This window comes from Nocardia acididurans, assembly GCF_016741815.1.
Taxonomy (GTDB): Bacteria; Actinomycetota; Actinomycetes; order Mycobacteriales; family Mycobacteriaceae; genus Nocardia; species Nocardia acididurans.
The window spans coordinates 1-57,329 of record NZ_JAERRJ010000006.1 but is presented as its reverse complement, the minus strand read 5'-3'; the positions used below and the strand labels follow the sequence as shown (position 1 = coordinate 57,329).

Here is a 57,329-nt window from a genome sequence, read left to right as displayed (position 1 = left end):
CACCGCGGCCTGACCCCCGACACCCTCACCGCCATCGACGCGGCCATCCGCGACATCATCACCGCGCGACTGAACCCGCTCCCGCACAAGCCCCGAGCCGACCGCCTCCGTCGGCCCGACCACCCCGTGGACTCGCGCGAACATCGGAGACGTCAACGCGCCGAGGGCTTTACCTCCGAGGAGACGCCCGGCCACCACAGCGATCCCGGCGCGCTGGACCTCCATGGCGTGAGCTGCCTCGCCGACGGCCCGGATTCGCTTTTCGCCCAGGCGATCCTGGACCACGGCGGCCACCTGACGGCGGTGGTCCCCGCCCGCACCTACCGCGAAAGCCTCCCCGTGACACATCACCCCACCTACGACCACCTGGTAGCCGCAGCGGCCGAAGTCGTCGAACTCGACCGTGACAAGTCGGATTCGGATGCGCACCAGGCGGGATCCCTCCGCATGCTCGACTCGGCCGACGAACTCCTCGCGGTCTGGGATGGCAAACCGGCCCGCGGCTACGGCGGCACCGCCGACGTGGTCGGCGCGGCTCGCGCCCGCGGCATGCGCGTCACAGTGATCTGGCCGCCCGGCACGCAGCGCCCCTGACCTCCGACGTCCCTCGCCGGTTCCCGGCAATGGGATGCGTGACGGGCTGCGCCCAGTGCACCTCCAGCCGACCGGTTCGTGGCCGCGTTGTTCCAGGTAGGAGCGGCGATGCGGCACGCGAGCCCGGACCGGCCAGGCACCGGCCGGGTGGCTGCCGTGGCCTTCGCCGCCGTTGATCGCCGCCGACGGGCGCGAGTGCGGTGGGCGTGCCATGGTGGATCCGGGGCCGGGTGATCGGGAAAGGGTCGGCGATGCGGGGTGACGGCGATGGGTGGTTTCGCGACCTCGATGGCGTCCGGCACTGGGGGCGCTACGGCGCGGCGGGGTTGTTGCTGCGTACTCCCCTGGACGAATCCGGCCGCACCGCGGTACTTCTCCAGCTTCGTGGGCAGGGCCGCGCGGCGACGCGGCGGACCTGGACCATTCCCGGCGGCGCGTGCGACAGCCACGAGACCGCGGCGGAGGCCGCGCTGCGGGAGGCTCGAGAAGAGGCGGGGGTCGATGCTCGGCGGGTGCGGGTGCGGGGTGAGCGGATCTCCACCACCGCGCTCGGCGGGTGGACCTACACCACGGTCGTCGCCGACACCCCGGCCCCGCTGCCGACCAGGCGGGACCGGGAAACCCTTGCGCTGCGCTGGATTCCGGAGGACGAAGTGCCGAACCTTCGGTTGCATCCGGATTTTCGCGATGCCTGGCCTCGTTTGCGCGCCCAGCCGATCTACCTGGCCGACACGGCCGGAGCGGATTCCGGCGTGCATTCGGACGAACCGTTCCGCCCCAGAACCGTCGATCTCGGCCCCCTGGGCTTCATCTGGTTGTACCGCTCCGGTGCGCCGACCGGCCGGACCGCGCGCGTTACCGACGGCCCGATTCCCTTCTACCAGAGGCCGACCGACGAGCTCCTACTCAGCGCCGGGCAGGTGTTCGACCGACCCTGACAGAAGGATGCCGGGCTGACCTCCGAGGGCGCGGAGTCCGGCGATGGCGGCCTGCTGCAGAGCCGGGACGAGGGTGCGAGGCGGGGTATCGACCGTGCCCCTGACCCATTGCCGGCAGTACTCCTGTGCGGGGCCGAGCGCTACGGCGTGGATCGCCGGATAGCCGCCGGGGTCCGAGGTGCCCGAACCCAGCGCGCCGGCGACCGGCAGCGCGCGGTAGCAAGCGGTCAGGGCGGCGTAGAACTCGCGATTGTGCTGGGCCAGTTCGGGTTCGGCGTGGGCGGCGAGCTCCGGGGGCTGGGTGGCGAACAGGAAGCGGGCGAGGTCGCGGTGGTCTTCGACCCAGGCCAGGTGGGCGGCGATGAAGGCGCGGACCGCGTCTTCGGGATCCGAGGTGGCCAGGCCCGCGACGGCAGCCCGCTGATAGTCGCGCATACCGGTGACGTAGACCGCCGCGGCCAGTGCGGGTTTGGAGGGGAAGGCGTGGAACATGCTGCCGCTGGACAAACCCAGGGCGTCGCGGACCGCGGCCACGGTGAAGGCGGGATAGCCCTTGGTCAGCAGTTGGCTGGTGGCTTCCGCCAGGATCCGGTCGCGGGTCGATTCGGCCATCGCGCCAGGTTATCCGACGAATTCGGTGTCGACGGCGGCGCGGATGGCCGCCAGGGCGCAGGCGCGGACCCGGAGTTTGGTCGCGGCGTGCGCGGATCGCACTATGCGAGAAAGGGACTCGACTTCGGCGGTGACGGCGGCGTCGAAATCGGCGGCGGGCACGACGATGTCGAGGAAGCCCAGGCGCTGTGCCTCCTCCGGGGCGAAGAGGCGGCCGGTGTTGGCGGCGCGGTCGAAACCCGGTGCGGTGAGACGATGCCGGGCTACTTCGACGCCGTAATGCGGAATGGTCAGGCCGATGGCCACCTCGTTCAGGCCGAGTCTGAAATCGCCTGCGACACCTAGTCGTACATCGGCGGCCAGCAGGAGGAACGCGCCCTGTGCGATGGCGTGCCCGGTGCAGGCGGCCACCACAGGCAGCGGAAAGCTCAGCAGCCGGTGCACCAGTTCACCGCCCGCTGTCAGCGTGCGCGCCACCTCATCGAGCGGTCCCTGGAACATCGCGAGGTCGTAGCCGCCGGAGAACATGCGCGGGCGGCCGGTGAGAACAACGACCTCGGCTTCCCGCTCGGCGCGGTCGAGCGCGTCGGTGAGGGCGGCCAGCATCGCCGGAGTCATCACGTTGGCTTTGCCGTCGTCCATCGTGAGGGTGGCTGTTCCGGCTGTCAGGTCGTATCGCACGAGGTCGGTCATGGTTCCGCTCCACTCTAGAGTACTGCTCTAGAGCAGCACTCTAGCGGAATCGCGGATCACCGGGAATCAACCCACAGGTTCTAACTGTTCAAATCCATTAAATAGGTTAGATCGATATTCGAAGAGGACGCACATGACCGGGCACTATGCGCAGATCGCGTTCACCGACACCGTCCGCGCGCACCAGAACACGCACGGCAGCCTGCGCAGTTACCAGCGAATGGCGGCGGTTCCCGAAGTGGCCGACGAGATCGGGCAGCAGGAAGCCTGGTTCATCGCCGAACGCGACAGCTTCTACCTGGCGACGGTCGGCGAATCCGGCTGGCCCTACATCCAGCATCGCGGCGGCCCGCGCGGCTTCCTGCACGTGATCGACTCCCGCACACTGGGTTTCGCCGACTTCAGCGGGAACAAGCAGTACATCAGCCGCGGCAATCTGGACCACGACGACCGGGTGGCGCTGTTCCTCATGGACTACGCCGCCAAGGCGCGGTTGAAGATCCTGGGCCGCGCCCGCGCGGTGGAGGCGAGCGAGGATCCGGAACTGATTGCCGCCCTTGCCGTTCCGGAGTACCGAGCACGGCTGGAGCGGGCCATCCTGATCGAGGTCGAAGCCTTCGACTGGAATTGCGGCCAGCACATCCCCGAGCTGTATCCGCGCGCAGAGGTGCTCGACGCGATGCAGTCCCTGCGCGACCGCATCGCCGAGCTCGAACGCGAGAACTCACGTATTCGTTCGCGCGAGGCGTAATGGCGGTGGCCGCCGGTCTCGGGTATGCGCCGGTATGGTCGTAGGCAACCGAAGCGACAGGTGGGGGGCCTTTCGCCGCTGCTGCGCTCGCGAGGAATCCCTTGAAATACATCCCCCGCATCATCCTCATGCTGGCGATACCCGCTCTGCTGTTCGCGCTCCCGTGGTGGACGCTGGTCGGTGCGACCAGTTCTGGTGCGGCGTTCTGGGCCGGGACGGCGGTGTTCGTGCTCGGGTATCTGGCCCTGCCCGCCTCGATGTTCCTCGGGCACGGGCCCGCCCAGTCGGATGCGGCGTCGATTGTGGGCGACACCCTGCTCGGCGTGATGTGGGTGGTGTTCACCTGGTCGGTGATCGGGAACATCGCCGGGCTGGGCCTGCTGGCGGCCGGGGTGGATGATCCGGCGCGGTCGCGGATCGTCGCCGCCGGGGTGCTGGCGGTCAGCGCGGTCCTGGTGGCCTACGGGATCTTCGAGGCGCGACGGATTCCGCGGGTGCGGGAGCTGGAGGTGCCGATTCGAGGGCTCGGCGCGGCGCTCGACGGACTGCGGATGGTGGTCATCACCGATACCCACTACGCCGCGCTGGATCGGCTGCGCTGGTCGGAGCGGGTGGTCGATGTCGTCAATGCGCTGAACCCGGATATCGCCTGCCACGCGGGCGATCTCGCGGACGGTTCGGTGGCGAAGCGGCATGCGCAGGTGGATCCGCTGGGCAAGGTCGAGGCCCCGCTGGGCCGCTTCTACATCACCGGCAATCACGAGTACTTCGGTGACGCGCAGGGCTGGGTGGACCATATGGCGTCGCTGGGCTGGCAGCCCATGCTGAACCGGCACGAAACGGTGACCCGGGGCGGCGACAAGCTGATCATGGCGGGCATCAACGATCCGACCGGGACGAGCCTGCCCGGCCACGGCCCGGACCTGAAAGCCGCATTGACGGGAGCCGATCCCGGGGCGCCGGTGGTGCTGCTCGCCCATCAGCCGCGTCAGGTGGCCGATGCCTCGGCCGCCGGTGTGGCCCTGCAGATTTCGGGTCATACGCACGGCGGCCAGATCTGGCCGTTCCACTATCTGGTGCGCCTGGAGCAGCCGGTGGTCGCGGGCCTGTCGCGGCACGGCGACACCCAGCTGTACACGAGTCGCGGCACCGGATTCTGGGGTCCGCAGCTGCGCGTCTTCGCCCCGAGCGAGATCACCGTGCTGACCCTGCGCACGGCCTGACACGCGCGGACGGCCGCTCACCTCCCGGTAGGTGAGCGGCCTTTTTTTGCCCATTGACTGGGTCACGGTGTCTCATTACCTTTAATGGGACAGCACGTCCCATGTGCTGCACGTCGAGATGGACGAGGAGCGGGCTATGGCCGCTGAAGTCGATTCCACCCTGCACCCGGCGAAGTGGTCGCCCACCTTCATTCGCTGGCACAACACCCCCGTGACCTGGACGGAATCCGTCCGCATGACGCTCGGTCTGCTACCGCGCCTACGCGACCACACCGTCCTCGAGTACCTGACCGGCCTGCCCGGCGCCGACGAGGTGATCGTCGCCCGGCTGCCCTTCAAGAAGTTCGTGGTGCTGCGCAGTCCGCAACTGGCCCGCCACGTCCTGGTGGGCAACCAGAACAACTACATGAAGAGCCCCGAATACGACATGCTCGCCGTCGCTTTCGGCCGCGGTCTGGTCACCGATCTGAACGACGAACAGTGGCAACGCAATCGACGCCTGGTACAACCGATCTTCGGTAAGCGCAATGTGGACGGCTTCGCCCCGGTCATGGTCGAGGCGGCACAGGACGCCGTGCGGCGCATCCATGGGCTCACCGCCGACGGCGGCACCGTGGACGTGAACATCGAAATGAACCGGCTGACACTGGATGTCACCGCCCGCACCATGTTCGGCACCGATATCACCGGCCCCATGTCCGAGGTGGTGCTGTCGCGGCTGCTGCGTTTCTTCGGCCGTGGTTTCCTCAGCAATACCAGCCATCCCCTGCACAATTTCGCGGTCTGGCTGCACGCGCGCCGCGACCAGGACGGCGATGCGGCCAACTCCCGCTGGGCGATTCGTGTCATGCGCACTCTCGGCTGGGGGCTCTACCCGCGGGCCATGCGCGATCTGGTGCACGTGGAACGGGTGGTGGACGATCTGATCGCCGACCACCGCGCCGGCCGGATCGACCGCAAGGACAATCTGCTCGCCCTGCTCATGGACGCCTCCGATCCCGAAACCGGCTACCGCTACAGCGATCAGGAGATCCACGACGAGCTCATGACCTTCATGGGCGCCGGAATGGAAACCACCGCAACGGCTCTGACCTGGGTCTGGCAACTGCTGGCCGAGAATCCGGATGCGCGCCGCCGCCTCTACGACGAGGTCGACTCGGTCCTGCAGGGCCGTCCCGCCACCGCCGCCGACCTGGACCGGCTGCAGTGGACGCAGGCGGTCATCTCGGAAACCATGCGCATGCTGCCGCCCGTCATCGGACTGGCCCGCACCGCAAAGGATTACGACGAGATCGGCGGTTATCGGATCGAACCCGGCACCACGGTCGCCATCTTGATCGACTCCGTGCACCATCATCGCGGCGTGTGGGATCGGCCCGAGGAATTCGATCCGAGCCGTTTCCTCCCGGAAATCGTTCAGCGCGAACAGAAGCGGGCGCACCTGCCGTTCGGCGCGGGCAAACGCATGTGCGTCGCTTCGGGTTTCGCGAGTATGGAGGCCACCCTGGTGGTCGCCACCTTCGCCCAGCATCTGATGTTCGAGGCCGTGGCCGGCGAGCGGGTGCGCCGTCAGTTCTCCTTCACCGGCGGGCCGGACGCCCCGCTGCTCATGCGCCCCCGTTTTCTGCCGGAATCGCGCGCCGTCGGCCGGGCCGTATAGTCGGCGTGTGAATCACCACCGGCATCCCGACCTGCGTGGCCGTCGCAAGCGGTCCGGGGAACGCCGGTGGAGTGAACACAATTCGGCCCGGCAGACCCAGATCCTGCGGGCGGCCGTGGAACTGCTCGAGGAGAACGAGCCCGGCGCGGACATCTCCATCCAGCAGATCGCCGAGCGTGCCGGGCTGGCGCGCTCGGTGGTCTACCGGCAGTTCGACAATCGCGAGGATCTGGATGCCCGCATCCGCGCGTACATCATGGATACGTCCTTCGAGGAATTCGAATCGGTGATGGTGCTCGATCCGGAGAAGACCGGCGAGGAGACCCTGCTCGGCATCCTGCGCACGGTGGTCGAATGGGCGGCCGAGCATCCCAACCTGTATCGCTTCGAACAGGGCGGGCGGCTGCACGGTTACAGCGCACCGGATTCCGGTCTGACGGTCGGGCGGCAGCGGCTGGCCGAGGCGCTATGGGAGCGCTTCACCGCGGTGTCGACGATCCTCGGCGTCGACTCCGAACCCTTCCGCCCGCTGTCGTACGGCATCATCGGGCTGGTGGAGGGCGTGATCAACCAATATGTCATCGTGCCAAGGGATTCCGCCTCGCGTGGTACCGAGGAGATCGCGCGGCTGCTCGCGACCTCCGTCTGGCATCTGTTCGATGGTTTCGCCACCGACCTGGGCTACGACTTCGACCGCTCGGCCACCACGGCGACCATGATGAGCGAACTCCTCGCCGCCGCAGGCGATCAGCTCGACAGGGCGGGCAACCGCACGACCTGACCGGCGTAGGCCAGGCCCGCGCCGAAACCGAGCAGCAGGGCCGTGTCGCCGGGCTTGGATTCGCCGGAGCGCAGCAGCTGTTCCATGGCCATGGGGATGGACGCCGCGCTCGTATTGCCGGTTTCGACGATATCCCGTGCCACCGCAACGGTTTCCGGGATGCCGAGAGTGCGGACCAGCGCGTCGGTGATGCGAATGTTGGCCTGGTGCGGCACGAACGCGTCCAGATCCTCGGCCGTGATCCCGGCCTTGTCCAGGGCGTCGCGGCAGGCCTTCTCCAAAAAGGTGACGGCCCAGCGGAATACGGCGGTGCCGTTCATCCGGATGTAGGGCCGCACGGTGGTGCCGCCAGATGCCTCGGCTGCGGCGACCTCGGCGAAGTACTGCTGAAAGTCCTTGTCCTGCTTGATGGCATCGGTCTGGCTGCCGTCCGAGCCCCAGGCCACCGGGCCGACGCCCTCGGTCTCGCCCGGTCCCACCACGACCGCACCCGCGCCGTCGGCGAAGATGAACGCGCAGGTGCGGTCGGCGGTGTCGAGCAGATCCGAGAGCCGCTCCACTCCGATGACCAGGACATAGCGCGCCTGTCCCGCGCGCACCAGACCGGCGGCGTTGCCGAGGGCGTAGCAGAAGCCCGCGCAGCCGGCCGAGACATCGAAGGCGGCGGTGTCGTGCATACCGAGTTCGGTGGCTACGACAGCGCCCGCGGAGGGCCCGAGCACCATCTGCGAGGAGGTGGCCAGCACGACGGCGTCGATCTGCGCGGCGGTGATGCCCGCGGCGGCGAGCGCGTCCTTCGACGCGGCGACGCTCATGCCGACGATGGTCTCGTCCTTGTCGGCCCAGCCGCGCGCGGCGATGCCGGATCGCGTGCGGATCCACTCGTCCGACGAGTCGATCTTGTCGATGATCTCGGCATTGGGCACCACCCGTCGGGGCCGGTAGACGCCCAGCCCGAGCAGGGCGGCATGGGCAACGGGCGCTGCGGTAGCAATCTGAGCAGGCACGACGATCCTCTCCACACACATGAACCGATCGGTCCACATAGAATACGTCTAACATGGACCGATCGGTTCACACAAGGGCCGGAAAAAGTGTTCACGCAACGGTTGGAGGAGTTCCATGGCGGCGGGACCCCGCGCCCGATTGATCGCGAGCACCATCGCCACGGTGCAGGAGCACGGCGTGCACGCCGCCGGGCTGAGCGAACTGCTCAAGCGCAGCAACGCCTCCCGCAACTCGCTCTATCAGCACTTCCCGTCCGGCAAGGGCGAACTGGTGGAGACCGCGGCGAAAATCGTGTCCCGGCTGGTGTATTCGCATATCAGCCGGATGGCCGACGCCCTCGCCACCGCCGCGACCGTGGAGGACTGGCTCGACGAACTGCTCGCCTTCTGGCGGGTGCAACTCGAATCCAGTGAGTACCGCGCCGGCTCCTTCATGATGGCCGCCGCCCTGGACGAGCTCGATCCCACGCTGCAGTCCACCGCCGGGCAGGCCTTCGCGGAGTGGACCGCGCGCCTCGCGGACGGCCTGGTCGCCATCGACCTCGACCGCACCACCGCCCGCGCGCTGTCCGGGCTGATCCTGTCGGTCATCGAGGGCGCGATCGTGCAGAGCCGCGCGCTCAAGTCCAGCCATCCCTTCGACGACGCCCGCTCGCAGCTGGCCATCCTGCTGCGCCATCAGCTGCGGCAACGGTGACCCGCGCCGAGGTGCGCCGCTGACGTGACCAGGCTCACGCGCTCGCCGGGAACCGGGTGAGAACTGCTGGTGAGCAGGGAAATCCGGTTGCGCATAACTGTTGCGCGCGCCGAAAATCGAGTGATTCGTGTCGGTGGTGACCGGAATACTGACGCGCGACCGATTAGTTGAGCGAAATATTCCCGTCTGTTCTTGTGTGTGGCGACGGGGTTGCGATCAGAGGCGCTCGCCATCGGGACACACGTAGACCTGTTCACGAACGCTTCGGAGGTACTCGGTGCTCGCCGACACATCCACTCAGACAACCGGTGCGATACCGGGCGGTGGGCGGACGCCGACCGTTATCCGCCTATTGGTGCTCGCGACCTTCGTGGTGATCCTCAACGAGACCATCATGATCAACGCGATTCCGACGCTGATCCATGACCTCGGGATCACCGAACGCTCGGCCCAATGGGTTTCTACCGCATTCATGCTCACCATGGCGGCCGTCATCCCGGTGACCGGATGGTTCCTGCAGCGGGTCTCCACCCGCCGGGCCTACGCCATCGCCATGCTGGTGTTCCTCGCCGGTACCGCGCTCGCCGCGGTCGCGCCGAACTTCGCCATCCTGCTGGTGGGCCGTGTCGTTCAGGCGGGCGGCACCGCGGTCATGATGCCGCTGCTGATGACCACCCTGATGACGGTGGTGGCCGAACAGGATCGCGGTCGCGTGATGGGCAATGTCACGCTCGCCATCTCGGTCGCGCCCGCCATGGGCCCGGTCATCTCCGGTCTGGTGCTCGACGCCGGTAAGGGCTTCGAGGATCACATCGCCGCGTGGCGCTGGCTGTTCGTGCTGGTGCTGCCGATCGCCGGTGCGGTCACCTGGTTCGGGCTGCGCAAGCTGGAGAACGTGGGCGAACCGCAGTCCGGGGCCATCGACTGGCTCAGCGTGGTGCTCGCGGCGCTCGGCTTCGGCTCCCTGGTGTACGGCCTGAGCCACTTCGAGACCGGCAACTGGACCACCCCGGCGCTCATCGTGGCGGCGGGCGCGGCGCTCATCGCGGCCTTCGCCTTCCGGCAGATCTCGTTGCAGCGCACCGGAACTCCGCTGCTGGACCTGCGCGTGCTGCTGGCGGGCACCTACACCAAGGCGCTGGTGCTCATGTCGCTGGCCTTCCTGGCCATGATGGGCTCGATGATCCTGCTGCCGCTGTACCTGCAGAACCTGCGGCACCTGACCCCGCTGCAGACCGGTCTGCTGGTCATGCCGGGCGGTCTGGCCATGGGTCTGCTCGGCCCGACCGTCGGCAAGATCTTCGACCGCTTCGGCGGGCGGGTGCTGGTGATCCCGGCTTCCATCGGCATCACCGTGGCGCTGGCCGGGTTCACCTTCATCTCGGCGGATATGCCGTACTGGCAGCTGCTGGCCATGCACGTGCTGCTGATGCTGTCGCTGGCCGCGGCCTTCACCCCGGTGTTCACCCTGGGCCTGGGCGCGCTGCCGATGCACCTGTACTCGCACGGTTCGTCCATGCTGGGCACGCTGCAGCAGGTGGCGGCGGCCTTCGGCACCGCGCTGGTGGTCACCATCATGTCGGCCCGCAGCACCGATCTGATCAAGGAGGGCACCGCGCCGGACGCGGCCATGCTCTCCGGTATGAAGGTGGCGTTCGGGGTGTCGGCGGTGCTGTCGATCATCGTGATCGTCATGGCGGTGCTGCTGCCGAGCCGGTCGGAATCGCCCGAGGGTCATGGGCACGGACACGGCGGTGAGGTTCCCGCGCCGGATGCCGCCGAGGTCTCCGATCTGGATGCCGAGGCCATCGAGCTGGAAGCCGAGCTGAAGCCGCAGCTGACCAAGGATTGATCCACAACTGAACCGCACAGCCCCCGAATCCGATGGGTTCGGGGGCTGTGCGCTGTCGGGATCCGTTACGCCGGGTGGCGGTCGAACCAGGGTCGGGCGGTTTCGATTTCGGCGGCCAACTGGAGCAGCAGGTATTCGCTGCCGGAGGGGCCGACGAACTGCACGCCGAGCGGGAGGCCCGCGGGGGTCCAGTAGGTGGGCACGCTCATGGCCGGGCGGCCGGTGATATTGGCGAGCTGGGTGAACGGCACCGCCGAGAGGTTGGCGGTGACCAGGTCACGGTAGAAGTCGGTGCGGGACACCACCTTTCCCACGCCGAGCCGCAGCAGTGGCGGCAGCAGGGTGTCGGCGAGCGCGGGGGTGCGGTGCTGCCCGATGCGCAGCGGCGGTTCGGCCAGGCCCGGGGTGAGGAACAGGTCGTAGCGGCCGTGGAAGTCGCTCAGCGCGCGGGTGTATCCGTTCCAGCGGGCGTGGGCCGCCATCAGCTCGGGGGCCGCGACGGCCCGGCCGACGGCCGCCAGCACCTGGGTGTCGATATCGAAATCCGTTGGCTGCGAACCGCTCACCGCGCAGGCGCGGGACAGGACGGCGGCGGCGTTGGCGGTCCAGACCGTCATGAAATCGAAGGCCATCTGTTTGCCGTCGAATACCGGCGCGGCGGGTTCGACGGTGTGGCCCAGTTCCTCCAGCAGCCGGGCGGCGTCTTCGACCGCGCGCACCGCTTCACCGTGCACCTTGGTGCCCAGCGGAGATTCGTGGCTGAACCCGATCCGTAGTCGGCGCGGAGGTGTGCCGACCGCCGTGCGGAAGGGCTGGTCCGGGCGGGAAACCGCATAGGGCGCACCGGGATCCGGCACGCTGAGCAGGTCGAGCATGGCCGCCGTATCGCGCACGCTGCGCGACAGCACGCCCTCGGTGACCGCGCCGAAGAGCGAATCGCCGAATTCGGGTCCGCTGGAGATGAGTCCGCGCCCGGCCTTGAGGCCGAACAATCCGGTGTGCGCGGCCGGAATTCGAATGGATCCGCCGCCGTCGCTGGCTCCGGCCATGGGCACGATGCCCGCGGCGACCGCGGCCGCCGATCCGCCCGAGGAGCCGCCGGGGGTGCGGGTGGTGTCCCACGGATTGCGGGTCGCGCCGAAGGTTCGGGTCTCGGTGATCGCCTTCGCGCCGAATTCGGGGGTGGTGGTCTTGCCGAAGATCACGAGTCCGGCGTCGAGCCAGCGCTGCACGTTCAGGCTGTTGCGGGTGGCCCGCACGCCGCGCAGTGGCCCGGTGCCGCCGGAGGTCGGGTAGCCGGCATAGTCCTGCGCCAGGTCCTTGATCAGGAACGGCACGCCCGCGAACGGGCCGCGGATATCCGCGCGACCGGCCAGTTCCTTGCCGTTCAGTTCCATGAGCAGGCTGATCGCATTGATTTCCGGGTCGACCTCGGCACACCGTTCCAGTGCGACGCGCAGCAGTTCGGTGGGGTGCACGTCCCCGCGCTCGACCAGTTCCGCCAATCCGAGCGCGTCGAACCCGCGATATTCGTCGTACTTCATGGTCTCGGATAATAGCCGTACCGATTGGTTACGTAACCACTTGGAACGCTAAAATTTCGCCTATGCCCGCACCGGTTGAGCCGCCCCCGACGAGCGCGAAGAAGATCGACGGCCGCACGCTGCGCTTCCAGCATCGCCGCCCCGAGCTATTGGCAGCCGCCACCGAATACGTGCTGGACAACGGCGTGAGCGACCTCTCGCTGCGCCCGGTCGCCCGCGCCCTCGGGGTCAGTCACGCCACCCTCATCCGGCATTTCGCCACCAAGGACGCGCTGATCATCGAGGTCCTGGAACATATCCGCGAGGACTTCGAGGAGCGGCTGCTCGCCGAGGAGATCCGCACCGTCGGCTCGGCGGCCGACGTGCTGCGCGCCGCCTGGCGGCATCTGAGCCGGCCGCGCGAACAGCGCCAGTTCCTGGTGCTGTTCGAACTGGTGGCGGCCGCCGCGCGCACCCCCGATCACCCGGCCTCCCGGTTGGTCACCGATTGGCTCACGGTGATCGAGCGGGAGCTCGACCGGTACCAGTGGCCGGTCGAAACCCGCTCCCGCACCGCCACTTTCGTTCTCGCTCAGGTGCGCGGCCTGCAATTGGACCTGATCACCACCGGCGATCGCGAGCGGGTGGACGCCGCGTTCGAGGCCACCGTCGAATTCCTGACCGGCGGCTGACCGGGGTGGCAGGCCCCGGGCAGCCGATCGGTCCGGTCGCTCATCGCCGCCGCCGCAGGACAAACGGCGCGCCCGCCACCGCGACCAGCGCGAGCAGTACCACCGCGGTGGTGCGGAAGGCCGAGACGAAGACCGTTCCGGCCACCGTCTGCGCGGAGTCGGCGACCGTCGCGGTCACCTGTTCGAGCAGCGCGGTCTGCCCCTGCCCGCTCGCGGACCCGGAATGATCACAGCCGGGCGGGGTGCGCTCGGGGGTGGCGGACTGCAATTGCAGTGTGGCGCAACGCCCGAACTCGTCGGCGATCTTCGGCGCGAACGGGGTGGTGGCCGACAGTCCCTGTTTCAGCGCCGCCTGCTCGTTGGCGACGGCATCCGGGGCCGCCACCGCCACCGAGTGGAAGAACAGGATGCCGATGAGCGCGACGCCCAGCGAGTTGCCGATCTGCTGGGCGGCGGGCACCAGCCCCGAGGCCGAATGCACCGAACGCTCCGGAACCGCCGCCACCACGGCGATCTGGAGTCGCGCCGCCGCCACGCCGACGCCGAATCCGCCCAGTACCAAAGGAATCAGCAGCAGCGGCCAGGACAGGCTCGCGGGGCTGGGTTCCAGTGCGACCAGCCAGCCCAGCAGCAGGATGGCGAACAGGACGAAACCCATTCCGATCATGCGGTCGCCGAGCCGGGCCGCCAGCCGGGGCGCGGACAGTGCGCCCACGACCGCGCCGGCCGAGAACGGCAGGGTGGTCACGCCGGTGCGCAATGCGGTGTAGCCCAGGCCGAATTGCAGTGAGATGGACATGGTGAACAGGTAGGCGGCGAACACCCCGTAGACCACCAGGCAGGCGACGATCCAGCCGAGGAACCGCCGGGAGGCGAACAGGCCCGGATCCACCAGCGGTGAGCCGCTGCGCACCGCCGAGCGTTTCTCGTGCAGCGCGAATACCGCGAGCACGGCGACCGATGCGACCAGCATGGCCAGAATCGTTGGCGACCAGTCATTTTCGCGACCGACCGAAAGCCCGTAGATCAACAGGAACAGACCCGCCGCCGCCAGCACCGCTCCCGCCACGTCGAGGGAGCAGAGTTCGCGGGGCACCGATCCGCGCAGATGCCGGACGGCGAGCGCGAGCGCGATCACGCCCGGAATCAGGTTGACCAGGAAGATGGACCGCCAGCCCAGCCCTAATGGGTTGGCGCCCAACAGGAGTCCGCCGACCAGCGGTCCCAGCATGGCCGCCGTGCCCGCCGTCGCGCCGTAGAGCGCGAAGGCCAGATTGCGCCGGGCGGTATCCGCGAAGCGCGCCGTGATGATGGCGATGGGCTGCGCCGACACCGCTCCCGCGGCCGCGCCCTGCAGGACGCGGGCCGCGATGAGCGTGAGCGGGGTCGGCGCGAGACCGCACAGCACGGACGCCACCACGAACAGCCCGAGCGCGGCGGTGAAGAAGCCGCCGCGCCCCCACCGCATGCCCAGGCGCGCGCTCGGCAGCAGGGAGCACGCCAGGGCCACGGTGTATCCCGTGAGCATCAGGGAGGATTCGGCGGAACTCGCGCCGAGATCGCGGACGATGTCGGGGACGGCGACGGTCACGATGGTGGCGTCGACCATCTGCATGAAGACGGCGATGAAGATCGCGGTCAGGGCCACCCAGGCGGAGGCGTTGCGAGGCCGGTCGGCCTGCGGTGAATCCTGCGCCGGGACAGCGGTTTCCCGCCGAATTTCCACTGTGCTCATGGCCGCCTCCGCTAGGCGACGTCGCGGGTGGGCACTCCGGATCCGGAGCGCGCGATCGATTCCATGATTCCGGTCAGTACGTCGGCGTACCGCGTCATGGATTTGGCCGCGACCTCGGTGTCGGGGAACAGGGAAGCCATCCAGATGTTCTCGTGCGTGCGCTGCACCCAGGTGTAGACCTCCTCGGAGGTGCCGCGACTGCCGAAGAACGAGAAGTCGATGGCGGCGAACAGGTCCGCGCCCGGTAGTTTGCGCATGTCGAGGTAGGACAGCATGGGGGCCACCCAGCCGCGCCGGACCTCGAATCCCGGCTGGGATTCCAGTAATTCGACCACCCGGTGCAGTGACACGTCGGAGAGCCACTTGCCGGCGTTGAACGCCGTCTCGGCATCCCGGGCGACCGCGGCGAAACCCGCGGCGGGGTCGAAGTCGAAGGCGATCGGAATCAGGCTGGCGTACCAGCCGACCGAGCGGCGTTCGGCGTCATCGGCCCGGGTGCTCTTCGGCGAGAGGTTGAAATACGTTGTCCGCCCGGTCAATTCGTACTCGGCGAAGGCCGCCGCGGCGAAGATGCCGGATACCAGTCGCACGCCCGCGGCGGCGCAGGCCGCCTCGAACCCGTCGGCCGCCGCGCCGGACAGCAGCACGCGCCGGTCGGAGGCCGCCGTGGGAGCCTCGGTCGTATCCGATTCCCGCAGTGGCAGGGGGAAACTCGGCAACCTGCCGCCATTGGCGCGGATGCGGTCCGCCCACTGCACGATCTGCGCCGAGTCCGTCCCGAGCCGAGCGGCCTGGGACCGCTCGCGGCCGCAGTGCTCGCGGTAGCTGGCCACCGGGATGCCCGCGAGCCGTTCCGCGCCCGCCGGGTCGTAGTACAGCTGCGCGAACTCACCGCTGATGATGGCGCCGGAGATGGCGTCGCAGTTGATGTGGTCGGCGGCGACCACCACGGTGAACGAGCCGTCGTGGTCGATGACCGCGAAGGTGAAGCAGTCCCAGCTGCTCGGCCCGGGGGTGACGTGCTGCAGGATCCGGCTCACCAGGGGGCCGTCGATCTCGCCCCAGGAGTCGGAGACGAGGTGGATGTCGGCGGCGTCCACCACCCGGCGCTGGACCCGGTATTCGGCGTCGATCTCGAACCAGCTGTGGAAGGAGTCGTGCCGGCGCACGATGGCGGTGGTGGTGCGGACCAGGGCCGCGATATCCGGTACGCCCGCGAGGGTGAAGGCGCACAGGATGAGCCGGTCGAAGCGCTGCCCGGTCAGTTTGGCCGTGCGCGCCATTTCCAGGTACGCGTCCTGTTGGAAGGACGGTGGCGTGGTGTCGATTGTCGCGCGGATGGCGGCCGCGCGGGAGACCTCACTGGGGCGAATAATGGTGAGCTGACCGCCTTTCGGCCGCCAGTCGTCAATGAGCCCGCTCTGCATCATGGCGAAGAATCCTCATCTTCTCGAAAGCTGCACTCAGGAAGCGATTTTCAGCAGGGAAGCCATGGGCGGCCGGTGCTCGGTGCGCAGCACGGCCTCCTTGGCGGCGAATCCGTCTGCCCCGAGCGGGAATTGGATGATTCCCTCCCCGGAGTCGGACAAGCCGCACCGCTCCAGCGCGGTGGCGACGATCTGGCGGCTCATCACGCCGAGTTCATGGAGCGGCCGGTTGCGATGCTTGCGGACGCCGAGGTCGACCTGGCCGATCGCGCCGGTGCCGTAGTGATCGAAAACATCGATCAGCAAACCGATTTCGACGCCGTAGTGGGAGGCGAAATAGAAGCGCTCCAGGGCTTCCCGGGTTGCGGCGTATTCACCGCCGAGCGGCTGGATCACATGTCGCAGTCCCGGGCGCAGTGCGGCCAGCAGTGGCCGCGCCACGAGTTCTGTCACCCGGCCGCCGCCGGATTCGTCGAAGGAGTCTCCGGTCAGCAGTGGCCGCCGGTAATACGCCTTGCTGAAAACAATGGATTCGTCGAGCAGCAGCGGCCCGATGAGTTTCGGCACGAATTGCGGATCCGGTTCCAGCAGATCGGAATCCATGAACATGACGATGTCGCCGGAGGCCACGGCGAGCGAGCGCCACAGCACCTCGCCCTTGCCCGGGACCGGGGGATGTTCGGGCAGCACGTCCTCGCGGCTGACCACCGTGGCGCCGGCCGCGGCCGCCACCCGCATGGTGGCGTCCGAGGAGCCGGAATCCATGACGATCAGCTCGTCCACCAGCCCTTCCGGGAGGCATCGGACGGCGTGGACGACATCGCCCACGGTGGCTTCCTCGTTCAGCGCGGGAAGCACCACCGACACAGTTCTCTTGCCCTTGGCGGCTATGAGATCCCGCGCCGTCCACTTCGGTGCGGACCAGGTGCGGATACCACCATGACTTTCATTCGCGAGCAGACCGACCACAACGACCACCTATCAAAGTGTTGGAGATCAGGCACCGAGCCGACAGGAAAAGCGCCGTCGTGAAACTCGGGAAAGTGTTGATACTCGGAATCGCCTCGATGCGATGCGCCGACGCTACAACGCCACTGAACAACCGTCCATCTGGAGAATGGATCTTTCAGGTGGAAGTAACCGTCCATTAACCCTTGCCGTGATCGGCGTCGCACTACCCAAATCCCTGTGCGCCACAACAAATTTCCGCACCGCTCCGGACAATTCCCCGCGCCACCCTTTCGATCCCCCTGATCCGAACTCCCCCGCACGTCCCGTGCCGCCGACAGACCGAACTAGTCTGATTTCACATTCGCTACACTGCGGAAAACCAGATCACAAAGGGGCCCCGGTGACCATCGATCAGAGCAAGAGCTCCGAAGTACACGGGATCTTCGAGAAGATCGCCGGCTACTACGACCGGATGAACTTCCTCATGACGCTGGGCAGCCACGCGCGCTGGTGCCGCGAGGTCGCCGCCCGCGTCGCGCCTCCCATCGGCGGTCAGCTGCTGGATCTGGCCACCGGCACCGGCGTCATCGCCCTGGAGGCGGCGCGCATGTACCCGGCCGTCACCGTCACCGGCGCGGACTTCTCCGAGGAGATGCTGGCCCACGCCCGCACCAAGCGCGGCGCCGACGCGGTGCGCTGGCTGCACGCGGACGCGACCACACTTCCCTTCGACGACGAGACCTTCGACGGCATCACCGAGGGTTATCTGCTCCGCAATGTGGACGACGTGGAAAGCGTTCTGCGCGAACAACATCGGGTCCTCCGACCCGGTGGCCGCGTGGTGATCCTGGAGACCTGCCCGCCCGTCGGCGTCATGAAGCCCATCGTCGAGGGGGGCATGCGCCTGCTCGTCCCGCTCCTGGGCCAGGTGGTCGCCCGCGACCGCACCTCCTACACCTACCTCGAATCCAGCACCCTCGGCTTCAAATCCCCCCGTCAGGTCGCCGAAATCCTCGACGCCCTCGGCTTCACCGATATCGGCTGGCACCAGCGCTTCTTCGGCACCAACGTCATCCTGTGGGGCACCAAGCCGCTCTGAGCTGCGGCTTGAGCCCGGAGTGCCCGAGTTCCGGATACATTTGCTCGTCCGCTGTTTCCCGCGCGAAAGGGCCCCGAGCCATGCAGATCGGTACCGACAAGGTCGTCTCCATCGAATACACGCTGACCGACGACGCCGAGGAAGTGGTGGACACCTCCGTGGGCGAGGAGCCGCTGGTGTACCTGCACGGGGCGGAGAACATCGTGCCCGGCCTGGAGGTCGCGCTCGAGGGCAAGAGCGTGGGTGACGAGCTGAAGGTCACCATCGAGCCGGAGGACGGGTACGGGGAGTACCTGGAGGAGCTGGTCAGCGTGGTGGAGCGGGCCATGTTCGAGGAGATCGACGAGCTCGAGCCCGGGATGCAGTTCGAGGCCGAGGCGCCGGACGGCGAGACCCAGATCGTCACCGTGGTCGAGGTCGACGGGGACGATGTGACCATCGACGGGAACCATCCGCTCGCCGGGCAGCGGTTGCATTTCCAGGTGAAGGTCGTCGACATCCGCGAGGCCACCGCCGACGAGCTCGCCCACGGCCACCCGCACGGGGACGACGATCACGAGCACTGATCGGGGCGCGGACCGCTCACTAGAACGTGTTCTATATTCAGGGGACCGACCGTTCCGGCGATCCCTCGGGAGTTCACGACATGTACCAGTGGTCCGACGAAGACCTGATGTTCCGCGACGCGCTGCGCGGGTTCATCGAGAAGGAGATCAAGCCGCACGTCGAACAGCTGGAAAGCGGCGCGCTGCCGCCCTTCGACATCATTCGCAAGCTGTACGCCGCCTTCGGGCTGGACGAGATGGCCCGCGAGGGACTGGAGAAGGCGCTCGCCCGCGAGGAGGCCGGCACCACGGGCAAGGCGGGCGGCGGCTTCAGCGGCGCGGGCAGCATGGGGGTCATCCTCAACAGTGAGCTCGCCGGGATCAGCCTCGGGCTGGTCGCGTCGATGGGTGTGAGCCTGGGCCTCACCGTCGGCACCATCCGCACCCGCGGCACTCTCGCGCAGAAGAAGCGCTGGCTGCCCGAGCTGGTCACCATGGAGAAGGTCGGCGCGTGGGCCATCACCGAACCCGATTCCGGCTCGGACGCGTTCGGCGGCATGAAGTCCTATGTGCGGCGCGACGGGGCGGACTACATCCTCAACGGGCGCAAGACCTTCATCACCAACGGCCCGCACGCCGATGTGACAGTCGTCTACGCCAAGCTGGACGAGGAGGACGGCGTCGACCGGCGCGACCGCAAGGTGCTCACCTTCGTCCTGGACAAGGGCATGCCGGGCTTCACCCAGAGCCCGGCCTTCAAGAAGATGGGCATGAACTCCTCGCCCACCGGCGAACTGTTCTTCGACAATGTGCGCATCACCCCGGACCGGCTGCTCGGCGAGAGCGAGGACCAGGCCAAGAGCGACGGAAAAGACAGCGCCAAGGAGTCTTTCGCGGCCGAGCGCATCGGCATCGCGTCGCTGGCGCTGGGCATCATCAACGAATGCCACCGGCTCTGTGTGGATTACGCGAAGTCACGCAAGCTGTGGGGTAAGGAGATCGCGCAGTTCCAGCTCATCCAGCTCAAGCTGGCGGAGATGGAGATCGCGCGAATCAATGTGCAGAACATGGTGTTCAACGCCATCGAGCGCACCAAGGCCGGGCACAAGGTGACGCTGGCCGAGGCGTCGGCCATGAAGCTGTACTCCTCGCGGGCCGCGACCGAGGTCGCGATGGAGGCTGTGCAGTTGTTCGGCGGCAACGGCTACATGGCCGAATACAAGGTGGAGCAGCTCGCGCGCGACGCCAAGTCGCTGATGATCTACGCGGGCAGCAATGAAATCCAGGTCACGCACATCGCCAAGGGACTGCTCGCCCGCTAACGCCCCCCGTCACCCGGGTTCGCACGGAATCTGTTGTGCTCGAGGACGATCCACACCGAGCCCGCGACCAGCGCGAGCACGGTGACCACGGAACCTCCGACGGCACGCAGACCCGTGACGATATCGGTGCCGGTGAACGTCCACGCGAGGGCGATGACACCGAGCAGCAGTAGCGCCGGCCCCGGCCAATCGACGCCATCGAGAATCGTTTCCGGCGGTTGGGATTTACGGGTGGCGGAGACGGGGACGGCATTGGTGTGGGTCATCGACGGTCACTCCCTCGGAGTCAGGGTTCCTGTCCTGTCCGAGTGACGAATGCCCCCTGCTGGGGCTATTGAAACAGGTGGTGTCAGCGAAACTCGTTCGATTCGTTGCGAAGGGGTACGCGATACAGGGTGACCTCGGTGTCCGCACCGTCCAGTACGCCGGTCAGGCGCAGCGTCCGCGCGTCGGGCCGAGTCCAGGTCAGGGTCGAATCACCCACGTGCAGAACGGCTTCCGTATCGCTCACCACCGCGTCCCGCTCCAGCGGGCCGCCCGCCGCACGGGCGACGACCAGACGCTGGGACGCCGGGCGCGCCTCGATGGCCACCCGCACCCACTCCGGTCCCGCGCCCCGGTACTGATCCACCGCCCACACGCCGTCCAGCGGTGACAGCCGCTGGGTGTAGTCGCGGTACTGCTGAAACCCATTGACGCCCATGAACATTGCCACGAAAGCTGCCGCGGTGACATGTGCGGCGAGACCCGCCCGCCGCCATCGCGGATCGCCGAGCAGCGGCGGCGTCCGCGGCGCGGCGGAGTCGCGATGGCGAACCAGCACATCGAGCAGCCGCTGCCACCAGGGCAGCGAAACCACCAGGGCCATGCCCAGCATGACCAGCGGCGTCACCACCACCGGCACACCGTAGGCGAGGTTCAGGATGCTCACCTGGATCAGCGCCACCAGACTGATCAGCGCCCCGAGCAGGGTCGTCCGCCGGAACACCAGCAGCACCCCGCCGGTCACCTCCACCAGCCCGGTGATCACCGTGTACGGCGTCGAGGCGGCCATGAACTTCCACAGCAGCCCCGAGGACGTCGACTCGCCCACCGATACCAGCATCTCCCCGGGCAGCGTGAACGAGATGAACTGCGTAGGAATGACTTTCACCATTCCGAACGCGATCATCAACAGTGACAACACCACCCGGACACCGTGGCGCAACCATTCGCCGACCATGCACCCACGCTAGGCAGCACGATCGGCCACGGCATCGCCGGTGAGGATGATCCCCGATCAGCTTCGGGGACTACCCGATCAGAAGGCGGGCACGTCGCTGGTGCTGGCATTGCCGCCGACGGTCGGCTGCAGGCTGATCTCCCACGCGGAGTCCGCGTCGAACGGGTCGTCGAACTTCGAGAAGTCCTTGTCGCGGGTGAAGGAGAGCGTCGCCTGATCCCAGTCCTTGCCCGACTTCAGGTACACGTAGTACGTGCCCGCGATACCACTCAGCGTGGCCTTGGAGTTCCCCTGCACGTAGATCGTGGCCTGCGGGTTCGACGGGTTTCCGGTGGTGACGACCACCGCGACGTCGGCGCTGTTGCCGTTGTCGATATCCAGCGTCCCCGAGCCGACCAGCCCGTTCTGCTGCACGATCTCCCCGTTGCCGGCCCGCCGGTTCTGCAGCGGAGTCGACGGCGCCGCCGCCTTCGACGACGTCGTCGTAATCCCCTGCTTCGCAGCCGAAGTCGTGCCGGCGGCCCCGGTGGACTTCTCCGAAGTCCCGCATCCGCTCACCAGCATCGCCGCCGCACACGCCGCCGCGACCAGCCAGACTCGCTTCGCCATCATTCCCCCGTATTCAAGGTTCGGACCGAATTTTCCGGCCCAGTATCACCCGTCGCGCCGGTTACGGCACAACGATTTCGGCCGTGGCCGGAACGTTCGGCCGATCCGTCCGCACCGTCACCTGCACCCGCCCCGGCCCAGTCTCCGCCAGCACGATGGCCGGCGCGGATCGCTGACCAGCCGGAATGAACCGGCTGACACTTCCGGTTGCGCCCGTGTCCAGGTTCCGCCAGTCCACCACGGCGGTCACATCGCAGGCGAGCAGGTGCGGCCCCCACTCCCCGATCGGCGAAAATCCCTGCGTCAGCCGGAAAACGATCGAGTGCACGGCGCCCGGCGCTTCGGAGTACTCGTAGAGCGGACCGTCGAACGAGGTCCCGCCGACCGAGAACATCCCGACGCACACGCCGTTGCCCACGGTGAAGACCGGGCTCAGGTTGAAGTCGTTCTTCGCACAGGTGCGCGGCCCCACATTCGACCATCCCAGCTGGCAGGGCTCGCCCTCGGCCGAAGCGGGCCCGGCCACGACCACGCCCGAGCCGATGACCGCGGCGACGGCAAATCCCAGAACCGAACGTTTCATCGTCGTACTCCCCTATCGCAACTCTCGTCATCAACGGCAAGCGTTGCGATAGTAGCGATTTCGGAGCCCGCGACGGTCACGCGGCACGCGTGCGGAACAGATTCACCTTGTAGCTGCGCACCGGAGCGGTCCATCCGATCAGCTTGAGGCCCAGCCGGTATCGCGCGGGCCAGGTGCGGCCCAGGGCCGGTTGCGGGGTGGCGAAGGTACGGGATTCGACGAGGCGTACGCCGTGCGATTCGAGGGTGCGCGGGTCGTCGCAGGGCCATTGCATGCGGGCGGTGACGGCGCGGAAGACCGGGTTCCGGTCCTGGGTCCTCATCATCAGCGCGCCGCCGGTGTCGAACGCGAACGGCGTATCCGGAAACGCGTCCGCGACCCGCTCGAGCTCGGCGTGCACCTCATCGGCGGGAAAGTAGAGCATGACCGCTTCACTGAGCAGAAAGACCGGCCCCGAACGCTCCTTGACCCGCTCGTGCCACTCGGTGCCGAACATGGACCCGGTGAGCATGGTGTATCGATCGGTGTTCTCGAAGAATCTCTCCCGCAACGCCATCGAGTCGGGCATGTCGAGGTCGAACCAGCGCAGCCGGCCGTTGTCGAGCCGATCGAAGCGGGTGGACAGTCCGCAGCCCAGGTCGACGACCGTGCCGTCGGGATGCCGGCGCAGGAACTCGCGCACGTACTCGTCGAAGATGGATGCGCGCAGCACCGAGCCCGCCAGCGACGGCCCGCGGAACTTGGTGAAGTCGTAGTCGATGCGCTCCACGAGGTCGATCGCCTTGCGATCGCCGAGCACGCTGCGCGCACCGCGCGCGTCGAGTGCCCGCCCGTACAGCGGAATAAGAAGTGTCTCTTGGATCTGGCCCAGCGAAACCTGCTCTCCCATGCGGCCAGCCTAAATTAGGGTTACCTAAATCAACAGGGGTTTGATTGTGCGAGGTCACAGCCGGTCTGCGGTATCGGTTATGCACTGCGGTCAACTATTGTGAGGCGCAACACTTTTCACGATCGTCCGGGCCTCGGATTCGGAAGGGGGAATTCCGGAGGCCCCCTTCGCGAGTGGGTGACAGGGTTGGTGTGCGATACGGCGGGGCCCGAGCCGATGGGCGATGACCGGTGGTCTGCGGGGCATGCGCCGCACCAGGCCGTGCCGGTGGGCAGGCGGATCGAGTTCCGCCGGACGCAGCGCAGGCTGTCCCGGCGGGCGGTGGCGAATCTGGTCGGCCGCAGTGAGGAATGGCTGCGGCTGATCGAGTCGGGGCGGCTGCGGCTGGACAGCATCGAGGCCACCATCCGGCTGGCGGAGGTGCTGCAGATAGCCGATTTTCGTGAGCTGATCGATCGGCCGGTCCCGCCGGAGCGGCCGACCCCGGCCGCGGCCGAGCTGGTGAGCGCGCTGCGCCCGGCGATCCTGGATCATCCGGGGCTCGCCGACGCCATGGCGGCGACGGATATGCCGGCCACGGACTGGCCGGCGGAGCTGCTCCGGTGCGAACAGCTCTGGTCGCGCTCCCGGGACCGGTTCACCCAGACGGCGCGGTTCCTGCCGCGGGTGCTGGTGGCGGCGCGCGGGTGGCACTGGCGGACCGGCGGCGGCGACACCACGGAACTGCTGATCGGCGCGTATCACCTGTGCCGCCAAGTACTTTCGGCGATGGGCGCGCATGATCTGGCCCTGCTCGTCGCCGATCGCGCCGTCGCCGCGACCTCGGGGCAGGACCGCCCGGCCGTGCTGGCCGCGAGCGCCTGGCACATGTCCGAGGCGCTGCTACCGCTGCATCCCGCCGCGTGCCGCGATTTCGCCTTGGCCACCGCGCAATTCGTCGGCCAGGAGCTGATCGACGAGATCGCCTTACGCGGGGCGCTGCAGCTGGTGGCCGCCAAAGCCGCTGCCACGGCGGCGGATTCGATGGCGGCCGACCACCTGCTGACCGCCGCGGCCCGCACCGCGCACCGGCTGGAGGGCGCGCACGTCGCGTGCGGCGTCGCCTTCGGTCCGGACGAGATCGCCCTGACCCGGATGGAGATCGCCCTCGCCGCCGGCGATTTCGACAGCGTGATCGCCGTGGCCACGGGTCTGGACGGGGCCGAATCCGAACCGGCCGGGCGGCGGGCGCGCTATCACATTCTGGTGGCGACCGCCCTGGCCGGACGCGGCGACGATGTGGGCGCGGTCTACGCGCTGGTGCGCGCGGCGGAGGCGTCACCCGAGGACGTGCGGTACGACGCCGATGCGGTGCGGACGCTGAAACAACTGCTGCGCGACGACAATCGGATGCTCCGGCGGGAGCTGGAGCGGTTGACCGAACTCGCCGATCTCGGCGGGGCGCGCTGACGCGCCCCGCCTGATCGGCTACGTCCTGGCGATTCCCGTCTCCGTGCGCCGCAGCACCGCGTCCGCCGAGTCCAGGGCCGAGTCCTGCGCGAGGATGTCCTCGTAGAGCCGCAGCAGCGAGCGACCCGGCTCGACGCCGAGCTCGTCGTCGAGATGCTCGCGGGTGCGGTGGAACAGCCGCAGCGCCTCGGATTGCCGGCCCGCCCGGTAGAGCGCGAGCATGAGCAGTTCGCACAATCCCTCGCGGGCCGGGTGGGCCGCGGCGAGCCGCTGCAGTTCGGCCGCGGCCTGCCGGTCGTCGCCCAGCAGCAGGCGGGCACTCACCAGATCCTCCCAGGCGACCAGCCGCCGTTCCTCGAGGAAGGCCGCCGCACCCCGGCAGCGCTGCCCGGAACGGGTGTTGAGCAGCGCCGGACCGCGCCACAGCCGCAACCCCTCCTGCAGATACGACAGGGCCAGCGCGGGCCGGGAGCTCAGCTCGGCGAAGCCGCGCGCGGTGAGGTCGAGAAACCGGTTGCCGTCCACGAGTTCGCGGGGCGTTTCGAGAATGTAGCCGTTGTAGACCGCGCGCAGTTCGATCGGCCGCGCGGTGCCGCCTGTGCATCTTTCCAAAGTCCTCCTGATCCGCGTGGCATTGGCCTGCAATGCGTTGCGTGGATTCTTGAGAATTTCCCGGGGCCACAATTCATCGACCAGATCGTCGTAATAGACGGTACGTCCGGCCTCCAATGCGAGAGTGGCAAGCATCGAGCGCACCTTGCTCGATCTGAGTTCTATACGCACACTTCCGACGACTATGGACACCGAGCCCAGTAGATCGATACGGACAGCATCGTCGCGCATCTCGTCAGAGGGTGAAACGGTTGTCCGCCAGAGTTTATCGACAAACATCAGCCATCCCCTATTACGAACCGGTAGGTTCGAGACCAGCGTCCGGCCACGGTACCATAACCGATGCAACACACGCAGCTAGAGCGCTGATTCGCCGCACAATTCCCACCTCCCAAAAAATATGGGATGCGGATCCAAATGGATTTGGAAAATCAGACCCAACGGTTGGCCGCCGAGCGGTCAGCGGTCGGTCAGCAGTCCCGTCAGCCGCCTGGTCCAAAATCGAATCGATTTCCGGCTATTCGAGGACAGTCGTGACGACCCAAGATTTCCTACTGCGGCACATCGCCGAGTCCTGGCTCGGCGGAAATTCCGCCGGCCTGCACGCCGACACACCATTGCTGGAGTTGAACATAATCTCCTCATCCGAAGTGTTCGACCTGGTGCATTCGATTCAATCCGCATTCGGGATCGCCATTCCACTGCCGGAGATCCGGCCCGAGAACTTCCGATCCGTCGATGTGATCGCAGATTTGATAGAGCGATGCCGCGATAAGCAGAGGGGCCCCCGATGACCGAGCACGATGTGGCCGAAGTGGTCGTGACGACCGCGATGCGGCATACGCAATACCGGCGCGACCAGCTCGATCTCACCGCCGATCTGGAGGGCGAGCTGGGTATCGACTCGGTCGTCCTCATCTCGATCATCGACGACGCCGTGCGCGAGCTGGCGCTGCCCACCGGGACCGCGTCCGCCATCACGGTCACCAGCCTGGCGGAGCTCATCACGGATCTGCGGGGGCGCATGGGCGATCCGGAACCCGCGGCCGGTCCCGCGCCCGCGCCGCCACAACCGGTGAGCACGGAGCCCGAACTCGTTGCCGGACAGGTGGATCCGATCGAGCCACCGGGCGTGACACCGTGGGACGGGCGCTCGATGCGCGACTTCATCGACAGTCGCGGACCGGGCATGTTCGCCGACGTCACCGAATTCGCGACCCATCTGCGCGAACGCGAGGCCGAACACCTCTACTGGTACGGCAAGCCGCTGCGCTCCCGGTGCGCGAACCGGGCGCTGATCCACGACGACCACACCGGCCGCACCCGCGAATATCTGATGTTCGCCTCCAACAACTATCTGGGACTCGCCAATCACCCGCGCGTCATCGAGGCCATCTGCACGGCGACCCGCACCTTCGGCGCGACGAATACCGGCTGCCGCATCATCGGCGGCACCAATGAGCTGCACCGGGAACTGGAACGGCGACTCGCCGCCTTCAAGGGCCGGCCGGACTGCATCGTCTACCCCGGCGGCTACGCCGCCAATCTCGGCTGCATCTCCGCGCTGGCCGGGCGGCGCGACGCGGTCGTGGTGGACCGGCTCAACCATATGAGCATCGTCGACGGCTGCAAGCTGTCCGGCAGCCTGCGAAAGATCTACCGGCACAACGACATGGCGGATCTGGAACGGGTGCTCGACCGCGCCGCCGGGCACTTCCGCGGACTGCTGATCGTCACCGACGGGGTGTTCAGCATGCACGGCGATATCTGCGAGCTGCCCGAAATCGTCCGCCTGGCACACACTTACGGCGCGCGCGTGCTGGTCGACGACGCCCACGCCACCGGCGTCCTGGGGGTCCGGGGCTCCGGGACGGCCGAGCACTTCGGCCTCAAGGGCGAGGTCGATCTCGAGCTCGGCACGATGAGCAAGACCCTGGCGGGTATGGGCGGATTCGTGGTCGGCGATCACGAGGTGATCGACTATCTGCGCTACTACTCCAACTCCTATGTCTTCGCCGCGACCATTCCCGCCGGCGTCGCCGCGGGCCTGATCGCGGCGATCGATGTCATGGAGGCCGAGCCGGAGCGAATCACCGCACTGTGGAACAACATTCGGCAGCTGCGCGGTGATCTGATCGAGGCCGGTTTCGATCTGGAGCGCACCGCGAGCGCCATCCTGCCGGTGGTCATCGGCGACGAGCGCCTGACCATGGAGATGGGCCGCGCGGTGCGCGCCCGCGGACTGTTCTGCCAGACCGTGGTGTTCCCCGGCGTGCCGATCGGCGATGCCCGGCTGCGAATCAGCGTCACCTCCGAGCACACGCCCGAGGATCTGGCCCTGGCCGTGCAGATTCTCGTCGACGCCGCCCGCGCCACCGGCGTCCCCGTGGGGCCGGACGCCGCCGAGCGAATGGCCGAGGGAATGCGCCGATGACCGCACGACTACTCGGGACCGGCGAACGCGGCGTCGTCCGGCTGCCCGCCATCGAATCCGTGGCGCACGCCTGCCGCCCGGCCCTGCTCGGGCGCAGGCCGGTCAGCTACGGCGAGCTCGCGAAGACGGTGCACCTGCTGGCAGCGGGGCTGCAGGGGCTCGGTGCCGTCGTGGGCGACCGGGTCGTCATCTGGATGGACAAGGGACCGGAGTACGCCGCCGCCATTCTGGCCACCCTGCAGGCGGGTTGCGCGTACGTGCCGGTCGACGGCGCGCATCCGGTGCGGCGGCTGCAGGCGATCCTCGACGATATCGATCCGATCGTCCTGGTCACCGATGCCCGGCATCTCGCCGAGGTCGGCTCCGATATCGCACTGCCGCACACGGTTCGGGCCGTCGTGGTGTCGGCGGAGCGGGCCGCGTCGGACACCGCGTGCGCGCAGGCCGACGGCAGCCGGGCCCGCGTGATCCCCTGGCGGGAATTCCTGCTGGGCGCTGGGCGCGGGCCCGCGATTCCGGCCCGGCCGCCGGTGGTCACTCCGGCGGACCTCGCCGCCGTGCTCTACACCTCCGGGTCCACCGGAACGCCGAAGGGCGTGCGGATCTCGCATCGCAACCTCACCGCCTTCATCGATTGGGCGCGTGCGGAATTGGCGCTCGGCCCGGAGGACGTCTTCGCCAATCACGCCTCCTTCACCTTCGACCTGAGCACCTTCGATCTGTTCGTGGCGGTCTCGGTGGGCGCGGCGGTGTGGATCATCGAGGACGCGCAGGCGCGTGATGCCGCGGCGCTGGTCACCGGAATCCGGGAACACGGTGTCACCGTGTGGTATTCGGTGCCGTCCATTCTGATGCTGCTGACCGCCTGCGGTGCGCTCACCGCCGAGGTGGTGGCCTCGCTGCGCTATGTGCTGTTCGCGGGCGAGGTGTACCCGAAGCCCCGGCTGCGCGAACTGCACGCGCTGCTCGACGAGCGGACCCGGCTGTACAACCTGTACGGCCCCACCGAGACCAATGTGTGCACCTATCACCGCGTACTGCCGGAGGATCTGGGCGAGACGGGGTCACTGCCCATCGGCATGCCGGTCGGCACGGCCCGGATGCTGATCGTCGACGACGACGGACAGCCGATCGACGGTCCGGACGCGTTCGGCGAGTTGGTCGTCGAAGGTGACTGTGTCACACCGGGTTACTGGCGGCGCGAGTCCGACCCCCGGGGTGCGTTCCATCGGCGCGGGCAGCACCCCACGGGCGATATGGTGAGCCGGTCCGACGGGCGGCTGCGGTATCACGGGCGCAAGGACCGCATGGTCAAGCTGTCCGGGTATCGGATCGAACTCGGCGAGATCGAATCGGTGGCGCTGCGGCATCCGGCCGTCGAGACCGCGGCGGTACTGGTCACCGGCGCGGGGGCCGAGGCCCGGATCGTCCTCTACTACACGCTGCGCCCCGGGGCGCAGGCGCCGACCCTGATCGAGCTCAAACAGCATTGCGCCCTGTATCTGCCGAGGTACATGGTGCCGCGCGCCGCTGTCGTCATGGCCGAGCTGCCACGTAATGCCAACGGTAAGACCGACTATCGGTCGCTCGGCAACCCCTGACCCCGACCGGCGATCCGAGGACGCGACCATGAGATTCACGACATTGACCAAGGTGACCGCCGGCGGCAGTCTCCCGCTACTGCTCTCGCTGGCACGGACTTTCGCCACCCCGGTGTATCGGGCGGCCTTCCTGGCCGGAGCCTCCGGGTCGGGGGTGCTCGCGCAACTCGCCGCCGGGCCACGGGATGTGGACACCCTGGCCGACGCACTCGGCATCACCGCCGACCGCACGCTGCTGCGCGCGTGGCTGGATCTGGGCGTCCAGCTCGGCGAGCTGTCGATCGACACCGGGTGCTATCGGCTCGCCGGACGTACGGCGAAAGCGCTTGCGCGCCCGCGCAACGACGCGGTCGCCGCGGCGCTCGAGGAGGTGATGCGATTCCACGTGCCGGTGCTGCTGAACGGACCGGCCATGCTCGGCAGCAGTACCCGGCTGACCCTCGCGGACCAGGACGGCGCGATCATCGCCCGCTCCAGCCGGGTCATCGCGGCCTTCGTCGAGGAGGCTGTCGAGCGCGTCCTGGATCGGGAGGCTCCGCTGCGCCTGCTGGAAATCGGCTGTGGCAGCGGCGATTACGTACGGTACGCCGCAGAACTGAATCCGCGGCTGACCGCGCTGGCCGTCGACTACCAGCCCGAGGTCGCCGCGGCGGCCGCCGCCGACCTGACCGCGCGCGGGTTGTCCGATCGGATCGAGGTGCGCCACGCCGATATTCGCGATCTCCACCTCGAACCGCAGTTCGACCTGATCACCATGCACAACAACATCTACTACTTCCCGGTGGACGAGCGGATCAAGCTGCTCGAGCACGCCAGATCCCTGCTCGCGCCGGGCGGCCGGATCCTGCTCACCACCTCGTGCCGGGGCGGCAACCTCAGCACCGAGGTGCTCGGTCTCTGGTTCGAATTCGCCGATTTCGGCGGGCCGCTGCCGGATGCCACCGAACTGGCCGGGCAGCTGCGGCAGGCCGGTTTCGAGGAGGTCGCGGTGCGGCGGCTGATTCCCGGTGAGCAGTTCTGTTCCTTCGTCGCGGCGAATCCGCGACCCGAGAGTCGGGAGAACCGGGCATGACCGCGTCGAGCCGGACCGCCTGCGATCTGATCGTCGTCCTCGGCGGCGCGGATTCCCCTGCGGCACAGTCACTGGGCGGCAAGGGGGCGCGTCTGGACGAGATGCTGCGGGCGGGCTTCCCGGTGCCGCCCGCCTTCTGCCTCACCACCGGCCTGTTCGAACTGTTCCGGCACCGCGCCGGGCTCGACGCCGAACCCGGCGCGAACCCCGCGGGCATTCGGGAGCGCATCCTGACCGCGGAGCTGCCCGCGGATATCGCCGACGCGGTGCTCGACGCCTACACCACGCTGGGCTGCCCCCGGGTGGCGGTGCGCTCCTCGGCGAGCAAAGAGGACTCCGCGGCGTATTCGTTTGCCGGACAGCACGATACGCTGCTCGACATCGCCGGGCCGGACGCGCTGCTGGACGCGGTGCGGCGCTGCTGGGCGTCACTGTGGTCGGATCGGGCCGTGGCCTACCGCGACGCCGCCGGGGCGGGTTCGATCGCGGTGGTGGTGCAGCAGATGATCGACGCCGACGCCGCCGGGGTGCTGTTCACCCGCGACCCCATCAGCGGCCGCACCGATCGATTCGTCGTGGACTCGTGCTGGGGTCTGGGCGAGGGCCTGGTGTCGGGCCGGGTCACCTCCGATTCCTTTGTCGTGGAACCGGATCGGCCCGAGGTGCTGGAGCGCAACGTCCGCTACAAGGTCACCCGCTGCGCCCCGGTCGGGTCCGGGGTGGTGGAGCTGATCAAGGTGGACGAACCGCTGCGCGGCGTCCCGTCGCTGACCGACAAGCAGCTCGCCGAACTGGCCGAACTCGCGGTCCGGGTGCGCGATCACTATGGGGCGGACCAGGATATCGAGTGGGCGGTGCGGGACGGGATCCCGTATCTGCTGCAGGCCCGGCCCATCACCACCGGCACGCCGCAGCCCGCGCCGCGCAGCCCCTACACCGCGCCGCAGCCGGAACCGGTGCGGCACGGCACCTTCTGGTCCCGGATGGATATCGGGGAGATCTTCACCGGCGTCATGACGCCGCTGGGCATCTCCTTCGCCCGCTACTACCAGGACAATGTGCACGGTGACTGCGTGGTGGGGACCGGTCTGCGCGATCGCGGCGAGATGTCGCCGCAGATGGGCTATTTCCAGGGCTATGTGTACCTGAACATCTCCTATACGGCCTATCTGCTGAGCCAGAGCCTGGCCACCCGGGATCAGCGCCCGTTCGACGAACGCTTCGCCAGCGAGGAGATCGACCTCGCCGGGTACCGGAATCCGTTCGGCAGCTATCGGATCGGGCTGCCGTGGCTGCGGTCCACGCTGTTCTGGTTCCGGACCGCGGCGGCGGAATTCCGGGACGCGCCGCGACGGGCGCGGCGCATGACCGAGTCCCGGCGCTACGAATTCGATCGTGCGCACCGAATTGATCTGCGCAAGCTGGATATTCGTGAGCTGAACGGCGAAATGCACCGGCGGCTCGCCTATTTCCACGATATGAACGTGGGATACATGCCGTACTTCCTGAATGCCTTCGGGTTCTACGGAATTCTGGAGGCCATGTGTCGGGCCTGGCTCGGCGCGGAGGGCGAGCGGCTGCAGAACCGGCTCAAAACCGATATGTCCAACCTGCGCACCGTGGCGGCGGCCCGGGAGGTGTGGGAACTGGCCGGGGCGGCGCGCGAGCGGCCGGAGGTGCTGGCGATCATCCGGTCCGGTGCGCCCGCCGACGTGGCGGCCCGGCTGCGCGCCGACGCGGCGGGGCGGATCTTCTGGGCCGAGCATATGGAGCCGTTCCTGCGGGAGAACGGAACTCGTGCCCATCAGGAGATGGAGCTGACCCATCCGCGCTGGATCGACGACCTGTCCTATGTGTTCCTGATGGTGCGCCGCTACGCCGAGGAGGGCTTCTCCATCGACACCGCCCTCGACGCCGCGCACGATCCCCGCGACGACGCGGCGACGCGGGCCCTGCGCCGGCTGCCCGCACCCAAACGCCGCGCCATCCGCACCGCCATCTCGCTGTACGAGACGTGCAGTACGTTGCGCGAGACCGCGCGCATGTCGATGATCACCTCCATCTGGCTGGTCCGCGAAGTGGTCTACGAGGTGAGCCGCCGCCTCATCGAGGCCGGGGTACTGCGCTCCTTCGACGAGGTCGCCCTGCTGGACTTCGCGGACATCCTGAAATACCTGGAGCACCAACGGGATCCGCACGAAGTCTGCTCCCGGGCACGTCTGGACGAGGCCCGCCGCACCTTCCAGAACTACACCAGACTGCCCGCGCCGCCGTTGAGCATCATCGGCGAATGGGATGTCACGCAATCGGTTCGGCCGCTCCCCGACGGCGCGCGTCTGCCCGGCCTCGGCACCAGCCCCGGTCGCGCCGTCGGCCGCGCCCGCATCGTCGAGGATCTGGCCTGGCAGGCCGATGAATTCCAAACCGGCGAGATCCTGGTGACCTCCTACACCGACTCGTCCTGGACGCCCCTGTTCGCCATCGCGGGTGGCATCGTCACCGATATCGGCTCGATGCTCTCGCACAGCTCCATCGTGTCCCGCGAGTTCCGCGTCCCCGCCGTCGTGAACACCAAACACGCCACCCGGGTGATCAAAACCGGTGACCTGCTCATGGTCGACGGCGACCGCGGCGTGGTCGAGGTGATCGACGGATGACCGAACCCATTGCCGTGGTAGGCATCTCGGCCCTGTACCCCGGCATCCGCGGCGCGGCGGAGTACTGGACCGCACTGACCGACCCGAATCCACCGCCGCGGCCGCCCCGCCTGGACGACACCGAGATCGACCTCACCGGCTTCCGCATCCCCCCGGCCCAGCGCCGCTCCCTGAGCCGTCTCCAACTGCTCATGCTCGAAGCCGCGCGCCTGTGCCTCGACGACGCCGGATACCTCACCCAGCCCTGGGCCGACGCCCGCATGGACGTCGTGGTCGGCACCTGCTTCGGCCTGAATCGCCAGTACGCCAACGCCCTTCGCATCGCGGGCGCGCACTACGGCCGCGACCTCGAGCAGGCCGCGTCCACCGATCCGGACGCACACACCCGGGCCGCCGCCCCCCGGCTGCGCCGAGACCTGCGAGCGAGCCTGGTCGCCAGGCTGGGTGCCTCCCCGCACGACCGAGTCGGCGAAATGGCCAGCACCATCCCCGCCCGCATCGCCGCCGCATTCCACCTCCTCGGCCGCACGATCGCCCTGGAATCGGCCGACGCCACCGGATTCGTAGCCCTCGAATGCGCGATCGCCAACCTCCGCGCCGGCTCGGCGGACGCGGTCCTCGTCCTGACCGGTCAGTGTCTGGAAAGCTCCCTCGCCGCAGACGCCCTCGCCGCCAAGGGCTTGTTCACCGCCTCCCCCGCCCTGGCCGAGGGGGTCACCGCGCTGCTGCTGGAACGCCGGTCGTCGGCCCTGCGCAACGAGCACCGCGTCTACGCCTCGGTCCTGGGATGCGCGCTGCGGCACGAGGCCCGTCCGGGCGCACTGCGCTACTCGACCAATGCCGAACCCCGCTATCGCCTGGCCAAGGAGTGCCACGACGCGGCCGGCGTACCCCCTGCCGCGGTCCGCTACGCCGAGTGCGCGGGCCCGGGCATCCATTCCGTCCGCGAGGCGGATCAGCGCGCCCTGGCCCGGTTCTTCGGCGACGCCGCCCCGGCCTCGATCGCATGGGGCGACACCGCCACCCGACTCGGCCACACCTTCGCCAATGCCGGATTGGCCGCCGTCAGCGCGACGGCGCTCGCTCTCTTCCACGGCAAGATGCCACCCACCGGGCACCCCGGATCCGGCTCCGCCGAGGCGTCCCCGCACGAATCGATGTCCGACGCCACTGCCGCACGCACCGCCCCGCGCGGGGATGGGTACGAGACCCCGGCCGCCATGCCCTTCCGGCAGGTGACGGCACTCGAGGAATGGCCGGGCGACCCGGTGCCGCCGACGCGGCACGCGGCGGTGTTCGGCTGCGGGCTGGGCGGGACCTCGGGGTATGTGCTGCTCGGGCACGCGGTTCCGCGAAGGACCGCGCGCCGTGTTCCGGCTCCGGTGCGGGCCGAACCGATTGCCGTCGTGGGTTATGGCGGGATCTTCGCGGGGGCCGGGGACGCGGCCAATCTGTGGCAGGCGATCCGGTCCTGCCGCAGTGGTCTCGGCACGCTGAGCGCTGACGTGCTGGATCGCGAACTCTATTACGCGCCGGGCGAGATCACGCTGACGCACAGCTACTGCCAGGTGGGCGGGTCGGTGCCGCCGCCGGGGCACCCGCCCGGCTCGGTTCGTCTCACCCCGCATCGGTATCGGGTCATGGACCCGGCACAGCGGCTCGCCCTCCTGGTTGCCGACGAGGCGCTCGCTCGCTACGGAAGGCCGGAGGGGCTACGGGAGCGGATCGGAGTGGTGGCGGTCGGCAGCACGCTCAGCCTGTCGACCGAGCGGCGGATCAATGCCGAGCGCTCGGTGGCGGAATGGGAGTCCGCGCTCGCGGAGACTCCGGCATGGGCGGATCTGCCGGGCGAGGCGCGGGCCAGGCTCCTCGATCGGCTCCGGGAGCGGTATCCGGTTCGGGGGGAGCAACTTTCGCCCGTGCAGCTCGACGGCTTCCTCGCCGGGGCGGTCGCCACCATGGTCACCAATGAATACCGGCTGAGCGCGGTACCGCTCGCGGTCGAAGCGGCCTGTGCCTCCACCCTGGCGGCGATCGATCTCGCGGTGACCTCGCTGCGCGCGGGCAGCACCGACTTCGCGATGGCGGGTGGCGTCGAATTGGCCTGCAACCCCAGGGATTTGGTGCTGTGTTCCGCGCTGGGCATGCTGTCGCGCAGCCGGATCACGCCGTTCGACAGTGCGGCCGACGGCTTCAGCCCCGGCGACGGGTGTGCGCTGTTCCTGCTCAAACGGCACGCCGATGCGCTGCGCGACGGCGATACGATCTACGGCCTGATTCGCGGGATCGGGGCTTCCAATGACGCGAAGTCGCTGATCGCGCCGGATGTGGCAGGGCAGGTGCGGGCTATGCGGCGTGCGTTCGAGCAGGTCGAATTCGACCCGGGCGCGGTCGATTACCTGGAGGCGCACGGCACCGGGACCCGGGTCGGGGATCGGGTGGAGATCAGCGCGGCGGCCGAGGTCTACGGTGGGAGCCCGCGACGGAACCCGCTGGCGATCGGCTCGGTCAAGGCCGTGGTCGGGCATACGTTCGCAGCGGCCGGCGGGGCGGGGCTGCTCGCGGCGCTCCAGGCCATGCGGGCCAACACCTTTCCGCCGAACATCGGGGTGCGCACTCCCAATCCCGAACTGCCGCTGGACAATATCCCCGCCGTACTGCCGATCCAGCCCACGCCGTGGCCGTCGGAGCCGGGGCGGCCGCGCCGGGCCGCGGTCAGTTCGTTCGGGACCGGCGGGATCAACTATCACCTCCTCCTCGAGGAACACTCCCGACAGGACCGTGCCGGATGAATTTCGATCTGCCGCCGGATATCGAGGCCATGTGCACCGCGCTCACCGCTTTCGCACGGCGCGATCTGAACGGCCCCGCCCATGACTTCGACTCCACCGACTTCCGCCGTCGCTGGCTGCTGGCGGGCAAGCAGGGGATCCTCGGCGCGACGGTGCCCGAGGAGTACGGCGGCAGCGGATTGGACGCGGTCGCCGCCGTCGCACTGTTCGAGGCGCTCGGGTCCGGTTGTGCCGACACCGGATTCGCCTTCTCGGCCGCGGCGCACCTGTTCGCCTGCCTGATGCCCCTGGTCGAATTCGGCACGGCCGAGCAGCAGCACCGCCATCTGCCCCGGCTGTGCTCCGGTGAGCTGGTGGCCGCGCACGCCATCACCGAATCCGACGCGGGATCCGACATCCTGCATCAGCGCACCCGCGCCGACCGTACCGCTGCCGGATACGTGCTCAACGGCACCAAGGTCTTCACCACCAACTCACCCGTCGCCGACACTTTCCTGGTGCAGGCGGTGACCCAACCCGGCGGCGGGTTCTTCGGCCTCACCGCGTTCCTCGTACCGGCCGACGCGCCGGGACTGCGGGTCGGCCCGCCCTACGCGAAGCTCGGCCTGCGCGGATCACCCACGGCGGAAGTGCATTTCACCGATTGCCCGGTCCCACTGGACGCCGTCCTCGGTGGCGAGGGCTGCGGCGCGAGCGTATTCACCGGATCGATGCGCTGGGAGCGCATCTGCCTGTTCGCCGTGTACCTGGGCGCGATGCGCCGAGTACTCGACGACACCATCGACTTCGTTCGCGACCGAGTCCAATTCGGTTCTCCCATAGGCGAATTCCAAGCGGTGAGCCACCGGGTCGTGGATATGATCACGCGCCTCGAGTCCGCCCGCCTACTGCTGTTCAAGGCCGCCGCCGATCTCTCCGCCGGCCGGGACTGCGAAGTCAGTTCCGGCGTGGCGAAGGTCGCGGTCAGCGAGGCGGCGGTGCAGCTGGGCTTGGACGCCATCCAGTTGCGCGGCGCGCTCGGCGTCACCGACGGCGTGGCCGAGACCCTGCTGCGTGACGCGCTGCCGGCGCGAATTTTCTCCGGCACCAATGAGATTCAGAAGAACAATGTCGCCCGCGCCCTGGGGCTCGGGCGACGCCGTCCGACGCGCTGAAGGAGCCCGGCCGTGGAACTGATCGTCCACCTCATCGAACTGCACCCCTACATCGACCCGGACCGCTTCGAATCCTGGGTCCGGGAGGTCGATTACGCGACCTGCCCACAGCTGCCCAGCGTCCGCGGTTTCAGCGTGCAGCGGACCGCCGAAGACACCCGGTACTTCGAGGTGATCGAGGTGTCGAGCCGCGCCGACTTCGACAAGGACATGGACACACCGGCTTTCAAGAGCCTGGTCGCCGCCTTCGACACCATGGCCTCGGTGGTCACCGAGTACGCGGGGACCCGGCTCGAACCCGGCTACCGCGCGGCGCGCTGAACACCCGCTCCAGCGGGGCCGGGAGCCACCAGTTCCAGCCGCCGAGCAGTTTCATGAACGCGGGCACCAGGATCAGCCGCACCAGGGTGGCGTCCACCGCGATGGCGACCGCCAGCGCGAACCCGAACTGCTTCAACTCCATCACCTGTGCGGTGACGAAGCTGCCGAACACCGCCACCATGATCGCGGCCGCGGCGGTGATGGGCCGCGCGGTGTGCTCCACCCCGACGGCGATGGAGTCGTCGGTGTCGTGACCGTCCTCGTGCGCCTCCTGAATCCGGCGGATGAGAAACACCTCGTAGTCCATGGACAGCCCGAACAGCAGCACGAACACCGAGATTGGCAGATAGACCTGCAGGAAACCGGGGCTGGTGAACCCCAGCAGCCGCTCCCCGTAACCCCATTGGAAGACCATGACGGTCAGCCCGATCGCGGCGCCGGTGGCGAGCAGGTTCATCAGCACGGCCTTGATCGGCAGCACCACGCTGCGGAACATCGCCAGCAGGAACAGCAGCGACAGTCCGAGCACCAGCGCGAGCACCCACGGCAGTTTGGCGGTCGTCTCGTCGGACAGGTCGACGAAGCTCGCGGTCGCCCCGCCGACCAGCACCTGCGCCCGCGGAATGCCGGGCGCGAGGTCGTCGCGGATATGACGGACCAGATCGATCGCCGCGCCGGAATCGATGGGCACCGCGGGCACCACGCTGATCAGCGTGCGCCCTGCCGCCTCCACCGATTCCACCGCGGTGACACGGTCGTCACCGTCCAGCGCGGCCGCCAGGTCGGCCGCCCCCTGCCGCCCCGCCGCCTCGAGCGCAGTGTCGCCGGAACCGGTGACGACCACCTGGATCGGCGACACCACCCCCGGCGTGAAGGACCTGTCGAGCACCCGCTGCGCCGCGGCCGACGGCCGCCCGGCCAGCGAACCGGTGCCGAGGTCGATGCCGTAGTGCAGCCCGGCCACCGGCAGTGTCGCCAGCGCCAGCAGCAGCGCAACCGGCACGGCGAAGGCGATCGGACGCCGGAGCACCAGTCGCGCCCACCGCGCCCACGGACCGGCGGCCAGCGTGCCGTCGGAGCGCAGGCTCGCGGGCCGCCACCGCCGCGGCAGCTGCCACGCGTTCACCCGCGGTCCGAGCGCAGCCAGTACCGCCGGCAGCAGCGTCAGGGCGGCGGCCAGCGTGCACGCCACCGAAACCAGTACGCCCGTTGCTATCTCGCGGAAAATCGGTGAGCGTGTGATGAAGAACGAGCACACCGACACGGCCACGACGATGCCGGAGTACGCGATGGTGCGCCCGGAGGTGGCGACGGCCACCCCGGTCGCCTCGGCGACGGCCGCGCGATCGGGCTCGATGATCCCGCGCCGGGCCAGTTCCTCCCGGAATCTGCTGACCACGAACATGGCGTAGTCGATGCCGATCCCGGTGCCGATCATGGTGACGATGGTGACCAGGAAGGCGTCGAAGGTCAGCCCGAAGCTGAGCAGGTAGAGGACCCCGAAGGTGAACGTCAGCCCGGCGATCGCCAGGAGCAGCGGCAGCAGGGCGGCCAGCACCGCGCCGAAGGCCAGCACCAGGATCGCCAGGGCGATCGGCAGCCCCAGGGACTCGGCCTCCGAGGTCGCGGTCGTCTCCACCACGGTGAGATCGTTGGTGATCGGCGAATAGCCCGTCAGGTAGGCGTCCACCCCCTCGCCCGCGGCCGCATCCAGCACCTCCTGCAAATCACTTGCGCGCATGGGCAATTCATCGGTGCTCCCACGCAGGCCGACCAGGGCCACGGCCGCACGCCCATCCGGTGACACCTGATCCCGCGCCCCCGGATCGAACGGGCCGAGAACCGCGACCACACCGGTGGCACCGCGCGCCGCCGTGAGCACGCGGTCGACGACGGCGCGCTGCCCGGCATCGGTGATCCGGCCCTGCCCGGCGTCGAACACAATGGCGTCCTGCTCGTTGCCGAAGCCCTGGAAGTGCCGCTGGATCAGACTCGACGCCCGTGTCGACTCGGCCCCGTCCACGCCGTAGTCCGGCGCCTTCAGCTTCTCGACCAGCGCCGGCAGCGCGGCGCCGCTGAGGATCAGCAGCACGATCCAGATACCGATCACCAGACGGCGATGCCGGGCCATCAGCGCACCCCAGCCGTGCTGTCTCATCACATGCTCCCGTCGACGGGATGGACGGGAAACCACTACAGCTCCCGGACGCAGGCGGCCGGACGCCGACGCGGGGCGCGATCGAAGCGCATCGTCGGATAGCCAAGGCGCGCAACGAAAAAGATCCGGCCGGGTACCCCGAACTCAGTGTGCATCCGCTGCCGCAGATCGGCGTGCTGAATGACGATGCTGATCGGGTGGACGGCCAGACCGGCGGCGGTCGCGGCCAGCCAGAAATCCGCCAGCCACTCCCCCGCCCCCACCAGGTCGGTGGCGCGGCGGCGCTGACCCTCGGCCACGCTCAGTAGGACGATCACCGGTGTGCGGCGCACCCCCGCGGCCAGTTGCCCGGCGAGCAGCCGCGGATAGCCGATGCGGCTCAGCACGCGCATGGTCGCCGGTGCGAGCGCCGCGCGGCGCAGCAGGTGCTGTGCGGACGACATGGGCCCGAACAGCTGGGCGAGGGTGAACCCGTCACCCGCGGCACGGGCCTGCGCCGCGTCGCGCCGCAGATAGGAGTGGGTTTCGCGCCACGCCTCCCGATGGGCGAAGTCCCGGCCGCCGTGCCGGGCTACGAAGGCGGCGAACCGATTTCGCTGAAACTCCGAGCGCAGGTATCGGACGTGGACGGGATGCGCGACGCCCGTCGGTGGTCGCGCTCCCGGCTCGGCCGACCCCGCCGCCAGCTCGTCGAGCAGGCTGCCGGGCACCGGATCGGGCAGGTATGGGCCACGGTTGGTCTGCCGGTGCCGGGCGCGGATCCGCAGCCGGTCCAGCGCCTCGGCTTCCCGGCCGGTCCAGCGAAACCGGGCCAGTCGCAACGGAGTCCAGGTCGCGGGGAATCCGAGCGCGACCAGTAGCGGCCGCCGAGCCGGCACCTCGAGATCCAATTCCCAGCCCTGGGCTGCCAGCGCGCGCCGCAGCAGCCGCCAGTACAGCCCGCAGCTCACGCGCATCTCCGCGTAGTGGGCGGGCAGCGCGGTGAGTTCCCGGTCGCGGTCCACGGCCAGGATCAGGTATTCGGTCGCGGCGCGATCCGCGCCCGCGCCCGCGAGCGTCCGGGCCGCGTCCCGCGCCGCGCGGCTGACCAGCCGCGCCACCCCCCACGGCTGACTGTTGTGCGAGGACGGGCTGTCGGCGGCGATCTCCAGGGCGGTCGCCAGCGCCGACGCGAACGGTAATGCCGTGCGAGGGCCGGTTTTTCGGGTTTCCACGAGCAGCTCCGATCCGGCTACCAGACCAGCGCGAGAGCGTAGCCGGAGAGCTCACCGGCCCAGGCCCGCCGCGGCCACGGCGAGGTGGCCGCGGCCCGGCGCAGCCCCGGCCCCGCGGACCAGCCGAACGAGCCGTCGGGCCGCCATCGGGTGAGTGCGATCTCGCGGGGGTCGACGCGCATTCCGAATCCGAAGTTCTTGAGCACGGCCTCCCGGCAGGCCCAGCGCAGTGCGATCGGCATGGCGGGCGTCCCGGGCGCGGCATGCCGGAAGTCCGCGTCACCCAGTGCGGCCAGCAGGGCCGGGGCGAAAGGCCGGTCCCGTTCCAGGTCGATCCCGACCGGACCCGCCGCGCAGGCCGCCAGGGCGAAATCCCCGGAGTGGGTGATACCGACCTCGACCGGACCCGCCACCCTCGGCATGCCCGCCTGTTCCGGTGTCCCGCAGGGAATTACGACTATCTCGCGAGCGGGCTGGACGCCACGCGGGCTCGGCCGTCGCCGTTGATACGCCCGTACCGCCTGTTTGACCGCCAGCCGTCCGGCCAGCCATTCCAGCCGCCGTCGTGGGCCGGGCAGCGTCTCCAACCGCTCGGACTCGCCCACCGAGAGATGCCGGGCGGCAACAGCCTTCACCTGAGCCGCCGAGCGAGTGCGCAGCCATGCGAGCGAGATGCCGGCAACGGTCATGTCGCGGGCCGGATGGGCGATACGCAATACACTCGCAGAATCGAGAATTTCCCGGGCTCGGAACATATTTCGATTCCCTCCGTTATTGCCGCGACACAGTCGTGCGAAACAATTCTCGGGGAATGCGCTGACAGTTCGGCTGACACATCACTGACCGATCGCAGGATTCGCAACTTCCGGTGTGCCGCACCCGCCTACCTGCACGGAAAGTGTTGACGCCTGCGAGATCCCACCGATACATTGGGGCGCATCCATTGATGTATTCACCAGTCCTGTTGCGCCGCATATTATTGCGCAACGCCTGCATATCTTGCCTAGAGGTGGACATGAAAGCCTTGTCCTTGGAATCTGTCGCCACAGCGAGCAACTGGGTCGAACTGGTCGCCCTGCAGGCCGATCGATACGGCGATCGAACCGCATACACATTTCTGGACGAGAACGGTGCGGAGGCCGGCAGTCTCAGCTATCGCGAACTGGACCGGCGGGCCCGCGCCATCGCCCACACCCTCACCCGCACCCTCGACCGCGGCGACCGCGCCCTGCTCCTGCATCCCGCCGGATTGGACTACATCGCGGCCTTCTTCGGCTGCCTGTACGCGGGCGTGATCGCGGTCCCGCTGTTCACCCCGGGCCGCAATCGAGCCGAGCAGATCGACCTGATCGCCCGCGATTGCGATGCGGGCGCGGTGCTCGCCACCAGGGACATCATCGCCGCCATGGACCGGCTCGACGCCGAGCTCGCGTTCGCCCGGCTGCCCAGGATCGCCACCGACGAGATCCGCCCCACCGGTGCCGCCGCCACCGAACCCGCCCGGCACGCCATCGCCTATCTGCAGTACACCTCCGGATCCACCGCGATACCCAAGGGCGTCGTCGTCGAGCATGCGATGGCGATACAGCAGTGCCTGGAGATGACCGTCTCCTGGGGCGTCGACTGGGACAGTGTCGTGGTCTCGTGGCTGCCGCACTTCCACGACTTCGGGCAGATCACCGGCACGCTGCTGCCGGTCTTCTACGGCGGGCGCGCGGTCCTGATGGCGCCGTCCACCTTCGTGAAGAATCCGGTGCGCTGGCTCGACGCGGTCTCCGAGTATCGCGGAACACACAGCGGCGCACCCAATTTCGCCTTCGACCTGTGCGTGGACAAGACAACCCCGCAGCAGCGCGCGGCACTCGACCTCAGCTCGTGGCGGGTGCTCAGCAATGGCGCGGAGCCGGTGCGCAAGGCGACGCTGGACCGCTTCGAGGCCACCTTCCGGCCGTGCGGGCTGCCGGAGTTGTCGTTGACGCCGGGGTACGGGCTGGCCGAGAACACTCTCAAGGTCACCTGCGGCAATACCGAAAAGCGTTATCTGGAGGACCGTTTCGACCGGGCGGCGCTCGGCGGCGGCACGGCTGTCCCGACCGTGGCGGCGGACGGCATCGACCTGGTCGGCCTGGGATATCCGGTGCTGGACACCGAAATGGCGGTCGTGGCAACGGAATCGGGGCTACGACTAACCGAGGGCGAGGTGGGTGAGATCTGGGTGCGCGGGCCGTGCGTCGCACCCGGCTACTGGAACCGGCCCGAGGACACCGCACGCACCTTCGGGAACCGGATCACCGACGAGGAAGGAGCCGACTGGCTGCGCACCGGCGATCTCGGATTCCGCTACAACGGTGAGCTTTTCCTGTGCGGACGGGTGAAGAACCTCATGATCGTCAACGGCGTGAACTACTACCTGGAGGACATCGAGGCGACGGCCGTCGACGCGGGCGCGGGACTGCGGGCGGGCGGGGTGCTCGCCTTCTCCGTGGACGACGCCGGCGCCGAAAGTCTGGTCCTCGTCGCGGAGTACCGCACGGTGGACCTACTGGAACCCGATCGGCTGGCCGGATCGGTGCACGACGCCGTGGCCCGGCGGCACGGCGTCGGACCGGCCACCGTGGTGCTGATCGAACCGGGCACCATTCCACGCACCACCAGCGGCAAACTGCGCCGCCAGCAGTGCCGTTCCGACTTCCTCAGCGGGCGACTGTCCGCCGCACACCATTGGACCAGCACCGTGACCAAGACGAATACCACTGCCGCCGAGACGCATTCGACGCCGCTTCCCGCCATGGGCGAGATGGTGCGGCAGGCCGTGCTGGCGCAGATACACGAGTGGGCCGCCGAGAACCGAGGCGGCGCGGCGCCACAGCTCGACCCCGACCGCACCCTCGCCGAACAGGGGTTCGGTTCCGTCGACCAGATCGAACTGCACGAACGACTGGAGAGCTGGGCGGGCCGCCGCTTCGCCCCCGAACTGATCTGGGACGCGGTCTCCGTCGCCGATATGGTGCGGGTCCTCGCGAAGGTCCTCGGCGGCGCCGCGCAGGAAGGCAGTACGCGATGAGACTGCGATCAGCCGTCGCGGGCCTGCCCTCGCGCACCGTCACCAACGCCGACATCCTCGAGATGATCGCCGCGCACAGCTCCCCGGGATTCGAGGGCGACCTGGACGACACCCTGCGCACCGTCGACAGCTATCTGCGCTTCTCCGGATCCCGGGAGCGGCGCTGGCTCGATACCGGCGAACGCCCCATCGACCTGCTGAAGCAGGCCGCGAAAACCGCACTGGCACAGAGTGAGCTGCGCGCCACCGACATCGATCTGCTGATCTACACCGGCATCGGGCGCGGCTTCGTCGAACCCGGCGGGTCCTATCACTGCGCCGCCGCGCTCGGCGCGGACAACGCGCACTGCTTCGACATCCTCGACGCCTGTATGAGCTGGACGCGGGCCATGCAGGTCACCGAATCGCTGATGGCCACCGGCGGCTATCGGGCGGCGCTGATCGTCAACGCCGAGTTCAGCCTGCGCCTGGGCGGCGCGGTGTTCCCGCACCTGTTCCGGCTGCCGCGACCGCAGGCCCTGGCCTCCACCTTCCCCGCGTACACCCTCGGCGAGGCCGCCACCGCGACCGTGCTCACCGCGGAAGACCATGAGCCATGGGAATTCCGGTTCGCCTCGCGCCCGGATCTGGCCCCGCTGTGCAATGTTCCGCTCGAAGGCTACGAGGGCTTCTGCGAACCCTCGGACAGGCTGGCCGCCAACGGAATCGGCTACTTCACCTCCTTCGGATTCGAGATGCACGAGACCGGGCTGCCGGACGCATACGCCGTCTTCGACCGGCTCGACATCGACCCCGAGAAGGTGGCGGCGCTGTTCACGCACGCGTCGAGCAAGCGCTACTGGCAGATGATGGCCGACAAGGTCGGACTCGGCGAGGCCATCCATCACGTATATCACCGGACCGGCAATATCGTCTCGGCCTCGGTGCCCGCGGCCATCGCCTCCGCCATCGAACAGGGCGCGCTACAGCGCGGAGACCGCGCCCTGGGCTGGGTCGGCAGCGCGGGCATGTCCTTCGCCGTCTTCTCCTTCGTCTACTGACCAGCGTCGTTCAACGGGTGCATCATGTTCACACATTTCGCCAAGGCCGCCGTCCACGGAACGCGCGGAGCCGCCGAATACTCTTTCGCCGCAGTGCGTTCCACGCGCGACCAGGAGCAACGGCAGGCCGATGCGATCCTGGCCTTCCTGCTCCGGATGGGGCCCATCTACATCAAGATCGGCCAGATCGCCGCCACCCGCTCGGATCTGCTGCCGGAGTCCTGGGTGGACACGCTGCGGGTGCTGCAGGACCGCACCCCGCACATGGACGCGGCGCAGACCCGGCGGGCCATCGAACGCGAACTGGGCGCGCCACTGGAGACCGCGTTCCGGGCGTTCGACACCGTGCCGATCGCGAGCGCGTCGGTGGCCCAGGTGCACACCGCCGAACTGCACGACGGCCGCAAGGTCGCGGTGAAACTGGTGAAGGACGCGGTTCCGGGACAGATCGAGGAGAGTCTGCGGGCACTCGGCGCACTGGTGAAGGTCGTCCACGCGGTGGCGCCCCCGGTGCGAAACCTGAACCTGCCCAAGCGTTTCGAGGAGGTGGCGCGGCTGCTGCGCCCACAGGCCGATATGACCCTCGAGGCCGGCAAGCAGCAGCGCATCCACGCCAATCTGCGCGCTCATCCCTTCGTACGAGTGCCCGAGGTGCTGCCCGAGCTGGTGACCCGGCGCATGCTGGTGATGGAGTTCATCGACGCCGTTCCCGGCAAGCACGCCGATACCGTGCCGTTCCCCCGGGAGCGGCTGGCACAGCGGCTGCAGGACACCATCTACACCATGCTGTACATGCACGGCCTGTGCCACGGCGATCCGCATCCCGGAAATGTGATGTTCACTCCCACAGGCGAATTGGTGCTGCTCGACTACGGCATCACGGTCGAGCTGAGCGAGGACGAGAAGTGGGGGCTGTCCTCGTTCTACTACGCCTGCACGCGCAAGGAGTGGAGTATCGCGGTCGACCGGTTCACCCGGCACTTCGTCAGCGCCGGTTCGGAACTGCACTCGCGCCGTGCGGAGTACGACGCGGAGATGATCGACGTGCTGCGCTACCACTTCGACGTCTCCACCAACCGCTGGTCCACCATCGCCTACTTCAACGACGTCAATGCCGTACTGCGCAAATACGATTCGCGGTACACGACGAACTTCACCAAGGTGGAGCTGGTCTTCCTGTCCGGCGAGGGCTTCGCCACCCAGATCGATCCGAACATCGACATCTGGGCCAATGCCCGCAAATTCACCGACCGGTACTCGCCCTATATGAGCGCCGAGGTGGAGGGCCGGTTCACGAAGGACTTCCACGAACAGATGCCGACCTCGCTGGCCATGCGGGACCGGGCGGACGCCAGCCTGGTCGCGCCGACGCACATCGACCGGTACTTCTTCCCGAGCGGATTCCCGGTCTTCGCCGAAGCGGCGTCCGGCGGTTCGATCCGCGATTTCGACGGCAACGAATACATCGATCTCTCCGGCGGTTACGGCCCGCACCTGCTCGGGTACGCGCATCCGGCGATCAACGCGGCCATCGCGGGCGGGCTCGAACGCGGGCTGATCAACGGCATCGGCAATACCGCCGAACTGGAACTGGCCGAGCTGCTGGTCGACGCCTTCCCCGCCGCCGAACGCGCGGTGCTGTGCAATTCGGGGACCGAGGCGATCCTGTTCGCCCTCCGCATGTGCCGGGGCTACCGGCGGCGCACCATGGTCGCCAAATTCGAAGGGCACTACCACGGTTTCTCCGATCAGGGCCTGATCAGCTCCTGGTTCCGCTTCTCCGGCGACCGGGACCGCCCGAACCCGGTGGCGGGCACCCTGGGCACCGACCCCGCCGCCGTCGAGGGCACGCTGGTCCTCCAATACGGCGACATCCCCGGCCTGGCACGACTGCGCGAGCACGCCGACGACCTCGCCTGCGTCATCCTCGAACCCATGCCGACCTCGGTGGTCGCGCTGCACGTCGAATTCCTCGCCGAATTGCGCCGCGTCTGCACCGAACTCGGCATCCCGCTGATCTTCGACGAGGTGGTCAGCGGGTTCCGGGTGGCCTACGGCGGCGTCCAGGTGATGACCGGCATCCACCCCGACCTGACCTGCCTCGGCAAGGTGATCGGCGGCGGCCTGCCCGTCGGCGCGGTCATCGGCCGCCGCGAATTCATCGATACCGCGAAGAGTTCCCAGGATCCCTTCTACGACTACGAGAACAAGGTCTTCGCCGGCGGCACCCTCAGCGGCAACTCACTCACCTGCACCGCGGGCCTGGCCGCCCTGCACCACCTGCGCGACAACCCCGATATCTACCGCCGCCTCGACGCCAATACCGAACACCTCGCCACCCAACTGCGCGAAGCGACGGCGGACCGCGAAATCCCCTGCCGCATCAGCGCCCGCAACTCCATCTTCTCCCTCAACTTCACCCACCGCGAGGCGGGCCTCTACCGAGACCGTATGGCGGGCAGCAACTTCAAAGCCACCATCGCCCTCGCCTACTACATGCGCAAACACCAGGTCTATATGGCGGAGATGCACAGCTTCCTGATCAGCGCCGCCCACACCCCCGAAGACCTCGACCAGGTGGCCCGCGCCTTCGGCAAGAGCCTCGACGAAATGCTCGCCGACCAGATGTTCACCGTCTGAGCGAAATTCGACCCGTCAGAGCTTGAACACGCGGGCCGCGTTGCCACCGAGGAACAGTTCGCGTGTTTCCTCATCGAGACCCAGCTCATCGAGTTTCTTCAGACAGCGTTCGGCGGACAGCATGGGCCAGTTGGTGCCGAACAGCACACGGGTGCGACCGGGACCGCGCATGTAGTCCACCAGCCCCGCCGGGAGGCGATGCACCGCGTAGGCCGAGGTGTCGACGTAGAAGTTCGGGTACTTCATGGCAAGGGAGATCACCTCGTCGATCCACGGGAAACCGACGTGACCACCGACCACGACGAGGTCGGGGAATTCCAGCAGCACGGTATCCAGGTAGGGAATCGGGCGACCCGGTTCGGAGGGGCAGAGCGGGCCGGTATGCCCGATCTGCGTGCAGAAGGGGATATTCAGTTCGACGCAGGCGGCGAACAGAGGGTAATAACGCCGATCGTCCGGCGGAAGGTTCCAGAGCCAGGGCACCACGCGCAGGGCGACCATGCCGAGATCATCGACAGCCCTGCGCAATTCGCGCACCGCTTCGACCGGGTACCGCAGATCGACCGAAGCCACCCCCGCGAACCGATCGGGGTGGGCTGCGACATGCGCGGCGGTTTCATCGTTGTCGATGAGCGGCCCGTTCGGGCCGTACCAACTGCACAACAGAGCTTTGTCCACACCACCCGCGTCCATGGCCTGCAGAGTGGCGGACAGCGGGGGCGCCTGCAGGCCGGGCTGCCGGGTCCAGCGGAGCAGCGGGGAAAGCCAGGGCTGAGCCATGAATGTGCCGTTGGGATGCTGAGCCCAGGCATCGATTGTGAGCGTCATGCCAACCGAGAGTACTTCACTAGTGTAGTATCAGCAATCATGAGTTCCCCCAATCGATCTCATGCCGCGTCACGCCGCGTCTACTTTCAGCTGCAGACCACCGCGAACAGGCTGCGCGGCGTCGCGGACGAACTGTTTCAAGACGCCGCCGGTATCACGACCGCGCAGGCTGCGGCCCTCTCGATCATCGTGCGCGACCCCGGATGCAGCCAGCGCACGGTCGCGGGCCTGCTCCGGCAACGCGAATCGGCGATCACCACCATGGCGGCCCGGCTGGTCGCGGCGGGCTTCGTGGAGCGCAAGCCCAGCCCCACCGACGCACGCGCGTGGGAACTCTGGCCGACCCCGGCCGGCACCAACGCCATGGCCCGATTGGAGACCGCGCGAGCCGAGTTGAACGCCTTGATCGAGACCGCTGTCGGCCCCCAAAAAGTACAGGTTTTCGCGGACGCGCTCACCCGGCTGACATCGGCGCTGGACGCCCGTGACGCCTCCCGCTGAACTCGCATAGTCCCCGTACACGGCCATTTTTGTCGGTGGGTCACCGTAAGCTTGCGATCATGAGGATTTCGGGGTATCAGCGCGCAGCCTCAGCCGAATTCAGTTGCGCGGCTGGTGGTTCGGATTGCAGTGTGTTGGTCGTAAGTGTTTCGCGTGCAGGGTCATGGGGAGTGGCCCTCCGGGGGAAGGAATGAATGCCATGAGCGGCAATATGATTCGTGGTGAGCACCGTGGGCCGCGGTTCGCCAAGAGCAGCTTCAGCTACGGCGGCGGCGATTGCGTCGAGGTCGCCTACCACGAAGGCCGGATCGCGCTGCGTGATTCCAAGGATCGGCACAGCCCGACCCTGTGGTTCACCAGATCCGAATGGCGAGCGTTCATGTCGGGCGTACGGGCCGGCGAATTCGATTTCGGAGACTGACGGGAAGGTGGTGTCGCAGCGAATTCGCTGCGACACCACCACCCCCATGTGCGACCGACCCCTCGTGCGGTCGCAGGAATCAAGTCATTGGGTTGCGATGCGCTGAATTTCATCCCGGAGTTCGGTGAGAAATTCGCGTGCATCGTTGTCGGACAAAGCCATTCGAGTCAAAGCCGCCCATCGCCGACGGTGGGCGTCGACGAGTTCGGGTCCACGCGTAACCATGCTTCCCGGAATCGGTTCCGCGGAAGCTACCGCGTGGTCCTCGTTCTCGTAAATGACGAACCCGTGCGGAATCGTGGTGCTCGCCTCGATATCCTGCGGAATCACCCCGATGGCGACGGTATCGAGGGTCTCGATCGAAATGATCCGATCCAGCTGCGCGAGCAGCACACGATACGGGCCGGGCCGAAACCGCAGGGCCGCCTCGGTCATCAGGAACTCGAACCGCTTCGCGGGGTCGTACAGCACCCGCTGTCGTTCCAGTCGCGCGGCCAGCGCGGCCGCCAGCGCCTCCGGCGTATAGGGCGGGTCGAACGTATCGAACACCCGCCGGGCGTAGTCGGCGGTCTGCAGCAGCCCCGGCACCAGCGCGGGCTGAAAATTCAGCACGACCTGCGCGTCTTCCTCGAAGGCCCGCACATCGTCCTGCAGATGCACCCGCTCCGCGAGCGAAGCCGCCCACTCCCGCACCTCGGGCGAATGCGCCGACTCGGTGAGCGCACGCAGGGCGCGCAGCGAATCAGCCTCCGCTCCAACAGCTTCGGCCCAATCGAGCACCTGCGGCAGCGGCGGCACCACATGCCCGGCCTCGATCCGCGACAGCGTCGACTGGCTGATCCCCACCCGCCTGGCCAACTCCCGCCCGGAGATCCCGGCCAGGTCCCGCAGCCGCCGCAGCTCCACCCCCAACTGCACGCGCGGATGCCCCTGCCTCCCAACCGAATCCGACGCGGCTGTCCCCTCCACAGTCGCCTCCTTCTTCGGTTGATTCACTGGAACCGTGCTGATTCAGATCGAATCATTTTGATTCAGCAGAGTCAAGACGCGGTGGGTCACACTGTGAACAATCCTGGAATCACCTGCCCGCCAGACCGATTCCGCAACCATCGGGCACATGCGGCCGACAGCTCGGTCTAGTAATCACAGCCCGTACAGCGGAATCAGTGTGCCCTTGGTCCGCGCGACTGATTTCGCGGCTGCCGAACGACGGATCCGCGGGCACCCAGGGCGGAGACGCAACCGCGCCCCGGATGCCATCGATCGCGTCGATGGCATCCGGGGCGCGGAAGGGTGAATCAGCCGATGTCCGGGTGGCCGACCCACTCGATGATGGTCCAGCCCTTCTGCGGGCTGCCCTTGAGGACGACGCGGCCGCCGTTGCGCATCGGATCGGCGCCGAGCTTGCTCGGGTCGGCGTTGCCAGCGTTCATCATGGACCAGAACATGATGGTGCCGCCGTGCGAGAAGATCACCGGGCTGGTGCAGTTACGGCCCTGCACCGCGAGCAGCGCCTGGTCGACACGGGCGTCGAACTCGTTGCCGTCGATGGAGCCCGGAATCCGTGCGGCCAGGTCGCCGGATAGCCACTTGATCGGTGCCTGCAGGTACCCGGACATCGCCTCTCGCTCCGGGGTGCCCTCGTACTGGCCCGCCTCGATCTCCCGGAAACCGGGCTGAACGTTGAGGTCCAGCTTGCGCTTGGCAACGGTCGGCGCCGCAGTCTGCTCGGTACGCACCATATTGGACGCGAAGGCACAGTCGAACTTCTTGTCGGCCAGGTTGGTGACCAGATTGTCCGCCTGCGTCCGACCGCGCACGGTCAGGTCGGGCCCGGGCACCTTGGTGTCGATCAGGCCGGAGACGTTCCCGGCGGACTCGGCATGGCGCACCAGGGTGATGACCATTTCGCCGCCGCTGGTGCCGGAGCTGCTCCCGGAGCTGCTGCCGGAACTCCCGAAGTCGGGAGCGGCCGACGCGACGCCGGTGGTGGCGGTGACAGCCGCGGTCGCGGCCGCCATCACCGCAAGAGACAATCGAAGAGAACGGATTCGCATGTGTGGAGATGCCTTTCATCGTGGCGAACGCCACTTCAGGTATGCGCAAGTACCGGAATTGGGGGTGTCGCGTCTCACAGAAGCAGCTAGTCACCCGAATCGAATACGTGCTATCCCATTCATCGGGATCCTCCACACAGCGGACCCCGCGCCGACAAGCCGACCGTGCCCTGTTACTCCCGACCGGCCATTCCCGCACGCATATGGTCGATTACCTCGTCGGGGAACAACGGGCGCGGAAAGATCAGGAAGTCGTAGCCCCCCAACCGCAGCATGACCGTGTCGGGAGTGGTCGTGATCGCCGTGATGCGGTCGAAGCGCAATCGACCGAGGGAGTTCACGACTCGAATGTCCACAGCGTCGGAACCGACTCGGATCGACATCGGCATGCCCGGCGCGGCGAAGGTGTGGAACCAGCGGGTCAGCGCCGAGACGAAGGCGCGGACGAACAATCGCCACACACCCCAGCAGACGAGCAGAACCAGGGTTGCCGCAACCGCGCCTGCCACCACTTCTCCGGTGGACATCATGCGGGCGACCACGAGGACCACGAGCACCGCGCACACCAGTCGCGTCATCCGGCGACCGGTCCACCGGCGAACCCATTCCCTCGCCAGCCGGGCGGCGGTATCGAATTCGGCCACCCAGCTCGCCGTCGAGTTCTTCAGCTCCGGAAACAGCGGCAGCAACGGAAACCGGTCCGATGCGGTGGCCACCTCTGGCGAGTCCATCCGCGTGCGGATGTAGTCGATCAATTCATCGGTGAAGAGTTCACGCGGAAACGCCAGGAACTCGATTCTGTTCACACACAACACGACCGCTTCAGGCCGCACGGTCAGAGCCGACATGCTGTCGTAGGAGATTCGCCGGATCCCGTTGACCGTGCGCACAACGATCGCGTCGCTGCCGACGAGGAGCTCCATCGTCATGCCCGGCTCGGCGGCCCACCGCATCCCGGTGCGCCGGGATCCGCGCAAACGCAGGCTGATCAGCCGGCCTGTGCCTGCGACCGTTCCGAAGACCAGCAGCACGCCGATCGCTCCACGAACTCCGTCGCTGAGCGTCCATAACGCCAGGGCCACACCGAAGATCGCCCAGATGAGCACGTGGACATTGCGATGTCTGCGAATCCCTCGACCGACGGCAGCAAGGAGTTGATCCGCCGTCTCCTCCCTCGCCACGAATGTCGCTGTCGGCGTGCGCAATACAGGCAGCGGCGGCAGGGACGAGAACTGTGCGGCATCACCAGCGATGTCAGTCATCGGCCGCACGCCCGTCCGCATTCCCCTTGGTGTGCGCCATAAGCCAGAGGTGATCGCAGGCGGTGAGCAGACTGGACCCGATGAAGTCACGGCCCCAGCCGTCAGCAACCGACAGAAACTCCCGATAGTGCGGGTCAAGGCCACACACGACCATCAACCGATCGAGCAGTTCCCGCCACACCCGCACACCGACCGGAGCCCCCACCGTTCCCTCCTCGCCTAGGAAAGCCGTCGCAAGACAGCAACATAACAGCTATTTGAACCTGCCGCTCCCGACAGGTTCATATTGGTCCGGAGGCTGTTCCTCAACGGATCTGTCCGATTTCGAGTCGGTCGGTCGCGGACCGACGTAGAGTCGAAACCGCCTCGGCGTCGAACTCGCGCCCCCAGGGCGGCACGTACAGCATCTACAACCAACCCGGTGCGTGGTGAACTGCGCATTTCCGCCGATTTCCAGGTAGTACGGCATCGGCACCTGCTCCAAACCCACCGCGGCCCCCCTCGTCGTACCGACCCTGGTCATCACCGAGCCCGCCTACCTCATCGCCACCCGACTCGGGACCGAAGCCGAAGTGCGGTTCCTCGGGGACCTGGCCGTCACGGTCGAGCCCGTCCATGCGGCGGACTGGCTCCGCATCGCCGAACTCGTCGCCAAATACCGAGACCTGCCGCTGGGAACAGCCGACGCCTCGGTCATAGCCGCGGCCGAACGCCGAAACCTGCCCCACATAGCCACCACGGATCGACGCCATTTCTCCGTCGTCCGACCCCGCCACACCGACATGTTCACCCTGCTGCCCTCGTACTGAGCCGCAAGGCGAGTCGACTGAAATGCATTGGCGCGAACAGCTTTCAGACACAACGGTGTCGGCATGAACGACGACGGCGGCGATCGAAGCGAGCGGACCTGCTATCCGACACACCCGACCCACACCCATCCTGGCTCAGGGTCCGGACTTCCTCTTGCACAGGTTGTTTCGCCTGCTGGCAGCCTCGAGAATCAACTCTCGTGCCACTTCCCCGGTCACGGACTGACCCGCCAAGACATCGAACGTTCGGTGGTACAGCTTGATTTCTCGCGGCTGAGTGATCGTCAGCTCTGCGGTAATCCCTTCGACGGTTACCCGTCGCTCATCGAACATGACGAAGTTCGTAAGCTGCATCGGAAGTTCGGTACCCATGGGGACAATCCCGAACGTGATTCGCGGCAACCCCATTGCCGCAAGCAGCCGGTCCAGCTGTCCTCTCATCACCGAGTCTCCACCGACGTCGTTATACAGGGCTTGCTCGCCCATCAACAGGTGAAACCTGTGGTCGCCCCTGTATAGAACCTGCTGCCGCTCAAGGCGTTTGGCTACACCCTCTTCCAGGTCGTCTGGTATCCCGTGGAACTTGATGGACCTCCGCAGTATCACCGAAGCGTATTCGGCGGTCTGAAGCAATCCTGGTATCAACGACGGCTGATACACCCGCATCACCTTGGCCTGCTGCATCAGGCGCAAGATCTCCTGCTGTTTCTGCTTGGTCCCACCGCTAAGGGTTCGACGCCACTCACGGTAAGCAGCGTCTATGTTCCGCAGAGACGCAACCAGGTCAGGTATTTCACCCTCAGCCCCGGTGAGCTTGCACCAGAGCTGAATATCGACCACTGAGGGCTTGGTCTTGCCGTACTCGATCTTGGGAACCCTGGTCTGATGCCAGCCCGCTCTACGGGCAAGCTCGCTACCGCTAAGACCGGCAGACTGGCGAAGCGCTCGGAGACGTTCCCCGAGCGCTTCACGCTGTCGTTGTACCGAATCACCCACCAGTCAGACTTCACCCGCGTATTCCCGGAAGGACACTGCGGATTGCCAAAGCTTTTCCTTCACGCTTCGGCAGTACGCAGCTATGCCGGGGTCTGTGGTGATGGCAGCACCGGCGGGCTTCCCGTCGTCGTCTACCAGGTTGAAACCCACCGTCGCGTCGTCGAACAACCACCAGTCATCCGATGGCACGTTCCCAGCAAGGTGCCGAGGCAGGTACCGAATGTCTTCCCCTGCCTCGATATTGCCTGCTGTGATGGACAGCAACCAACGCTGATAGTCCGAATGCGGCTCGGTGACGACCCGGACACGGGTAACTCGCACGCCCCGACTGACGGTCTCCTGAACAAGTTCTGTCCACGGCCGCTTGCCGTACTCCGGCACTGGTGGTTCACCGTTCAGGAACCGCCGCAACGGTTCTGATTCGGCGGGCACGGAGTAAGTGTCCCTCACCTCCAGGTGGAATGCCTCGTGTCGGGCCTCCCTGAACAGCTCAGGCCAGGGGCTAGGCTGCCGCAGTAGCACCGTAGAAAGTCCTCTCAGCCTTGGACACTTCGATAGCGGTCTCGTGGGGCTCCATGCCCAGCCGGACCACCGTCTCACTGTCGGTGATCGGTCGGCCGGACACCAGGAACGTCCCTCGGCCGGTATCGGTCATGGTGGCACCAACGAAGGTATCCGGCTCTGCGAAACCCAACAGCAGATGCGGAATCTCGACCGTCCTCGGAGTCTCGGTCCTCCAGCCCACAACGACGTAGGTGCTGGTGTCGGTCGCGTACAGGGACGGACACTCACCGTCGCCCGAACCGCCTTTGCCCAGGAATTTCAACAACATGATGACACTCCTATCCGGACTAGGCGCAACTATGCTTGCGCATCTCGATTGTCCCGCTCCGATGAGTATTCCAACGAGGCATTAGACCAATTTCGGCATAGTTCGGCATAGATGTGGCTTGGAGACCTGCACGGTTCCTAGCGTCGGTCTAGGCGTTCGGGGCTGGTGCAATCGTCTCAACCCCGGACTGCCTCACCACGGACAGGGGCTGACATGACCGAACGCAAAAGGATCTACAGCTTCCCCGGCGGATGGCTGGAAACCAACGACTACGGCGACGGCAACACCGGAGGGTCTACATCGAGTCCCGGTTACCGGGACCGCTCGTGCGTCCTCCGCAGCCTCCCGCCACCTCGGAGTTCCCGGACCACGACTCAGACGAACAGCTGGGGGCCTAGTGCGGTACAGGGCAACGTGTTTGGGTTACGTACGGGTTGAGGTGTCCGGGTTGGGTTTGCTGTGGGACCAAGCCCAGATCCGGAAGGTTGCCGCCAAGCTGATTCGACGTATGGACGTGGTCACCGTGACGCCGGAAGAGACGTTCGCCCGGCGCGATTCGCCGCCGTGGCCAGACCTACCGCACGGACAAACGGACAGGGCGTGATGCGGGATGTGCACGAGCACTGGGGCATACATGCACATCGATCCTGAAAAGAGTTGCAGCACAACTTAGTAGGCCACTTCTGATGCTCGGGAACCGCAGGGAGGAGGTACGTCGATGATCGAAATCTAGCGACGGAACTCGTTGCCTTTCTGCACTTTCAGGACGACCCCCGGAACAACCGTTCTTCGCGCCCGCAGGCCGATGCAGTTGTAGTCGCAACCGGGGCTCTCCGCATCTCTGGGAGAACACATGCGAGTGAACGCAACAGGGTATCGAAAAGCGTTGCGGTACATGGTCGAAGAGCTGGACTGTGAGCCGCACTTGGCTAGAGCCGTCGCAACCGCGATGTGGGGCGCGTATCACGGGGTGCTGGAGGAAGCCTCCGAAACAGACGACCACGCGGCAGCGCGTCGGCAGGGTGCCGACTTCACGGAGAGGAACATTCGCGCCTGGCTCGCATCGGCGTATCGGGAAGAGATGGGCTAGAAGCCTCTGCGCTTCGCAACCGCGCCGGGGCCTTCCCAAGTCGTGACTCCCGTGGCAGCCCTTCCCTCTTACGAAGATTCCACCGAGGGTTCCGAAGATCCCACTTCCGCCGTTCTGGGTTCTTGGGCGGAATCTTCGGTCTCGAGCGACCAATCCCAGCCGTCCGCCTTGCCCAGCTTACGCGTGAGAATCGGCGGGCGTGTGCATCTGCTCCACCCCCCGCACCAATTCAGCCTCAGTGAAGCCCGCGTGCATCCCAGCTTCGATCGCATCTCGGCTGAGAACGTCGCCTTTCCCACCGGCGTTTTCACCGATGTAGCGCAACAGGAACCGCTGCGCCTCATTCCGGCTGTTTCGAACATCTCCGGGCTGAACCCGCGCCGAATCGCGAAGGATGCTCGAACCCACAGCCAGCACGAGACGCTGCGAGCGGCTGGAGCGAGTTACGGCCGAGTTGCGACAAAGCGTGACAAAGCCGCGGGGGGACGATACCGCGTGAACCCTGTGAACTGCACCGGGAAGTGCCCCCGGGGCGGCACGTACAGCATCTACACAAACACCTACCCGCCGTGAACTGCGAATATCCGCCGATATTGCGGTGGAGCGCCATGTTCGCGGCCGGTCCGGCAGCGTTTGACGTCCGGCGGTTTGGGATCGACGCGCGGAGAGGGGTTGCTCGGAGGGACGGCGGTGCAACCAGGGCATCGGTCTCCGATGTCCAGTTGCAGCAAAGCACCCAGCACTCCAGTACATGGCCGCCAGTCGCGCGTAGTCGACCCTTCATTCTCACCTTGAGTCATCCCCAACGGAAAGGCGTGACAACAAGTCACACGATATTGTTGTGAGCGATGGCATCGAGCAGTTGGGCAATCAGACGTAACTGGTACGTTGAGACCGACCTTTCCGATGGCTGGAGCTTA

The 57,329-nt window shown here is 67.6% G+C and carries 51 protein-coding genes (1 of these 51 running past the window's edge); 27 read left to right on the top strand and 24 right to left on the bottom strand.

Annotation, left to right across the window (positions count from 1 at the left end):
• Both JK358_RS16135 and JK358_RS16130 read left to right on the top strand, forming a co-directional pair.
• A protein-coding gene (locus tag JK358_RS16135; protein WP_201948523.1) for a hypothetical protein crosses the window boundary here: on the top strand, positions 1-594 show its 3' portion. 24 nt of this gene lie to the left of the window's left edge; 594 of the gene's 618 nt are visible here — the last part of the coding sequence; its start codon lies beyond the left edge, outside the window; the stop codon is at positions 592-594.
• 251 nt (positions 595-845) lie between these two features.
• A complete protein-coding gene (locus tag JK358_RS16130) occupies positions 846-1,532 on the top strand; it encodes an NUDIX domain-containing protein (RefSeq protein WP_201948522.1) in 687 nt (228 codons plus the stop codon).
• On the opposite strand, the gene JK358_RS16125 is transcribed toward JK358_RS16130, so the two are convergent.
• Entirely contained in the window at positions 1,497-2,144 is a 648-nt protein-coding gene (locus JK358_RS16125) for a TetR/AcrR family transcriptional regulator (protein ID WP_201948521.1), read from the bottom strand. The genes JK358_RS16130 and JK358_RS16125 overlap by 36 nt on opposite strands.
• Before the next feature lie 9 nt (positions 2,145-2,153).
• Entirely contained in the window at positions 2,154-2,837 is a 684-nt protein-coding gene (locus tag JK358_RS16120) for a crotonase/enoyl-CoA hydratase family protein (RefSeq protein WP_201948520.1), read from the bottom strand.
• Positions 2,838-2,970: 133 nt separating this feature from the next.
• Here JK358_RS16120 and JK358_RS16115 point away from each other — a divergent pair, with 133 nt between their 5' ends.
• The 4 genes from JK358_RS16115 to JK358_RS16100 all read left to right on the top strand — a co-directional run bounded on the left by JK358_RS16115 (position 2,971) and on the right by JK358_RS16100 (position 7,252).
• Positions 2,971-3,588: a pyridoxamine 5'-phosphate oxidase family protein gene (locus tag JK358_RS16115; RefSeq protein ID WP_201948519.1), complete on the top strand. Its 618-nt coding sequence runs from the start codon at positions 2,971-2,973 to the stop codon at positions 3,586-3,588.
• 101 nt (positions 3,589-3,689) lie between these two features.
• Positions 3,690-4,811: a metallophosphoesterase gene (locus tag JK358_RS16110; protein ID WP_232851396.1), complete on the top strand. Its 1,122-nt coding sequence runs from the start codon at positions 3,690-3,692 to the stop codon at positions 4,809-4,811.
• A gap of 136 nt (positions 4,812-4,947) precedes the next feature.
• The gene (locus tag JK358_RS16105) at positions 4,948-6,471 is read left to right on the top strand and encodes a cytochrome P450 (protein ID WP_201948518.1); all 1,524 of its coding nucleotides are present in this window, start codon (positions 4,948-4,950) and stop codon (positions 6,469-6,471) included.
• Between the two features lie 7 nt (positions 6,472-6,478).
• Positions 6,479-7,252, top strand: coding sequence for a TetR/AcrR family transcriptional regulator (locus tag JK358_RS16100; protein WP_201948517.1), 774 nt, complete (start codon positions 6,479-6,481; stop codon positions 7,250-7,252).
• On the opposite strand, the gene JK358_RS16095 is transcribed toward JK358_RS16100, so the two are convergent.
• Positions 7,219-8,259, bottom strand: coding sequence for a beta-ketoacyl-ACP synthase III (locus tag JK358_RS16095; RefSeq protein WP_201948516.1), 1,041 nt, complete (start codon positions 8,257-8,259; stop codon positions 7,219-7,221). The genes JK358_RS16100 and JK358_RS16095 overlap by 34 nt on opposite strands.
• A gap of 115 nt (positions 8,260-8,374) precedes the next feature.
• Between JK358_RS16095 and JK358_RS16090 the strand changes: the two genes are divergently transcribed.
• Both JK358_RS16090 and JK358_RS16085 read left to right on the top strand, forming a co-directional pair.
• A complete protein-coding gene (locus JK358_RS16090) occupies positions 8,375-8,956 on the top strand; it encodes a TetR/AcrR family transcriptional regulator (protein WP_201948515.1) in 582 nt (193 codons plus the stop codon).
• Positions 8,957-9,233: 277 nt separating this feature from the next.
• Positions 9,234-10,808, top strand: coding sequence for an MDR family MFS transporter (locus JK358_RS16085; protein ID WP_307817550.1), 1,575 nt, complete (start codon positions 9,234-9,236; stop codon positions 10,806-10,808).
• A gap of 65 nt (positions 10,809-10,873) precedes the next feature.
• On the opposite strand, the gene JK358_RS16080 is transcribed toward JK358_RS16085, so the two are convergent.
• Positions 10,874-12,352: an amidase gene (locus JK358_RS16080; RefSeq protein ID WP_201948514.1), complete on the bottom strand. Its 1,479-nt coding sequence runs from the start codon at positions 12,350-12,352 to the stop codon at positions 10,874-10,876.
• A 62-nt stretch (positions 12,353-12,414) separates the two neighbouring features.
• Here JK358_RS16080 and JK358_RS16075 point away from each other — a divergent pair, with 62 nt between their 5' ends.
• Positions 12,415-13,023 (top strand): TetR/AcrR family transcriptional regulator, encoded by a 609-nt coding sequence (locus JK358_RS16075; RefSeq protein ID WP_232851394.1) that lies wholly within the window; start codon positions 12,415-12,417, stop codon positions 13,021-13,023.
• A gap of 40 nt (positions 13,024-13,063) precedes the next feature.
• On the opposite strand, the gene JK358_RS16070 is transcribed toward JK358_RS16075, so the two are convergent.
• Genes JK358_RS16070 through JK358_RS16060 form a run of 3 tightly spaced genes read right to left on the bottom strand, consistent with a single transcriptional unit; the run spans position 13,064 to position 17,154 of the window.
• Entirely contained in the window at positions 13,064-14,758 is a 1,695-nt protein-coding gene (locus JK358_RS16070) for an MFS transporter (protein WP_201948513.1), read from the bottom strand.
• A gap of 11 nt (positions 14,759-14,769) precedes the next feature.
• On the bottom strand, positions 14,770-16,188 hold the full coding sequence (locus JK358_RS16065; RefSeq protein ID WP_201948512.1) for a condensation domain-containing protein: 1,419 nt from the start codon (positions 16,186-16,188) through the stop codon (positions 14,770-14,772).
• Between the two features lie 33 nt (positions 16,189-16,221).
• On the bottom strand, positions 16,222-17,154 hold the full coding sequence (locus JK358_RS16060; RefSeq protein WP_201948903.1) for a glucosyl-3-phosphoglycerate synthase: 933 nt from the start codon (positions 17,152-17,154) through the stop codon (positions 16,222-16,224).
• Between the two features lie 382 nt (positions 17,155-17,536).
• Here JK358_RS16060 and JK358_RS16055 point away from each other — a divergent pair, with 382 nt between their 5' ends.
• From JK358_RS16055 to JK358_RS16045, 3 genes are all read left to right on the top strand, one after another.
• On the top strand, positions 17,537-18,235 hold the full coding sequence (locus tag JK358_RS16055; RefSeq protein ID WP_201948511.1) for a ubiquinone/menaquinone biosynthesis methyltransferase: 699 nt from the start codon (positions 17,537-17,539) through the stop codon (positions 18,233-18,235).
• 80 nt (positions 18,236-18,315) lie between these two features.
• Positions 18,316-18,801, top strand: a complete 486-nt coding sequence (locus JK358_RS16050) for an FKBP-type peptidyl-prolyl cis-trans isomerase (protein ID WP_201948510.1) — start codon at positions 18,316-18,318, stop codon at positions 18,799-18,801.
• Between the two features lie 80 nt (positions 18,802-18,881).
• Positions 18,882-20,102, top strand: a complete 1,221-nt coding sequence (locus JK358_RS16045; protein ID WP_201948509.1) for an acyl-CoA dehydrogenase family protein — start codon at positions 18,882-18,884, stop codon at positions 20,100-20,102.
• Here JK358_RS16045 and JK358_RS16040 read toward each other — a convergent pair.
• From JK358_RS16040 to JK358_RS16020, 5 genes are all read right to left on the bottom strand, one after another.
• Positions 20,099-20,368: a hypothetical protein gene (locus tag JK358_RS16040; RefSeq protein WP_201948508.1), complete on the bottom strand. Its 270-nt coding sequence runs from the start codon at positions 20,366-20,368 to the stop codon at positions 20,099-20,101. The genes JK358_RS16045 and JK358_RS16040 overlap by 4 nt on opposite strands.
• Before the next feature lie 83 nt (positions 20,369-20,451).
• A complete protein-coding gene (locus JK358_RS16035) occupies positions 20,452-21,324 on the bottom strand; it encodes a hypothetical protein (RefSeq protein ID WP_201948507.1) in 873 nt (290 codons plus the stop codon).
• A 78-nt stretch (positions 21,325-21,402) separates the two neighbouring features.
• Positions 21,403-21,936 carry a hypothetical protein gene (locus JK358_RS16030; protein WP_201948506.1) on the bottom strand — a complete coding sequence of 178 codons (534 nt, stop codon included), beginning with the start codon at positions 21,934-21,936 and terminating at the stop codon, positions 21,403-21,405.
• 58 nt (positions 21,937-21,994) lie between these two features.
• Complete coding sequence (locus JK358_RS16025) at positions 21,995-22,516, bottom strand: hypothetical protein (protein WP_232851393.1); 522 nt, start codon at positions 22,514-22,516, stop codon at positions 21,995-21,997.
• Positions 22,517-22,592: 76 nt separating this feature from the next.
• The gene (locus JK358_RS16020; RefSeq protein ID WP_201948505.1) at positions 22,593-23,405 is read right to left on the bottom strand and encodes a class I SAM-dependent methyltransferase; all 813 of its coding nucleotides are present in this window, start codon (positions 23,403-23,405) and stop codon (positions 22,593-22,595) included.
• Positions 23,406-23,621: 216 nt separating this feature from the next.
• Between JK358_RS16020 and JK358_RS16015 the strand changes: the two genes are divergently transcribed.
• Entirely contained in the window at positions 23,622-24,854 is a 1,233-nt protein-coding gene (locus JK358_RS16015) for a helix-turn-helix domain-containing protein (protein WP_201948504.1), read from the top strand.
• Between the two features lie 18 nt (positions 24,855-24,872).
• Here the strand turns inward: JK358_RS16015 and JK358_RS16010 are convergent, their stop codons facing one another.
• Positions 24,873-25,601, bottom strand: coding sequence for an AfsR/SARP family transcriptional regulator (locus tag JK358_RS16010; RefSeq protein WP_201948503.1), 729 nt, complete (start codon positions 25,599-25,601; stop codon positions 24,873-24,875).
• A 398-nt stretch (positions 25,602-25,999) separates the two neighbouring features.
• Between JK358_RS16010 and JK358_RS16005 the strand changes: the two genes are divergently transcribed.
• From JK358_RS16005 to JK358_RS15970, 8 genes are read left to right on the top strand one after another with little or no spacing between them, the layout of a single operon-like run.
• Positions 26,000-26,260 (top strand): acyl carrier protein, encoded by a 261-nt coding sequence (locus JK358_RS16005; RefSeq protein WP_201948501.1) that lies wholly within the window; start codon positions 26,000-26,002, stop codon positions 26,258-26,260.
• Entirely contained in the window at positions 26,257-27,900 is a 1,644-nt protein-coding gene (locus JK358_RS16000; protein ID WP_201948499.1) for an aminotransferase class I/II-fold pyridoxal phosphate-dependent enzyme, read from the top strand. The genes JK358_RS16005 and JK358_RS16000 overlap by 4 nt, the downstream gene beginning before the upstream one ends.
• Entirely contained in the window at positions 27,897-29,501 is a 1,605-nt protein-coding gene (locus JK358_RS15995) for an amino acid adenylation domain-containing protein (protein ID WP_201948497.1), read from the top strand. The genes JK358_RS16000 and JK358_RS15995 overlap by 4 nt, the downstream gene beginning before the upstream one ends.
• Before the next feature lie 28 nt (positions 29,502-29,529).
• Complete coding sequence (locus tag JK358_RS15990) at positions 29,530-30,573, top strand: SAM-dependent methyltransferase (RefSeq protein WP_201948495.1); 1,044 nt, start codon at positions 29,530-29,532, stop codon at positions 30,571-30,573.
• Positions 30,570-33,230 carry an undecylprodigiosin ligase RedH gene (redH, locus tag JK358_RS15985; protein ID WP_201948492.1) on the top strand — a complete coding sequence of 887 codons (2,661 nt, stop codon included), beginning with the start codon at positions 30,570-30,572 and terminating at the stop codon, positions 33,228-33,230. Before JK358_RS15990 ends, redH begins: the two co-directional genes overlap by 4 nt.
• The gene (locus JK358_RS15980) at positions 33,227-36,022 is read left to right on the top strand and encodes a polyketide synthase (protein ID WP_201948490.1); all 2,796 of its coding nucleotides are present in this window, start codon (positions 33,227-33,229) and stop codon (positions 36,020-36,022) included. Before redH ends, JK358_RS15980 begins: the two co-directional genes overlap by 4 nt.
• A complete protein-coding gene (gene redW / locus JK358_RS15975; RefSeq protein WP_201948488.1) occupies positions 36,019-37,176 on the top strand; it encodes an L-prolyl-[peptidyl-carrier protein] dehydrogenase in 1,158 nt (385 codons plus the stop codon). Before JK358_RS15980 ends, redW begins: the two co-directional genes overlap by 4 nt.
• Before the next feature lie 12 nt (positions 37,177-37,188).
• Entirely contained in the window at positions 37,189-37,497 is a 309-nt protein-coding gene (locus tag JK358_RS15970) for a RedY/HapK family protein (RefSeq protein WP_201948486.1), read from the top strand.
• On the opposite strand, the gene JK358_RS15965 is transcribed toward JK358_RS15970, so the two are convergent.
• The 3 genes from JK358_RS15965 to JK358_RS15955 are packed head-to-tail and all read right to left on the bottom strand — an operon-like array spanning position 37,445 to position 41,558.
• Positions 37,445-39,655, bottom strand: a complete 2,211-nt coding sequence (locus JK358_RS15965) for an MMPL family transporter (protein ID WP_232851392.1) — start codon at positions 39,653-39,655, stop codon at positions 37,445-37,447. The genes JK358_RS15970 and JK358_RS15965 overlap by 53 nt on opposite strands.
• Positions 39,656-39,690: 35 nt before the next feature.
• A complete protein-coding gene (locus JK358_RS15960; protein ID WP_201948484.1) occupies positions 39,691-40,869 on the bottom strand; it encodes a nitroreductase family protein in 1,179 nt (392 codons plus the stop codon).
• Positions 40,870-40,886: 17 nt separating this feature from the next.
• Positions 40,887-41,558, bottom strand: a complete 672-nt coding sequence (locus tag JK358_RS15955; RefSeq protein ID WP_201948482.1) for a 4'-phosphopantetheinyl transferase family protein — start codon at positions 41,556-41,558, stop codon at positions 40,887-40,889.
• 326 nt (positions 41,559-41,884) lie between these two features.
• Here JK358_RS15955 and JK358_RS15950 point away from each other — a divergent pair, with 326 nt between their 5' ends.
• The 3 genes from JK358_RS15950 to JK358_RS15940 are packed head-to-tail and all read left to right on the top strand — an operon-like array spanning position 41,885 to position 47,613.
• On the top strand, positions 41,885-43,933 hold the full coding sequence (locus JK358_RS15950; protein ID WP_232851391.1) for an AMP-binding protein: 2,049 nt from the start codon (positions 41,885-41,887) through the stop codon (positions 43,931-43,933).
• Complete coding sequence (locus JK358_RS15945; protein WP_201948478.1) at positions 43,930-44,973, top strand: 3-oxoacyl-[acyl-carrier-protein] synthase III C-terminal domain-containing protein; 1,044 nt, start codon at positions 43,930-43,932, stop codon at positions 44,971-44,973. The genes JK358_RS15950 and JK358_RS15945 overlap by 4 nt, the downstream gene beginning before the upstream one ends.
• A 24-nt stretch (positions 44,974-44,997) precedes the next feature.
• Positions 44,998-47,613 carry an aminotransferase class III-fold pyridoxal phosphate-dependent enzyme gene (locus JK358_RS15940; protein ID WP_201948476.1) on the top strand — a complete coding sequence of 872 codons (2,616 nt, stop codon included), beginning with the start codon at positions 44,998-45,000 and terminating at the stop codon, positions 47,611-47,613.
• Between the two features lie 15 nt (positions 47,614-47,628).
• Here the strand turns inward: JK358_RS15940 and JK358_RS15935 are convergent, their stop codons facing one another.
• Positions 47,629-48,441 carry an amidohydrolase family protein gene (locus tag JK358_RS15935; RefSeq protein WP_232851390.1) on the bottom strand — a complete coding sequence of 271 codons (813 nt, stop codon included), beginning with the start codon at positions 48,439-48,441 and terminating at the stop codon, positions 47,629-47,631.
• Between the two features lie 39 nt (positions 48,442-48,480).
• Here JK358_RS15935 and JK358_RS15930 point away from each other — a divergent pair, with 39 nt between their 5' ends.
• Both JK358_RS15930 and JK358_RS15925 read left to right on the top strand, forming a co-directional pair.
• Complete coding sequence (locus JK358_RS15930; protein ID WP_201948474.1) at positions 48,481-48,942, top strand: MarR family winged helix-turn-helix transcriptional regulator; 462 nt, start codon at positions 48,481-48,483, stop codon at positions 48,940-48,942.
• Between the two features lie 199 nt (positions 48,943-49,141).
• A complete protein-coding gene (locus JK358_RS15925) occupies positions 49,142-49,363 on the top strand; it encodes a DUF397 domain-containing protein (RefSeq protein WP_232851389.1) in 222 nt (73 codons plus the stop codon).
• 84 nt (positions 49,364-49,447) lie between these two features.
• Here JK358_RS15925 and JK358_RS15920 read toward each other — a convergent pair whose 3' ends face one another.
• The 3 genes from JK358_RS15920 to JK358_RS15910 all read right to left on the bottom strand — a co-directional run bounded on the left by JK358_RS15920 (position 49,448) and on the right by JK358_RS15910 (position 52,820).
• Entirely contained in the window at positions 49,448-50,332 is an 885-nt protein-coding gene (locus JK358_RS15920) for a helix-turn-helix domain-containing protein (RefSeq protein WP_201948473.1), read from the bottom strand.
• Between the two features lie 329 nt (positions 50,333-50,661).
• Positions 50,662-51,384: a histidine phosphatase family protein gene (locus JK358_RS15915; RefSeq protein WP_232851388.1), complete on the bottom strand. Its 723-nt coding sequence runs from the start codon at positions 51,382-51,384 to the stop codon at positions 50,662-50,664.
• A gap of 209 nt (positions 51,385-51,593) precedes the next feature.
• Positions 51,594-52,820: a YcxB family protein gene (locus tag JK358_RS15910; RefSeq protein ID WP_201948470.1), complete on the bottom strand. Its 1,227-nt coding sequence runs from the start codon at positions 52,818-52,820 to the stop codon at positions 51,594-51,596.
• 329 nt (positions 52,821-53,149) lie between these two features.
• On the opposite strand from JK358_RS15910, the gene JK358_RS15905 reads away from it, so the two are divergent.
• A complete protein-coding gene (locus JK358_RS15905) occupies positions 53,150-53,491 on the top strand; it encodes a type II toxin-antitoxin system VapC family toxin (protein WP_201948898.1) in 342 nt (113 codons plus the stop codon).
• Positions 53,492-53,626: 135 nt separating this feature from the next.
• On the opposite strand, the gene JK358_RS15900 is transcribed toward JK358_RS15905, so the two are convergent.
• The 4 genes from JK358_RS15900 to JK358_RS15885 all read right to left on the bottom strand — a co-directional run bounded on the left by JK358_RS15900 (position 53,627) and on the right by JK358_RS15885 (position 56,817).
• Positions 53,627-54,487, bottom strand: coding sequence for a helix-turn-helix domain-containing protein (locus JK358_RS15900; protein WP_201948467.1), 861 nt, complete (start codon positions 54,485-54,487; stop codon positions 53,627-53,629).
• Between the two features lie 3 nt (positions 54,488-54,490).
• Positions 54,491-55,009: a DUF6879 family protein gene (locus tag JK358_RS15895; RefSeq protein ID WP_201948466.1), complete on the bottom strand. Its 519-nt coding sequence runs from the start codon at positions 55,007-55,009 to the stop codon at positions 54,491-54,493.
• Entirely contained in the window at positions 54,990-55,319 is a 330-nt protein-coding gene (locus JK358_RS15890; protein ID WP_201948463.1) for a hypothetical protein, read from the bottom strand. Before JK358_RS15890 ends, JK358_RS15895 begins: the two co-directional genes overlap by 20 nt.
• A gap of 1,267 nt (positions 55,320-56,586) precedes the next feature.
• The gene (locus JK358_RS15885; protein ID WP_201948462.1) at positions 56,587-56,817 is read right to left on the bottom strand and encodes a hypothetical protein; all 231 of its coding nucleotides are present in this window, start codon (positions 56,815-56,817) and stop codon (positions 56,587-56,589) included.
• Positions 56,818-57,329: the final 512 nt, after the last annotated feature.

Bases quoted from the DNA above. Each gene is read 5' to 3' on its own strand.
- JK358_RS16130 (WP_201948522.1), top strand. From the start codon at position 846: ATGCGGGGTGACGGCGATGGGTGGTTTCGCGACCTCGATGGCGTCCGG.
- JK358_RS16125 (WP_201948521.1), bottom strand. From the start codon at position 2,144: ATGGCCGAATCGACCCGCGACCGGATCCTGGCGGAAGCCACCAGCCAA.
- JK358_RS16120 (WP_201948520.1), bottom strand. From the start codon at position 2,837: ATGACCGACCTCGTGCGATACGACCTGACAGCCGGAACAGCCACCCTC.
- JK358_RS16115 (WP_201948519.1), top strand. From the start codon at position 2,971: ATGACCGGGCACTATGCGCAGATCGCGTTCACCGACACCGTCCGCGCG.
- JK358_RS16105 (WP_201948518.1), top strand. From the start codon at position 4,948: ATGGCCGCTGAAGTCGATTCCACCCTGCACCCGGCGAAGTGGTCGCCC.
- JK358_RS16090 (WP_201948515.1), top strand. From the start codon at position 8,375: ATGGCGGCGGGACCCCGCGCCCGATTGATCGCGAGCACCATCGCCACG.
- JK358_RS16080 (WP_201948514.1), bottom strand. From the start codon at position 12,352: ATGAAGTACGACGAATATCGCGGGTTCGACGCGCTCGGATTGGCGGAA.
- JK358_RS16075 (WP_232851394.1), top strand. From the start codon at position 12,415: ATGCCCGCACCGGTTGAGCCGCCCCCGACGAGCGCGAAGAAGATCGAC.
- JK358_RS16070 (WP_201948513.1), bottom strand. From the start codon at position 14,758: ATGAGCACAGTGGAAATTCGGCGGGAAACCGCTGTCCCGGCGCAGGAT.
- JK358_RS16065 (WP_201948512.1), bottom strand. From the start codon at position 16,188: ATGATGCAGAGCGGGCTCATTGACGACTGGCGGCCGAAAGGCGGTCAG.
- JK358_RS16050 (WP_201948510.1), top strand. From the start codon at position 18,316: ATGCAGATCGGTACCGACAAGGTCGTCTCCATCGAATACACGCTGACC.
- JK358_RS16045 (WP_201948509.1), top strand. From the start codon at position 18,882: ATGTACCAGTGGTCCGACGAAGACCTGATGTTCCGCGACGCGCTGCGC.
- JK358_RS16040 (WP_201948508.1), bottom strand. From the start codon at position 20,368: ATGACCCACACCAATGCCGTCCCCGTCTCCGCCACCCGTAAATCCCAA.
- JK358_RS16035 (WP_201948507.1), bottom strand. From the start codon at position 21,324: ATGGTCGGCGAATGGTTGCGCCACGGTGTCCGGGTGGTGTTGTCACTG.
- JK358_RS16030 (WP_201948506.1), bottom strand. From the start codon at position 21,936: ATGATGGCGAAGCGAGTCTGGCTGGTCGCGGCGGCGTGTGCGGCGGCG.
- JK358_RS16025 (WP_232851393.1), bottom strand. From the start codon at position 22,516: ATGAAACGTTCGGTTCTGGGATTTGCCGTCGCCGCGGTCATCGGCTCG.
- JK358_RS16020 (WP_201948505.1), bottom strand. From the start codon at position 23,405: ATGGGAGAGCAGGTTTCGCTGGGCCAGATCCAAGAGACACTTCTTATT.
- JK358_RS16015 (WP_201948504.1), top strand. From the start codon at position 23,622: ATGGGCGATGACCGGTGGTCTGCGGGGCATGCGCCGCACCAGGCCGTG.
- JK358_RS16010 (WP_201948503.1), bottom strand. From the start codon at position 25,601: ATGCTTGCCACTCTCGCATTGGAGGCCGGACGTACCGTCTATTACGAC.
- JK358_RS16000 (WP_201948499.1), top strand. From the start codon at position 26,257: ATGACCGAGCACGATGTGGCCGAAGTGGTCGTGACGACCGCGATGCGG.
- JK358_RS15995 (WP_201948497.1), top strand. From the start codon at position 27,897: ATGACCGCACGACTACTCGGGACCGGCGAACGCGGCGTCGTCCGGCTG.
- JK358_RS15990 (WP_201948495.1), top strand. From the start codon at position 29,530: ATGAGATTCACGACATTGACCAAGGTGACCGCCGGCGGCAGTCTCCCG.
- redH (WP_201948492.1), top strand. From the start codon at position 30,570: ATGACCGCGTCGAGCCGGACCGCCTGCGATCTGATCGTCGTCCTCGGC.
- JK358_RS15980 (WP_201948490.1), top strand. From the start codon at position 33,227: ATGACCGAACCCATTGCCGTGGTAGGCATCTCGGCCCTGTACCCCGGC.
- redW (WP_201948488.1), top strand. From the start codon at position 36,019: ATGAATTTCGATCTGCCGCCGGATATCGAGGCCATGTGCACCGCGCTC.
- JK358_RS15965 (WP_232851392.1), bottom strand. From the start codon at position 39,655: ATGAGACAGCACGGCTGGGGTGCGCTGATGGCCCGGCATCGCCGTCTG.
- JK358_RS15955 (WP_201948482.1), bottom strand. From the start codon at position 41,558: ATGACCGTTGCCGGCATCTCGCTCGCATGGCTGCGCACTCGCTCGGCG.
- JK358_RS15950 (WP_232851391.1), top strand. From the start codon at position 41,885: ATGAAAGCCTTGTCCTTGGAATCTGTCGCCACAGCGAGCAACTGGGTC.
- JK358_RS15945 (WP_201948478.1), top strand. From the start codon at position 43,930: ATGAGACTGCGATCAGCCGTCGCGGGCCTGCCCTCGCGCACCGTCACC.
- JK358_RS15940 (WP_201948476.1), top strand. From the start codon at position 44,998: ATGTTCACACATTTCGCCAAGGCCGCCGTCCACGGAACGCGCGGAGCC.
- JK358_RS15935 (WP_232851390.1), bottom strand. From the start codon at position 48,441: ATGACGCTCACAATCGATGCCTGGGCTCAGCATCCCAACGGCACATTC.
- JK358_RS15930 (WP_201948474.1), top strand. From the start codon at position 48,481: ATGAGTTCCCCCAATCGATCTCATGCCGCGTCACGCCGCGTCTACTTT.
- JK358_RS15925 (WP_232851389.1), top strand. From the start codon at position 49,142: ATGAGCGGCAATATGATTCGTGGTGAGCACCGTGGGCCGCGGTTCGCC.
- JK358_RS15915 (WP_232851388.1), bottom strand. From the start codon at position 51,384: ATGGCGGCCGCGACCGCGGCTGTCACCGCCACCACCGGCGTCGCGTCG.
- JK358_RS15890 (WP_201948463.1), bottom strand. From the start codon at position 55,319: ATGTTGTTGAAATTCCTGGGCAAAGGCGGTTCGGGCGACGGTGAGTGT.